The sequence below is a fragment of the Rhizobium sp. BR 314 genome (genome assembly GCF_047445805.1).
Lineage (GTDB): Bacteria > Pseudomonadota > Alphaproteobacteria > Rhizobiales > Rhizobiaceae > Rhizobium > Rhizobium lusitanum_B.
Map to the genome: position 1 here is coordinate 1 of NZ_JARWLA010000036.1, position 57,174 is coordinate 57,174.

General features: G+C 58.1%; 56 protein-coding genes and 1 pseudogene (1 of these 57 only partly in view). 21 read left to right on the forward strand and 36 right to left on the reverse strand.

Annotated features, from left to right (window positions below; all coding sequences use genetic code 11):
* Positions 1–459: 459 nt before the first annotated feature.
* The 3 genes from QD461_RS29750 to QD461_RS29760 all read left to right on the forward strand — a co-directional run bounded on the left by QD461_RS29750 (position 460) and on the right by QD461_RS29760 (position 4,106).
* On the forward strand, positions 460–1,461 hold the full coding sequence (locus QD461_RS29750; RefSeq protein ID WP_414090808.1) for an IS30 family transposase: 1,002 nt from the start codon (positions 460–462) through the stop codon (positions 1,459–1,461).
* 965 nt (positions 1,462–2,426) lie between these two features.
* Positions 2,427–3,431 (forward strand): hypothetical protein, encoded by a 1,005-nt coding sequence (locus QD461_RS29755; protein WP_414090809.1) that lies wholly within the window; start codon positions 2,427–2,429, stop codon positions 3,429–3,431.
* A gap of 30 nt (positions 3,432–3,461) precedes the next feature.
* Complete coding sequence (locus tag QD461_RS29760; RefSeq protein ID WP_414090810.1) at positions 3,462–4,106, forward strand: alpha/beta fold hydrolase; 645 nt, start codon at positions 3,462–3,464, stop codon at positions 4,104–4,106.
* Between the two features lie 31 nt (positions 4,107–4,137).
* On the opposite strand, the gene QD461_RS29765 is transcribed toward QD461_RS29760, so the two are convergent.
* From QD461_RS29765 to QD461_RS29785, 5 genes are all read right to left on the reverse strand, one after another.
* Entirely contained in the window at positions 4,138–4,650 is a 513-nt protein-coding gene (locus QD461_RS29765) for a hypothetical protein (protein ID WP_414090811.1), read from the reverse strand.
* A gap of 509 nt (positions 4,651–5,159) precedes the next feature.
* Positions 5,160–5,450 carry a hypothetical protein gene (locus QD461_RS29770; RefSeq protein WP_414090812.1) on the reverse strand — a complete coding sequence of 97 codons (291 nt, stop codon included), beginning with the start codon at positions 5,448–5,450 and terminating at the stop codon, positions 5,160–5,162.
* A gap of 485 nt (positions 5,451–5,935) precedes the next feature.
* Complete coding sequence (locus tag QD461_RS29775) at positions 5,936–6,058, reverse strand: hypothetical protein (protein WP_414090813.1); 123 nt, start codon at positions 6,056–6,058, stop codon at positions 5,936–5,938.
* A gap of 170 nt (positions 6,059–6,228) precedes the next feature.
* A complete protein-coding gene (locus tag QD461_RS29780; protein WP_414090814.1) occupies positions 6,229–6,546 on the reverse strand; it encodes a helix-turn-helix domain-containing protein in 318 nt (105 codons plus the stop codon).
* A 1-nt stretch (position 6,547) separates the two neighbouring features.
* A complete protein-coding gene (locus tag QD461_RS29785) occupies positions 6,548–7,879 on the reverse strand; it encodes a type II toxin-antitoxin system HipA family toxin (RefSeq protein ID WP_414090815.1) in 1,332 nt (443 codons plus the stop codon).
* A 649-nt stretch (positions 7,880–8,528) separates the two neighbouring features.
* Here QD461_RS29785 and QD461_RS29790 point away from each other — a divergent pair.
* From QD461_RS29790 to QD461_RS29810, 5 genes are all read left to right on the forward strand, one after another.
* The gene (locus QD461_RS29790; protein ID WP_414090816.1) at positions 8,529–9,263 is read left to right on the forward strand and encodes a phosphotransferase; all 735 of its coding nucleotides are present in this window, start codon (positions 8,529–8,531) and stop codon (positions 9,261–9,263) included.
* Between the two features lie 341 nt (positions 9,264–9,604).
* A complete protein-coding gene (locus QD461_RS29795; protein ID WP_414090872.1) occupies positions 9,605–9,751 on the forward strand; it encodes an HIT family protein in 147 nt (48 codons plus the stop codon).
* A gap of 81 nt (positions 9,752–9,832) precedes the next feature.
* Positions 9,833–10,180: a hypothetical protein gene (locus QD461_RS29800; RefSeq protein ID WP_414090817.1), complete on the forward strand. Its 348-nt coding sequence runs from the start codon at positions 9,833–9,835 to the stop codon at positions 10,178–10,180.
* A 75-nt stretch (positions 10,181–10,255) separates the two neighbouring features.
* Complete coding sequence (locus QD461_RS29805) at positions 10,256–10,882, forward strand: hypothetical protein (RefSeq protein WP_414090818.1); 627 nt, start codon at positions 10,256–10,258, stop codon at positions 10,880–10,882.
* A complete protein-coding gene (locus QD461_RS29810; RefSeq protein ID WP_414090819.1) occupies positions 10,879–11,193 on the forward strand; it encodes a hypothetical protein in 315 nt (104 codons plus the stop codon). The genes QD461_RS29805 and QD461_RS29810 overlap by 4 nt, the downstream gene beginning before the upstream one ends.
* A 260-nt stretch (positions 11,194–11,453) precedes the next feature.
* Here the strand turns inward: QD461_RS29810 and QD461_RS29815 are convergent, their stop codons facing one another.
* The 5 genes and pseudogenes from QD461_RS29815 to QD461_RS29835 form a co-directional block, all read right to left on the reverse strand.
* Complete coding sequence (locus tag QD461_RS29815) at positions 11,454–11,948, reverse strand: histidine kinase (protein WP_414090820.1); 495 nt, start codon at positions 11,946–11,948, stop codon at positions 11,454–11,456.
* A 294-nt stretch (positions 11,949–12,242) separates the two neighbouring features.
* Positions 12,243–13,054: pseudogene (locus QD461_RS29820) on the reverse strand (IS5 family transposase).
* A gap of 355 nt (positions 13,055–13,409) precedes the next feature.
* Positions 13,410–14,597 carry an IS91 family transposase gene (locus QD461_RS29825; protein WP_414090821.1) on the reverse strand — a complete coding sequence of 396 codons (1,188 nt, stop codon included), beginning with the start codon at positions 14,595–14,597 and terminating at the stop codon, positions 13,410–13,412.
* A gap of 4 nt (positions 14,598–14,601) precedes the next feature.
* Entirely contained in the window at positions 14,602–15,465 is an 864-nt protein-coding gene (locus QD461_RS29830; RefSeq protein WP_414090822.1) for a tyrosine-type recombinase/integrase, read from the reverse strand.
* A 106-nt stretch (positions 15,466–15,571) separates the two neighbouring features.
* Positions 15,572–16,207, reverse strand: a complete 636-nt coding sequence (locus QD461_RS29835) for an Imm42 family immunity protein (RefSeq protein ID WP_414090823.1) — start codon at positions 16,205–16,207, stop codon at positions 15,572–15,574.
* Positions 16,208–16,418: 211 nt separating this feature from the next.
* Between QD461_RS29835 and QD461_RS29840 the strand changes: the two genes are divergently transcribed.
* The 8 genes from QD461_RS29840 to QD461_RS29875 all read left to right on the forward strand — a co-directional run bounded on the left by QD461_RS29840 (position 16,419) and on the right by QD461_RS29875 (position 24,803).
* On the forward strand, positions 16,419–17,387 hold the full coding sequence (locus QD461_RS29840; RefSeq protein WP_414090824.1) for an AraC family transcriptional regulator: 969 nt from the start codon (positions 16,419–16,421) through the stop codon (positions 17,385–17,387).
* A 149-nt stretch (positions 17,388–17,536) separates the two neighbouring features.
* Positions 17,537–18,994, forward strand: a complete 1,458-nt coding sequence (locus QD461_RS29845; RefSeq protein ID WP_414090825.1) for a xylulokinase — start codon at positions 17,537–17,539, stop codon at positions 18,992–18,994.
* 37 nt (positions 18,995–19,031) lie between these two features.
* The gene (locus QD461_RS29850) at positions 19,032–19,946 is read left to right on the forward strand and encodes a sugar ABC transporter substrate-binding protein (RefSeq protein WP_414090826.1); all 915 of its coding nucleotides are present in this window, start codon (positions 19,032–19,034) and stop codon (positions 19,944–19,946) included.
* A gap of 24 nt (positions 19,947–19,970) precedes the next feature.
* The gene (locus QD461_RS29855; RefSeq protein WP_414090827.1) at positions 19,971–21,485 is read left to right on the forward strand and encodes a sugar ABC transporter ATP-binding protein; all 1,515 of its coding nucleotides are present in this window, start codon (positions 19,971–19,973) and stop codon (positions 21,483–21,485) included.
* Positions 21,482–22,414, forward strand: a complete 933-nt coding sequence (locus QD461_RS29860; RefSeq protein ID WP_414090828.1) for an ABC transporter permease — start codon at positions 21,482–21,484, stop codon at positions 22,412–22,414. Before QD461_RS29855 ends, QD461_RS29860 begins: the two co-directional genes overlap by 4 nt.
* A gap of 1 nt (position 22,415) precedes the next feature.
* Positions 22,416–23,606: a tryptophan synthase subunit beta gene (gene trpB / locus QD461_RS29865; protein WP_414090829.1), complete on the forward strand. Its 1,191-nt coding sequence runs from the start codon at positions 22,416–22,418 to the stop codon at positions 23,604–23,606.
* Positions 23,603–24,424, forward strand: coding sequence for a tryptophan synthase subunit alpha (gene trpA / locus QD461_RS29870; RefSeq protein ID WP_414090830.1), 822 nt, complete (start codon positions 23,603–23,605; stop codon positions 24,422–24,424). Before trpB ends, trpA begins: the two co-directional genes overlap by 4 nt.
* A gap of 139 nt (positions 24,425–24,563) precedes the next feature.
* Entirely contained in the window at positions 24,564–24,803 is a 240-nt protein-coding gene (locus tag QD461_RS29875) for a hypothetical protein (RefSeq protein WP_184711178.1), read from the forward strand.
* Between the two features lie 337 nt (positions 24,804–25,140).
* Here the strand turns inward: QD461_RS29875 and QD461_RS29880 are convergent, their stop codons facing one another.
* The 10 genes from QD461_RS29880 to QD461_RS29925 form a co-directional block, all read right to left on the reverse strand.
* Complete coding sequence (locus tag QD461_RS29880) at positions 25,141–25,695, reverse strand: hypothetical protein (protein WP_414090831.1); 555 nt, start codon at positions 25,693–25,695, stop codon at positions 25,141–25,143.
* Between the two features lie 207 nt (positions 25,696–25,902).
* A complete protein-coding gene (locus QD461_RS29885) occupies positions 25,903–26,997 on the reverse strand; it encodes a hypothetical protein (protein ID WP_414090832.1) in 1,095 nt (364 codons plus the stop codon).
* Positions 26,998–27,554: 557 nt separating this feature from the next.
* Complete coding sequence (locus QD461_RS29890) at positions 27,555–29,075, reverse strand: amidohydrolase family protein (RefSeq protein WP_414090833.1); 1,521 nt, start codon at positions 29,073–29,075, stop codon at positions 27,555–27,557.
* A gap of 15 nt (positions 29,076–29,090) precedes the next feature.
* A complete protein-coding gene (locus QD461_RS29895) occupies positions 29,091–29,981 on the reverse strand; it encodes an ABC transporter permease (RefSeq protein WP_184711181.1) in 891 nt (296 codons plus the stop codon).
* The gene (locus tag QD461_RS29900; RefSeq protein WP_414090834.1) at positions 29,978–31,015 is read right to left on the reverse strand and encodes an ABC transporter permease; all 1,038 of its coding nucleotides are present in this window, start codon (positions 31,013–31,015) and stop codon (positions 29,978–29,980) included. The genes QD461_RS29895 and QD461_RS29900 overlap by 4 nt, the downstream gene beginning before the upstream one ends.
* Positions 31,016–31,017: 2 nt before the next feature.
* Positions 31,018–32,601 (reverse strand): ABC transporter ATP-binding protein, encoded by a 1,584-nt coding sequence (locus QD461_RS29905; protein WP_414090835.1) that lies wholly within the window; start codon positions 32,599–32,601, stop codon positions 31,018–31,020.
* 95 nt (positions 32,602–32,696) lie between these two features.
* On the reverse strand, positions 32,697–33,722 hold the full coding sequence (locus QD461_RS29910; protein WP_414090873.1) for a BMP family ABC transporter substrate-binding protein: 1,026 nt from the start codon (positions 33,720–33,722) through the stop codon (positions 32,697–32,699).
* A 90-nt stretch (positions 33,723–33,812) separates the two neighbouring features.
* Positions 33,813–34,133 carry an NIPSNAP family protein gene (locus tag QD461_RS29915; protein WP_414090836.1) on the reverse strand — a complete coding sequence of 107 codons (321 nt, stop codon included), beginning with the start codon at positions 34,131–34,133 and terminating at the stop codon, positions 33,813–33,815.
* 12 nt (positions 34,134–34,145) lie between these two features.
* Positions 34,146–35,771 (reverse strand): GMC family oxidoreductase, encoded by a 1,626-nt coding sequence (locus tag QD461_RS29920; protein WP_414090837.1) that lies wholly within the window; start codon positions 35,769–35,771, stop codon positions 34,146–34,148.
* A gap of 3 nt (positions 35,772–35,774) precedes the next feature.
* Positions 35,775–36,602 (reverse strand): uracil-DNA glycosylase, encoded by an 828-nt coding sequence (locus tag QD461_RS29925; protein ID WP_414090838.1) that lies wholly within the window; start codon positions 36,600–36,602, stop codon positions 35,775–35,777.
* A 263-nt stretch (positions 36,603–36,865) separates the two neighbouring features.
* Here QD461_RS29925 and QD461_RS29930 point away from each other — a divergent pair, with 263 nt between their 5' ends.
* The gene (locus QD461_RS29930; RefSeq protein ID WP_414090839.1) at positions 36,866–37,498 is read left to right on the forward strand and encodes a TetR family transcriptional regulator C-terminal domain-containing protein; all 633 of its coding nucleotides are present in this window, start codon (positions 36,866–36,868) and stop codon (positions 37,496–37,498) included.
* A gap of 9 nt (positions 37,499–37,507) precedes the next feature.
* On the opposite strand, the gene QD461_RS29935 is transcribed toward QD461_RS29930, so the two are convergent.
* A complete protein-coding gene (locus tag QD461_RS29935) occupies positions 37,508–38,566 on the reverse strand; it encodes an acyltransferase family protein (protein ID WP_414090840.1) in 1,059 nt (352 codons plus the stop codon).
* A gap of 578 nt (positions 38,567–39,144) precedes the next feature.
* Positions 39,145–39,291 carry a DUF1127 domain-containing protein gene (locus tag QD461_RS29940; protein WP_184711199.1) on the reverse strand — a complete coding sequence of 49 codons (147 nt, stop codon included), beginning with the start codon at positions 39,289–39,291 and terminating at the stop codon, positions 39,145–39,147.
* Between the two features lie 571 nt (positions 39,292–39,862).
* On the opposite strand from QD461_RS29940, the gene QD461_RS29945 reads away from it, so the two are divergent.
* The gene (locus QD461_RS29945; protein WP_414090841.1) at positions 39,863–40,549 is read left to right on the forward strand and encodes a response regulator transcription factor; all 687 of its coding nucleotides are present in this window, start codon (positions 39,863–39,865) and stop codon (positions 40,547–40,549) included.
* 125 nt (positions 40,550–40,674) lie between these two features.
* Here QD461_RS29945 and QD461_RS29950 read toward each other — a convergent pair whose 3' ends face one another.
* The 7 genes from QD461_RS29950 to QD461_RS29980 form a co-directional block, all read right to left on the reverse strand.
* Entirely contained in the window at positions 40,675–42,081 is a 1,407-nt protein-coding gene (locus tag QD461_RS29950) for an APC family permease (RefSeq protein WP_414090842.1), read from the reverse strand.
* A 58-nt stretch (positions 42,082–42,139) separates the two neighbouring features.
* The gene (locus QD461_RS29955; RefSeq protein ID WP_414090843.1) at positions 42,140–42,628 is read right to left on the reverse strand and encodes a hypothetical protein; all 489 of its coding nucleotides are present in this window, start codon (positions 42,626–42,628) and stop codon (positions 42,140–42,142) included.
* 104 nt (positions 42,629–42,732) lie between these two features.
* Positions 42,733–43,923 (reverse strand): nitrilase-related carbon-nitrogen hydrolase, encoded by a 1,191-nt coding sequence (locus QD461_RS29960; RefSeq protein WP_414090844.1) that lies wholly within the window; start codon positions 43,921–43,923, stop codon positions 42,733–42,735.
* A gap of 208 nt (positions 43,924–44,131) precedes the next feature.
* Positions 44,132–45,721 (reverse strand): phytoene desaturase family protein, encoded by a 1,590-nt coding sequence (locus QD461_RS29965; protein ID WP_414090845.1) that lies wholly within the window; start codon positions 45,719–45,721, stop codon positions 44,132–44,134.
* 94 nt (positions 45,722–45,815) lie between these two features.
* Positions 45,816–47,054, reverse strand: a complete 1,239-nt coding sequence (locus QD461_RS29970) for a styrene monooxygenase/indole monooxygenase family protein (RefSeq protein ID WP_414090846.1) — start codon at positions 47,052–47,054, stop codon at positions 45,816–45,818.
* Positions 47,055–47,094: 40 nt separating this feature from the next.
* Entirely contained in the window at positions 47,095–47,880 is a 786-nt protein-coding gene (locus tag QD461_RS29975) for an SDR family oxidoreductase (RefSeq protein WP_414090847.1), read from the reverse strand.
* A 44-nt stretch (positions 47,881–47,924) separates the two neighbouring features.
* The gene (locus QD461_RS29980) at positions 47,925–48,419 is read right to left on the reverse strand and encodes a flavin reductase family protein (protein WP_414090848.1); all 495 of its coding nucleotides are present in this window, start codon (positions 48,417–48,419) and stop codon (positions 47,925–47,927) included.
* Positions 48,420–48,590: 171 nt separating this feature from the next.
* Between QD461_RS29980 and QD461_RS29985 the strand changes: the two genes are divergently transcribed.
* Positions 48,591–49,583, forward strand: a complete 993-nt coding sequence (locus QD461_RS29985; RefSeq protein WP_414090849.1) for an AraC family transcriptional regulator — start codon at positions 48,591–48,593, stop codon at positions 49,581–49,583.
* A 96-nt stretch (positions 49,584–49,679) separates the two neighbouring features.
* Here QD461_RS29985 and QD461_RS29990 read toward each other — a convergent pair whose 3' ends face one another.
* The gene (locus QD461_RS29990; RefSeq protein ID WP_414090850.1) at positions 49,680–50,147 is read right to left on the reverse strand and encodes a winged helix-turn-helix transcriptional regulator; all 468 of its coding nucleotides are present in this window, start codon (positions 50,145–50,147) and stop codon (positions 49,680–49,682) included.
* A 377-nt stretch (positions 50,148–50,524) separates the two neighbouring features.
* Between QD461_RS29990 and QD461_RS29995 the strand changes: the two genes are divergently transcribed.
* Both QD461_RS29995 and QD461_RS30000 read left to right on the forward strand, forming a co-directional pair.
* The gene (locus tag QD461_RS29995) at positions 50,525–50,905 is read left to right on the forward strand and encodes an alpha/beta fold hydrolase (protein ID WP_414090851.1); all 381 of its coding nucleotides are present in this window, start codon (positions 50,525–50,527) and stop codon (positions 50,903–50,905) included.
* Between the two features lie 138 nt (positions 50,906–51,043).
* Complete coding sequence (locus QD461_RS30000; RefSeq protein ID WP_414090852.1) at positions 51,044–51,445, forward strand: alpha/beta fold hydrolase; 402 nt, start codon at positions 51,044–51,046, stop codon at positions 51,443–51,445.
* A gap of 164 nt (positions 51,446–51,609) precedes the next feature.
* Here the strand turns inward: QD461_RS30000 and QD461_RS30005 are convergent, their stop codons facing one another.
* The 6 genes from QD461_RS30005 to QD461_RS30030 form a co-directional block, all read right to left on the reverse strand.
* The gene (locus QD461_RS30005) at positions 51,610–52,050 is read right to left on the reverse strand and encodes a PaaI family thioesterase (protein WP_414090853.1); all 441 of its coding nucleotides are present in this window, start codon (positions 52,048–52,050) and stop codon (positions 51,610–51,612) included.
* A 128-nt stretch (positions 52,051–52,178) separates the two neighbouring features.
* On the reverse strand, positions 52,179–53,198 hold the full coding sequence (locus QD461_RS30010) for a histone deacetylase family protein (protein WP_414090854.1): 1,020 nt from the start codon (positions 53,196–53,198) through the stop codon (positions 52,179–52,181).
* 24 nt (positions 53,199–53,222) lie between these two features.
* Entirely contained in the window at positions 53,223–54,605 is a 1,383-nt protein-coding gene (locus QD461_RS30015; RefSeq protein WP_414090855.1) for an aminotransferase, read from the reverse strand.
* A 36-nt stretch (positions 54,606–54,641) separates the two neighbouring features.
* Entirely contained in the window at positions 54,642–55,463 is an 822-nt protein-coding gene (locus QD461_RS30020; RefSeq protein ID WP_414090856.1) for an ABC transporter permease, read from the reverse strand.
* The gene (locus tag QD461_RS30025) at positions 55,463–56,359 is read right to left on the reverse strand and encodes an ABC transporter permease (RefSeq protein WP_414090874.1); all 897 of its coding nucleotides are present in this window, start codon (positions 56,357–56,359) and stop codon (positions 55,463–55,465) included. The genes QD461_RS30020 and QD461_RS30025 overlap by 1 nt, the downstream gene beginning before the upstream one ends.
* A gap of 2 nt (positions 56,360–56,361) precedes the next feature.
* Positions 56,362–57,174 carry the 3' portion of an ABC transporter ATP-binding protein gene (locus QD461_RS30030; RefSeq protein WP_414090857.1) on the reverse strand. The gene runs 252 nt beyond the window's last position, so the window shows 813 of its 1,065 coding nt (coding positions 253–1,065); its start codon lies off the right edge, out of view; the stop codon is at positions 56,362–56,364.

Here is a 57,174-nt window from a genome sequence, read left to right on the forward strand (position 1 = left end):
CCCGATGCCCCCCCTCGCCCTCCGCATAGGCAACCGAAAGAAGCATGCCGCGCATCAGCGGCGACAGAGCGGCGACATCGACGTCACCCAGCAATTTGATTTCCGGCAGCATGGCGCAGTCCTGGTTCTAACCTGGTGGCATGTCGATGCCGTCAACCATCTACCAGGAGAAGACGAATTGATAGTGAGGAAGCTAAAGCCGAAGGGGTGCGTCTCACCCGCCCCCTCCCTTCCCTTGCAACCCGGCCCAGCCGGTCCGGTCGGGGGCTTGCCACAGTGCAAGTGGACATATCGAGTGTCGCATTTCTAAATGGCTGACGATGCGCCCAAAGGGACATTTCTACTTTGCAAATCGGCGGACATTCCAACTCCTCCGCCACAACGTGTGTAGCGGGGTACATTCTATTTCCAAGTGCGACATGCCAATGATTTCAATGGCTTCACTTTGGAGATTTTGCCATGTCTCGGTGCTATAAGCAATTGACCCTCGCCGATCGGCGCCGCCTTCATCATCTTGTCGAGCGCAAGGTTTCGATCAATGAGATGGCGCGCCAGCTCGGCCGCCACCGCTCGACCGTCTATCGTGAGATCCGTCGCAATACCTTTCGGGATCACGAGCTTCCTGAATACAGCGGCTACTTCTCGACAGTTGCTGATGACATCGCCAAAGAGCGGCGTCGACGCTTGAGAAAGCTCCGTCGCCATCCGCATTTGCGTCGTATGGTGATTGAGAAACTGCAGGCCTATTGGTCACCGGAGCAGATTGCCGGCCGTCTGCTGGCCGACAGCGTCAGCCTGGTTCGCATCTGCGCCGAGACCATCTATCGCTTCATCTACAGCAAGGAAGATTACGGGCTTGGCCTCTATCGATATCTGCCCGAGGCGCGCCGCAAACGCCGCCCGCGTGGATCGAGGAAGCCGCGAAACAGCGTGTTTCCAGCCAGTCACCGAATATCGCAACGGCCTGATTTTATTGACGATCGGACGCAGTTTGGTCACTGGGAGGGCGACCTCCTGATCTTCGAACGCGAACTCGGACATGCCAACCTCACCTCATTGGTCGAGCGCAAGAGCCGCTACACCGTCATGCTCAAGAACGCCAGCCGCCACTCGCGCCCGATCATGGACAGGATCATCGAAACATTCTCTCCTTTGCCGGCCTTCGCACGTCAGAGCTTCACCTTTGATCGCGGCACGGAGTTTGCCGGCTTCAGGGCTTTGGAAGATGGCATCGGTGCGCGCAACTGGTTCTGCGATCCCAGTGCACCCTGGCAGAAAGGTGCGGTCGAAAACGCCAACAAACGCATTCGCCGCTTCATGCCAGGCGACACTGACCTGGCCGAGGTGCCGCAATCGGCCCTGGTTCAACTCGCTCACCATCTGAACGACCTACCGAGAAAATGCCTGGGCTATAAGACACCAACCGAAGTGTTCATGGCACATTTGCAAGAGGGTAGCTGATCCCCTACCCTCAAAACTGGCTATGATGCACTTGGAGGAGATTCTCCAAGGCTATTTAGTAATGCGACAGTTGGTGAAGAAATGAACCTAGAACGGGCCAAGCTGCCTAATCGCGAGCCAAATGCGATGTCAAAACGAGCCAAAGTGTTATGCGCACCTACATCTTGCCGATGCGTATCCTACTTTTCCAAAAATCCGCCGAATCTCCTCAAAATCCATTCGCGCTCCATTCATTACGCTTGCGGCCGAAGCTGTGCACCCGAACAGGCGCTCGTCTCAACAGTCACCTTTCGCACGTCTTGCACGTCAATCATGTCATCGCCGAAGTGCACGGCAAAGATTGGCTCGCGCACGTCTCGATCCGGAGCCTCAAAGATCAGGCTATCGCCCTATTTGCACATCGACCATTGAGAGCCTGGCGATCCAAGAGCTGAGTAATGCAGTCGCGCCATCAATGAATCCGGTGTCAGTTGGCCCTTGCCTACCGAGGATTCGACCTACCATACCGCCCTTGCTCGCTGACAAGATTTCGCATTCGTCGCATTAGTAATGCATTACGCTCCGGAATCGTGGCGCCTCCGCAGATTGGCTAGGTCGTCATAGATGTAGTGCCAAATTTATTCGAGATGATTTGGCGCAACCACGCCGTCGATTAGAGTACACTATGCCTGTCTGTTTGTTCGGTTGAAGACGCCCTCCTGCGGCGAAGAGCGGCCCCAAGCCCTCGGCACAGGATGTTCGACAAATCCCTACACTTTATGCGGTCTTTTAGCGCCCAACAATTTTACTTTACCGTGAATTTGCGTATCGTCGCGCGGTCTTCATTCAAGTTGCGCGGGGACGCATTGGCAAAAAATCTTCTGGAATGGTCAAGCGATCAAGATCTGTGGACACGTGATAGTTTGAGACGTGTCGACGGCTCAAAACCTCGCGCACATTCGACGGCTCGAATTAGGAAGTAACCGATGAATGGAAATCGCGAGGTTCTATCGCCCGAAACCCGTACCCTTCTCAGTTCACTGCATCACGGGGTTGAGCTGGAAACCCACATCGAGGCAATCCTTCAGCACTTCGCGAAGATTCCGCCAGCGTTGATCGCTGCCGTCTCGCTTCAAATCCGTCACGACGCTGACCTCTATGCAGCTCCTGTCGGTTCATTCTGGCTCAGCCCTCCCAAGCCACACGCGGCCTTGAAACTTCTCCAACGAACGCCTGGCCTCGAATTCATTTACATCTTCCATTCAAGCGGCTACGTGCGTGAGGCTTCGCTTAATAAGATAACGGGCGGCCTCCAATCCCCTTTTCTTGTCGCAGCGGTCATGTGGCGAATGAACGATTGGGTTGCACCGGTTCGCGCCGCGGCATTCCGCTGTGCACAGCGCGTGTCCTCACTCACTCAACCCGATACCATCGCTCGCGCTGGATTGGATCTTCTCAAGCGGCAATATGGCTGGGAGCGATGGGGTGAGCTGGAACGATCTATGGTTCATGATCTCTACGCTCGGCCAGACGTCACCGCCGAACTCGCTAGGCTACTGATCCAGCAAACTACAGGGCCGACGCCTTCGACTTTTCGCCACGCGCTGCGCACGCCTTTGTTCGACGCCCACCTGGAAGACATCTCCTCTAAATCAGTGCATCCGATGGTGCGGGCGATTGCGGTCGAGACCCTAATTGATCGGACGGCAAAATGGCGTTCCGGGTTCCGTTTGGAGTGGGTAGACAAACGCTATAATCTTAAGCGGTGGATACCAACTTACAGCCAAAGAGAACTTGTCTGCTCGGCATCACCACGGGAAATCGCCGACCGAGCGATCCTTGATCGATCTCCGTTCGTACGACGCGTCGTGCTGGATTGCATCGGCAGGAACTCGCTGCCGGCAGATGTCGGCCGACAATATGCCCGACAGGTCGAATTCGATAGATCTGGAGCCGTGCGGGAAGCGGCCGCATTTATCCTGCGCCGCTGACGGTGGCGCCACCAACCAGGAGAACCCTGAATGCCTCATGACTTCCTCGTCACCGGTCCCGAAGACGCCAAGATCATGATCGTCCTCGCGCATGGGGCTGGTGGCGCGATGGATACCAAGTGGATGGAAACCGTGTCGGCAACAATTTCTGAGAGAGGCTTGCGGGTCGTCCGGTTCGAGTTCGATTACATGGCGGCACGACGGTCTTCCGGAAAGCGGTCACCACCGCCCCGTGCAGAGGTCCTCAAGCAAGAGTTTGAAGCCGTGATCGAGGAGCTCGGCTCGATAGGGACAGTGGTCGTAGCAGGCAAATCCATGGGCGGCCGCGTGGCGAGCATGATCGCGGATGATCTTCGCGATGCGGGTAAGATTTCCGGGCTGCTATGTCTCGGATATCCATTCCATCCAATTGGAAAGCCCGACAATGTACGGACCGCTCATCTCGCAGAGATGAAGACGCCTGCCTTAATCTGTCAGGGAACTCGGGACCTCTTCGGATCGCGGGACGAAGTTTCCAGCTACGAGCTATCCAACGAGATCGAAATTCTCTGGCTGGAAGACGGAGACCACGACTTTCGGCCGCGAAAAGCCGTGTCGGGCCTCACAGCCGCCGAGCATGTCGCGACAGTTGCCAATTACGTGGCCGAATGGGCGACGAAGCTTGCGATACCCTAAACGATAGGCGGCACATGCGGCCGTACGACCATCACTCGCCTTCTTCGCCCGTCTTTGGAAAGAGATGCGTGATATTGGAACCAGGCGCCTGAACCCTCGCCGCCGTCATCCTTGTGCCCGTGCGGCGCTGTCCAGCAGCTTGTACGACCGAGGCTAGCCCTTCTCGCTGCCTATAGTAATCAGGCTTTTCCGGAAGATTGAGATCGAAATCTACGAGCAGCCGCTCAATAAGATCCATCGCCGTCGCCGCAAGCACCGCGTAGCCCTCCTGGCGCCGCTCGAAAAAGCGGTCGAAGCCTGGGCTGGAGAGATCAAGGCTATCCAGCGCATTGCCGAGGTTCGTTATGCGGTTCGATAGCCATAAAGTCTCATTGAAGAGCTCCTCGCCGAGAAGGCTCAAATCCTGCGCCTGCGGAAGGACCAGTACGGGTTCGGGTGTATGGAAGACGAACTCGCCTTCGTTGGCGGGGTTGAACTCAGGCGTGTCGTGCACGGCAGCGTAAGCGGCGCCGACAAAATCGTCCAGTGCCAGAGCTGTCAACATCGCTGCACCGCGCGCGTCCGCTTTTGGGTTCCGAGCGTGTTCAGCATTTGCCCACCGCAGCGCGCTCGGTATAATCGCGCCGCTGGCAAAACAGCCAGCTCCGATCATCGCCCCGACTAACATGATGCCCTGAGTAGTTTCGAAGAACTGCGTCAATATCTACCTCGTGGAGTTCGATAAGCGAATTGCATCGGTCGCACGCAGGACGGAATCAGTGCCGACTTTCGCAGTGTGCCTAGCATAAGCGCAATTTGGAATGCTTTCACGAAGATGAGGTCTCTGCAGAGGAGATTCAAGGTTCAATCCGTACCATCTGGTCTGGTCAGATGACGCCAAACTGCCCATAGAAAGACAAGAACAAAGCCACCCTCGCCAGCACAAACGACTTCGAGATCAAACCGCGCCTACAAATTCGCGGAATTAGGTAGCAACTGCCACCAGCTCCGAATTCCCGGCTTCGGAGCGCATGTCAGGCAATCAGCCGCTTGAACTACCGAGCATCCAATGCCTCAGCCGATCGAAGCCATTCCATCGATCCTGATTTCAACCGAGCTTCCATCTGGGATGTCGCTTTTTTCCAGACCGACCAAGAGAAAACCCTCAACCTCGTGGACTGCTGGTGTTCGACGGGGAAGCCAGTCTTTATAGGCGACTGTCTCCGTACTCGATCCATCAGGTCGGCGCAGTATCGCTGTGAGCTTTCTGCTCACAGGTAAATTTGAGGCGCCTGCCACCACAACCATCGTCCCCGAACGACTTTGAACAGAGAATACCTCTTTGATTTCCCGCAAATCGGTCATTCCTTCGCTCCGGCCCAATCCAGAAGGTAGCCTCGGCCCTCCGCCGACCACCCAGAGTCAACACCTTCACAATAGCGCAAATATGTTTCCACTTGAAAGCTGAACCGTAGAGATCTCGGCGCGCTTCGTCTTCAGTTCGTCTGCAATGCCCATGAATATCAACTCCTAACACGAGGCGAAGAAGCTACATATTCCGCCGGCAGGAGTCTGGTGGCAGTTGCTACCTAATTCCGCAAATTCGGATGAGACCGCTGGACCGCGTCATCCTGAGCTACGAGCCCGACTATCAGGGGGCGGCGCTGACGGGACTTGAACAAGGTAACTGCTCTCGAAAGGCCAAGCCGTCGTCGTCCGTAGCCCATTTCAACATCCTCAGGAGCGAGGCTTGGCGGGTGAACATACCGCCTAGTGTTCGCTGCTCGCCTTTGTGTCGGGGTGGGAGCGCGGAACGCCATGGTTTCCATCGTCCGTAGCGGTGCCTTTTTCTACGCCCGCCTCACCGCATCGAGTGCGCCGAAGACGCCACAGCGATGCTCATGGGCATATTCGATGGCGCGTTCATAATCGTCCGGGAAGTCCGTCGTGAAGCGCTCCAGCGAAGGGGCCAATTGTTGACCCAGCGTGTCGAAAACAGGCTCTCGCTCATCCCCTCCGTTTAACGGAACAAGGGAGATGTGTCTTTCTGGAACACAAGATGTGGTTAATCCCTGTTCGATCGGGATAAGCTTTTAGTCAACGCCTAACGAAGTAGTGAGCTGGAGACAAGTATCACAGCCATCTAGGGACGAGATGAGCTAGATGGCTGTTGCCTCGCCGATGCTGGTTCTTTCGGGACGAATCCAAGCGTGAAGCCAAACAGGTGTGCGATTCGCTCCAGCGTTTCCACGGTGGGGTTGGCCTTGCCCGTCTCGATTTCCAAGACCTGCCGTTTGGTGATCCCAGTGATGGTCGAGAGCTGCTCCTGCGTCAGACCCAAAGACTTCCTGATTTCAGCGACGGCAGATGGAAACCTCAGCTCCCCGGCCGCCGCCTTTTCACGAAGGCGCGCACGGCTTTCGCTGATCTCTTCCTTCGTTGGCTTCTTCCATCTGGCCATTCTAGTGCTCTCCATTCGGACGGGCAGCAATCACGCTCTCGGCGACCATCTGGCAATCCCTCATCCCGACCTCGATGACATCGCTTGGAACCCCAAACTTGGCCGCCAATGTCGGGGCTTCGAGAAGCCGCTCTGCAAAGTCGCCGATCTCCACGCCGAGTTTGCGTGCGAGATCGGGATTGTCAGGAAACACGGCAGTGCAGACCTCCGCCCAGTCAGGCGAGGTCTCGCGATGTGTATCCCGCATCGCCGCCCATCTCGTCGACTTCACGATGCCGTCGGCCCCGAGCCTCATCGGCGCGAAGTCGAACAGCGGCGACAGACTGACAGTGCCGTCAGGCATCTTCGACAGCGCGCTGTTGCGACCGTGGTTGTCCGGGTTGCCCATGGCGCGGTTGGCAATGTCACGCTTCACGTACTCGACGATGTCTGCGAACGGATTCGTCGATACGCGCTTGAGAACACCGATATAGTCCTCGTGGCTAGCGAGATGCCCGAATTCTGCGACGCCGAGCGCCGAGACCATGCTTTCCTGACCGATGCGCTGCAGCGAGCCGCTTTCGATCCTGCGGTCGAACCGGGGTATCATCAGGACACCGTTGGCGTAGCGCGACGTCTCGTGGACGTTCAAGCCGATCTGTTCGGCGATAGCCGAATAGCCCGCCTCTGCCTCCAGGATTAGCTGATCGCGGACGTCGTTGCTCCGGAGAAGCTTGACAATGTAGTGTCGAACGGCTTCGCCGTCGCTAACGAGGGCATCGGGGTAGTATAGCCCGTCAGCCGCGAGTGTCAGAGACACCTTAGGCCACTCGCCCTGAAGCCCGCTAGAACCCGAAGCGAGCATTCCAAGGCGATCGACGACTTCGGTGAAGTACTCGGTTCGGCCAAAGATGTCCTCCTCGGTGACGCCGGCGCAGCGAACTCCCGACAGGCGATCCCTTTCGGCAGCGGCCGCCTCTGCGACGCGCAGGTTCCCGATAGCATCGCCACCGGCACGAAGCAGCAGCGGGAGATCAGACGAGCGGGCGTCGACGTCCAGCTTCATGTGGTCAGCGAGCTTGCGGCGGGCGTGTCCTTGAGGCACCAGGTCGAGCAAGAACGGAGGCCAAGTCTCCCGAAATCTGTTCTCAAGGTCGACGGGATAGTTGACCGACAACGCGCGCGCGTCCCTGACATCGCTCGTCAACCTGTCGGCGGCGGCGTAGTGCATGAAAAAATCGATGTCGTACTCTACGATCGAACGCCCTTCGACGCCGCGGGCCTCGTCCATGATCGCGATGCTAGCGCTGGGATGCCACTCTCCCCGCCCAAATGTCTCGATGTTCAACTGCATCGCTAAAGCTCCTTATAGTGTATATATAACAGCGATGGTTGGCCTAATAAAACCATTAAAGGGATATTTATGGGAGAGGAACTAGCGCCGTTTACCTCAAGGTCGCGGATAGTGTCGGCAAGTCTCAAAGACCCGCATCGGGTGCTAGGAGCCATTTATGTTCTTGATGGTCAATTCAGATCAACCTCGGTACGTCCTAAAACCTTCTCGGCGTAACGTCGAACCTGCTGACAACCTCAGGCAAACAATCTGCGTTTATTGCCGCCCCATGGGCAATACGGCCTGGCAAGAGATAACGGCTGATAAGGCACAACGACGAGAATCGGCATTCAAGGCGGCCGTAGACGCGAGCAAATGAGATGCACACATATATCGCCCGAAGTCTGGTTTCCAATGGGCGTCTTGCGCCGTCTAGTGACAAACGCATACCGGTTGCGTAGCGAAGGTCGAACATTACTGAGCATTAGCAACGCGGCCCATATCCGTTGGGCGTCATTTGTGTCCGATGCCTGTAGAAAACGTGCGGCGATGTTTTTATTGATTGTCGATAAGCGCATATTCGAATTTGACGGCCATATTGCCAGCTATGTCAATCGCCAACATAGACACTGATGGTCGACGGCCGATATCGACCGTGAGGATTTTGCTAATGGGATGGGAAGCACTCGTGCATTGGGGTGGAGACGCAGTTCGGATCGAACCACTTTCTGGTGGAGTCGCCAACGACGTTTGGAGCGTTCGCGTCCACGGACAGATTGCAGTCGGTCGTCTCGGGTCACGGACCGAGGCCGATCTCGCATGGGAGGCCGGCCTGCTTCAACACCTTGACCGCTCAGGTATGGCCGTTCCGGTGCCGATCCCGACGATTGACGGTCGCCTGTTCTCGGGTGGCTTGATGGTCATGAAGTGTATCGAAGGCGGGCCGCCCGAGACGGTGTCCGACTGGCGTCGCGTCGCCGACACGCTGCGTGAGCTGCATCGTTTGACGCAGGGCTGGCCACAACGCCCAGGCTGGAAGTCGTCGACCGACCTCCTGCATGCGGACACCGGAACGAGGGTCAACCTAGCCTCGATGCCCCCCGAAGCAGTCATGCGATGTCGGGCGGCTTGGTCACGGCTAAACGGACGTCAGACTTGCGTTGTCCACGGAAACCCCAACAACCCTGGCAACGTCCGTATGACCAAGGACAGGGTCGTCTTGATCGACTGGGATGAGTCACACGTCGACGTCCCCGACCTTGACCTTGTGCTGCCCGAAAACGCTGCCGGTTGCGATGACAACGCATATGATGTCGCCGCACAAGCATCGGCCGCATGGGAAGCCGCCGTCTGTTGGCAAGACGAGTACGCGGTGAAGCGGCTTGCGGAAGTTAGAGCGATCTGAGTGGCTGCCGTTGTCGGAGCGCCTCCAAAGAACCGCACCATTTCGGGCAACGAGGTCCATGTGGACCAATTTCATCACGTTTGTTACCCCGATGATGGGATGATCATATCGGTTGCAGAAAACGACAAGAGGGACCAGCCAGCAATAGGGATAGATGAGTATCAGTAGCTTTGCGCCAATTGTGGTCAAGGCTGGGTCAGCAGTCGATGCGGCCTATCGCCAGCGTTCAAGGATACAACACTTATATACCCGCGTTGCGAAACGAAGTGATATGAACGGGACGGTCTGATGCCAACGAGCGCGAAGCGATTCATAAACTGGCGATCCTATGCCGCGAGGCAATCCTCAGGGCGAACGATTCTGACAAGGGATTTAACTTAGGCTCGAACACTGGTCAGACGGCAGGGCAAAAGATATTTCATGCCCATGTGCATCTGTCACCTCGGCGCGAAGGAGAACATGAACTCGCTGGAGCCCAGCCCGATTGACGAAGGCTAGGGCTTACGGCTTCAAGCGGCAATACAGCGTTCACCGTCTCGCGCGGAAACTGTTACAGCATGGATGATTCGATGGAACGTACCGATTGGCTAGACAAGAATGAGATCGACCCTAACTGGGACGAAGCGTTCGTTGACGAAATCCTTGGTGCCTTGGTTCTCCTTGGGGTTACCCATCGCCAGCCCGACGGCACGGTAACAAAAGAGGAGCAATTTCACGGTTACGTCAAATCCGTCGATCCGCGCTGGGGAATAACAATCAGGCTCGAAGGCGACGACGTTCGGGAGGAGATCAACCTTCCTCCCATGCTTGAAGTCTTCGGACGGGCGGAGCCAGGTATCTATACCGATCAGGCTGGCAATGCCGTACGCGAACCCGATTTCATCGCATATTGGACAGTCACCTCCGCAAAGAGTTAGCCCACGAGCCCTCGATCACTTTTGGTCAACGGCGACAATACACCATTAACCGGTGCTCAATTGATATGAGGTTAGATGTTCAAACTTTCTGATGAAATTTTACAGGCTCTGCAGGATGCCACACCAACCGGGTTCGACCAGGTTTCCGAACGACGTTGGGTAAGCGAACCCCGTAACGCGATCCGTCGAATCATCGAGTTCCAGGCCCTCAAAGGAGCTTACTATTCAGCGCGATGGGGTTTCTCGGTAGACTTTGTTCCTCGCCTTCGCAGCGGTCGCCTGTCATGGAAACGCTCTCTAAAATCAGCTGACTTTGATCTCACTATCGATCCTATCGATATCGAAGGCGCTGCCACCGACTGGTGCTCATTTCCCTTCGACGTGAAAATCCGGGATGCTCGAAAGACCGTCGATGACGTAAAACGCGTGGCGTCTTTAGACCTGGCATCCATCGATACAATCAACGACTTGCTCGATCTTTTCAAACGCCGATCCGAAATGAAATTTCGTCGCTTTGGGCTCGCCAATTACATTCAAACTGATATCGCATGGGGGCTATCGCAATTGGCCGCAGGAGAAGTGGTAGAGGGGTCCGATAGAATAGCCCGGTTTTGCGAACAGTTCGAAATCGATCCGAATAGCGCCATTCTTACCAAGGCTCGGGCGGAGGCTCTCCAAGCGATGGGTAACGGCAACGCATGATGACCGCCCAAAACCGAAACACCCCCAATGAAAACCTCACCTCCCAGACCTTTCATGGTTTGCCCTCGTTAAGGAAACAATTGATTGGTTTCTTTCGGAAGCAGACGACAACTCGGAAAGGCGACATGAAAGGCGGGTTGATCAAATTTCCGATTGGCATCCTCTATCACGAACCGGAATCAATGGCGCTTTGGCAAAAGGGAATCATCGAGGATTGCGTGTCTTCGACAGGTCTCTTCATTAAGGCTGAAACAAGCGACGTCGCCCTCGCTTGGGCGAGAAAGTGGGGCAAGAACTTCTACGAAGGGTAAATGCAGACCCAACTCTGGATTTCAAAGAGTTGGGCTACTATTGTTGGCTCGGCACAAATGCAATGCGCTGCTACTGAACAATGACCCTATCCCAGACCGCCGTTTTGCTATGGCATTTAGTTGGTTCAAAATAGCGAAGCACTTCATAGGTCTGTCTCCGCCAAGCCGGGTCACTGCCAGGCGGAAAAAGGTGCAAGTGGGGACGGAATCCAACCATCCCGGTGGCAACGGTAACAGGCCGACCGCGGCCTCAGCCGACGTTACTGAACCGGCTTGATCGAGGCGACGATTGCCTTGACCTCGGCATCGTGCTTGTCCTCTGCCCCCTTGTCTCCCCAGTAGGTCACAACGAGAGCGTTGTCAGCGCTTACCTGTACGACGAGCAAGCCTACGCTAATGGGACCGTTCTCGTCCTTTCCATCCCATTCCAAAGTACCCATCTGCAAACCGTTGACCTCGGTAGTGGGCGTCTCCTTTTTAGTGGAAGGGTCTATCGTTACTTTGTTCTTTGCGAGAAAATCGATCGCATCGGTAACAACTTTATCGATGGATTTGTTGTTGGCAACGTCGGCTGAAAGATAGACCGCGGAATCGTCCGACGTTCCCTCGACACCGCTGTCAGTTTCCTCCGGCTTCCAGCTGTCTGGAATGGTAATACTTGCGACGGGCTTTTCGCCTGGAAATTTGAATGTCGCAGCGTGCGCCGCGAGAGGAGACGTGAATGCAAGCAAGGCCAATACGATAATCTTCTTCATGACGGAATCCTTAGAGGTTAACGCCGATATGTAGGGCGACCTTCAGACGTCTAAACACAACACGTTAAGATCGTAACCACTCGGAGAATAAGAAAGAAGATTAATGGGAACAATTTCTGCCGAGATATACTATTATTGCTAGCTCGCTCAGCCGGCGCTGATCATTGGTTGCAGTCTGCAAGTATTAAGTAGCGCCATAAATTCCGGCGGATAACCAAGGACAGTGCAGATGGCAAAAATCTGCACTGCTTTGTATTGATGTGCTTGAGAAGCACTGCTGGGCCTATCTCCGACCTAGGCTCTGTTGACAAAGTCAGGTAGCCATATCTTGGCTGCTGCCAAGGCGAGGAATGCCCCAAAGGATTTCCGTGTTTTATCGTATCTGGTTGCGATCCGTCGAAACTGCTTGAGGCGATTGAACATTCGCTCGATACGGTTGCGGTCCCTGTAAGCTCTGTAATCACAAAAAGGCGGGGCCTTGCGGTTCGCTTTCGGCGGGATAACAGGCCGAATGCCGTGGATCAACAATTCTTCCCTGATGGAATCCCCATCGTATCCTTTATCGGCGAGGAACAATCTTGGCTTGGTGACCGGCATCGCCAATAGGTCCGGAACGGCATTGTAGTCTGACATTTCGCCACCCGTCAGGACAAAGCCGAGAGGACGTCCTTGACCGTCTGCGCGGGCGTGGATTTTCGTCGTAAAGCCACCGCGTGATCGACCAAAAGCCTCCTTATGAGTCCCCCTTTTGCGCCCGCCGCCTGCGAATGGCCGCGAACCGTTGTGCTGTCGATCATGTGCTGCCAATCATCGGTCAGGCCCAGTTCGACAAGCGTTTCAAGGAGAGCATCCCACACACCTTGTTCAGCCCAACGGCGGAAGCGCACATAAACAGAATTCCATTTACCGTAACGCTCATGCATGTCGCGCCAAGGGCAGCCGACCCGCAGGACGTGAAGCATTCCATCGAGAAATCGCCGATTGTCATGAGATGGACGAGACTTGCGCCCATGCTCTGCTGGCAGAAAGGGCTCTACGATCCGCCATTCCGCATCACTCAAATCGCCACGTGCCAACGCCACCTCCAAAAAGCAGCGTTGAATCATTATTCCGTCGATTTGTGAATCTGGAGGGTTATTTGAGGTCGCATGGGCGGTGCTGCGACTTCGGGCGACCTCATGTAAGCCGGATTGAACTAAGACGCGGGTTGTTTGACGCTGTTATGGGGAATTGAGAGCCAACCCGCCGGAGATGAAGGACGCCGTATCTCGTTCCGACTGCTTGCTGGCGGCACTGAGCGGGGAATGATGCTTTCCGGTGCAGTTTTGCCGGGGACTTTGCGGACTACGCCGCGATATTGGAGGGGATCGGCAGCCTTTTGAGCTTGCTGCGGTCGAGCGATATTGCTCGCCGAGGACGCGCTGAACGACTGGGATATTCTGAGAATCTGATTGTCGGGCATCATGATGTATCGCACCGGAAGGATGATGGTCGTGGTGGTGCAACAGGCGCTATGGTGACGTCAGTTCGACGCATGGGCCGCCGGCAGTCGGGGCATTCGTGGGAATTTGCCTGCCGCGATTTGGTCGAATGAGATTGCCAGCTTGTGGGTGCTGGTTCGCCGAGGAGGCTTCTGCAGACACCGATACGATCGCGCCGATGACAATTGGCGAGAAAGCCGAAGTGGCGCATGCGGTGGAAGCCGTCTGGAAGGAGATGAAGGAGAAATCGTCGGATAAACTCGTGGGGATGAAGACGCATGATCTTCTCACGGTCGCGACCGTGGATCCGATAATCCCTCCATCGAAAGGCAACATGGCTGTCATCGGCATGAACGATGCGGCTGTTTGCGATAGCAACGCGATGGGTATAGCGGCCAAGATAGGCTAGCACCTGATCCGGACCACCGAATGGCGGCTTTGAATAGACAACCCACTCGATGCTACGAGCGCGGGCAAGATGGCGAGCGAATGTCTTGTCATCGTTGAGATGAGCGAGGTCTTTGAAGAATTGCAGCTCGCTTTTGGCAAAGGCTTCGGCCAGAGCTGTCAGGAAAAGCCGCCGGAACAGACGTGACAGCACGCGGACGGGTAGAAAAAAGCCAGATCGGCAATTGATCCACCTTGTTCGATCAGGTGAGAGCCCTCCGCCCGGTACGACACAATGAACATGCGGATGGTGGGTCATGGCCTGGCCCCAGGTGTGGAGTACGGCGGTGATGCCGATCTCTGCGCCAAGCCATTTGGGGTTAGCCGCGATGGTCTGCAGCGCCTCGGCTGAGATCCGCATCAACAATCCATAGACCACCGACTTGTTCTGGAAGGCGATCTCAGCAACGTCGCGTGGTAGCGTGAAGACCACATGGAAATAGGGAACCGGCAAGAGATCGGCGATGCGTGCGTCGACCCACTCCTTGCGAGCAGCCCCCTGACACTTCGGGCAGTGGCGATTACGGCAAGAGTTATAGGAGATGCGCGTCTTGCCGCAGTCATCGCAGGCATCGACGTGACCACCGAGCCGTGGCGTCCGGCAAGCTTCTATCGCTCCCATGACGCGTCGTTCACCGCGGCCAAGACGACCGGCGTTCTCTTGCCTGTAAGGGCCACCATGCCACCGAAAGATGTCGGCGACTTCGAAGGCAGGACGCACCCGTTTATGGTTCCGGTGGTGTCACCTCAAGTTGCAAGCGATCAAGTGGGCTGGCTGTCGATCGGATCGTGTCGGTGGAAACCTGCGTATAGTGTGCCGTGCTTGACAGATGGGCATGACCGAGCAGGACCTGGATGATCCGGATATCGGTGCCGTTCTCTAACAGATGCGTGGCAAAGGAATGCCGCAACGTATGAACGGTGACGCGCTTTGAAAGGCCGGCTGCCGCGACCGCCGACCGACAGGCAGCATTCAAAACGGTCGGCTCGATCGGCTTGCCAGCATCACGTCCCGGAAACAGGAACATGGTGGGACGTGAGATGCGCCAATAGCGGCGCAAGATGCCTAAGAGTTCGTTTGATAGCATGACGTAACGGGCTTTGGCGCCTTTGCCATGCCGGACATGGATCACCATCCGCGAGCTGTCGATATCCTCGACTTCCAGTCCACAAACCTCACCGATTCTGAGACCGGCGGCATAAGCCGTGGTCAACGCAACACGCGCCTTCAGACTGGAGACCGCTTCAAGAAATTGAGCCACCTCTTCCGCCGACAGAACAATAGGGAGCTTGCGTGGTTCGCGCGCATAGGGGATCCGATCCGGGATRTCRTCCTGGCCAAGCGTGATCCCATAGAAAAATCGAAGAGCACAYACGATCTGGTTTAACGAAGCCCACGATATCCCGGTTGAAACAAGGTGGACCTGAAAGGYGTGRATATCCGCRGGACCRAGCCGATCGGGYGATCGGCCGAAATAGCGGCTGAACTTCTGGACTGCGTTGATATAGGATCGCTGGGTTGCCGGGGACAAATTGCGGACCGTCATGTCCTCAATCATCCGGCGGCGAAGAGGGCTTATCTCAGCCATCGGGGCCTCCTGTCTGAAGGGTGGGTTGCAACACCACCATCCTCTCAGTCAGGGCGCTCTCCTCAAAGGCCGCCACAAATCGCCGCGATTAGCGGCTTAGTTCAATCTAGCCTTCAACAGCAGCCGGGCGAGCGGCAGTTTTGGCCTTCAGTCGACCCGTTCGCTCCACAGCGAACAATGTCTTCCAACTAGAAACAATGGCGTAGAAGAGATCGGCGCTCATCCATTCTTCGCGTATGCCTTGAGCAAAATCGTCAGGCTCTTCCGTATTCAAAAACGCGATAATGCGCACTCGGCCGTCCACATCGAACTGCAGAATGTGGCTTCCATCATCAAAGGCCTCGTCCCCATCCGGAGCCCATATCGCTCCACTCGATTGTAGGGCATCGATGAACTGGTGCTGCGAAAGTCCGAGGTAATCCGTTCGTGCATTATCACGATAAAAAGCATCGAGGTAGGCTGTAGCAATCTCAAAAGCTGGAGTGCCGACTGGGATAGGAGGCGCATGCGCTCCCCGCCGCAGCAACCTATGTTCGACTTCGTGGAAAGAGCATCCAAGCATGGATGCATCGGGCTCCCTCACTCCAAACACTCGCCCACCGACGTAGACTGCGAAATAGCCTAACGCTAATTGGGAGAGATTTTCCACCGCCTCGGTAATCCCGCTTTCGATTGCGAAAATGCGGCAGTCGCCCACTATCATCTGTTTCCCTTGTGCCTCAATTCCGAACAGGCCGATCAAGACTGTCCAGTCGAGACTTTGTCAACAGGGCCTAACATACGTTAATCGCGCGACATCTGGACTGTCGGATGCGTTAGAGAATACTCAAAGCCAAATCAGCCACAACTGAACAAGCGGAGCGCCCCTACCCTAAACGCTGTTACACGCATCTTGCGCATCCTTGCGATCAACGGGAGCCGCTGCAATACTGTCGGGCGCGTGAGGAGCATTGATGGCGGACGTTTCGGCATTAAAGGTCAAGGAAACAAGGGCGACGGTACTCGGAGAGGCAGAGGCCCATCTGGTTTCGTCCTATTGCGATCATCGCCTGGCGCCTGCCTGCAAGACCGAAACTGTCGACTTCCGCCATAGGCATCTGCAGTTCGAGGATTCGGGATTCAATTTCTTGCAGTACGGCCAGGAAGTCTCGGTGAGTTCTCGTGGCTTCGAGGAATTCTATATGCTTGAAATGCCGCTGGCCGGCGGCGTCGACATTACGTTCGGCACAGAGCGCCTCCGTTCCCAACCCGGCAAGGCTCTCATCCTTTCGCCAGGTCCCAAATTCCATTCGCGCTGGCGCGAGGGAACGCGCCAGTGGATGTTGCAGATCGACCGCAAGTTGGTGGAGGAGCGTCTCGCGCAAATCGCGCGCCGGCGCCGCAGCGGAAATCCCATCTTTAATCCGGTCATCGACCTTGCGACACCGCACGGGCGCCATTTCACCTTTTTGGTGCAGATTTTTTCCGACATGCTAGCGGAAACTGCCGACCCTGTCGAACATGAGGCCATCAGCCCCTTGCTCACGTCGGTGGTCGACGAACTCCTGCGCAACATTGCCTTTACCAGCGGCGCGTCCGTGGTCCCTGAACGGCTGCAAGCTTCCCCGCGCCATATGAAGCAGGCAATGGATATACTGAAATCGCGCTATGCGGAGCGACTGGTGATGTCGGCTATAGCGAACGAAATCGGCATATCCGAACGTGCGCTCTACGACGGCTTTCATACCTACTATCAGCGTACACCACACGAAATCCTCACGCGAATCCGCATGGAAGAAGCACGACGTTTGATCCGCAACGATGGTCTTCCGGCCGCGCAGGCGGCAAGAAGCGTAGGGATTCATCATCTCGGCCGGTTTTCGGCGACATACAAGGATACCTTTGGCGTGCTTCCCTCGGCTGATATCCACCGGGATCGCTAGACCGGCAGGCAGGCGGTCTGGACTATCCACATCCTGCAGAATTCGCATCGACCGGTGGCTTGCCGGCGTCAAACTCCCATGACAGTTCCATGACGTGAGCTTAAGGTCCGCCAAATCGCTGTAAATGGTTTGGCGGTCTGGAGAAATGAATGCTCATCGGCTTGGATATCGGTTCGACCTCCGTCAAGGCGGCGCTGTTTGCGATGGACGGCAGCGTGATCGACCATCGTAGCCACAGCTATCCCACATCGCGGCCTGGCCCCGGCATGGTTGAGCAGGACCCGCAGCATTGGCTGGATGGCATCCACGATGCGATTGCCAATCTGCTTTCTGGACGCGATCCGGCCGATATCCGTGCAGTCGGCATCTGCAGTCAGGTGAACACGGACGTCTTTGTCGACAACAGTGGCAAACCGCTGATGCCCGCAATCACCTGGCAGGACATTCGCGCAGGAACGGAAGCTGCAAAGCTCGACGCGACGATCACGCCCGCCGAGAAACGGGAATGGTGGGGTGCGGAACTACCGATCGGGGCGAGCCATGTGCTTGCCAAAATGATGTGGCTCGCCAAACACCGTCCGGATCTCTGGGCGCGAACGCGCCAGGTTTTGTCGGCCCGCGATTTCTGTCTTTTGCAGTTTACCGGGCAAGCCGCGTCCGATCCAATATCCGCCTTTGGTCAGGTTGGTTTGGACCATCAATATATCGACGCGCTGGTCGATCGGGTGCCGGGCGCCAAGGCCAAGCTGCCACCGCTCAAGCATTTCACCGACATCGCTGGCGATATGACATTGGGTTCCTCTGGACGCCGGGTCCCCGTCATCACTGGCACCATGGACGCTTGGGGCAACCTCTTTGGCTGCGGTGTCTTCCGGCCGGGACAAGGGATGTATGTCAGTGGGACGTCCGAAATCCTTGCCCTCGCCGGCTCGGAGCGCATCGGCGCGCCCGGGATCGTTACCTTCGCGACGATCGAGGGGCTTGTGGTCAATGCTGGCCCCACACAGAGCGGCGCGGATTCCTTGCGCTGGTGGGCCGCGACAGCCGGTGTCGAGCCGGGCGATATCCCTGCCCTCGCAGAAAAGGCGAGCCGTGCCGACCGGCCGATCCTGTTCTTGCCGCATCTCGAAGGAGAACGTGCGCCGCTTTGGGATTCCGAAATTCGCGGTGCCTTCATCGGCCTCGACAGTCGTACGAGTGCACCACAATTCGCTCTCGCGGTGTTGGAAGGTGTCGCGCTTGCCGCGCGCCACTCCATGGGCTCTCTGGTCGAGGCCGCCGGATTTCGCCCCGACTATATGCTCTACGGCGGCGGCGGCGCCCGTTCTGATCTCTGGAGCCAGATCCGCGCAGACTGCCTGGGCATACCGCTACACCGCTTCAGCTTCACCGATGTCGGTTGCCTTGGCGCGGCCATTCTCGCAGCCGTCGGCATCGGCGCATTCCAGTCGATCGCCGAAGCCGTGCCGGCCATGACCCGTGTGGAAAGGGTGTTTGAACCCGATCCGCGCCAAAAGGCGCGCTACGAAGCAATGTTTCAAGCCTATCTGCGAGCGATCGATGCGCTCCGCCCCATCGGTATCATACATACCGATGTGCAATCGTAACCAGCACTATCGTCACTTTGGGAAGAGGAGCATGAAATTGAAAAGATTAGCAATCTGGGGAAGCGTTGCCGCTCTGTTGTCATCCGCCTCCATGGCGTTTGCCACGAACGTCACCATCCTGACGCCCTACATCAGCTCAGTGCCGACCAATGAAATGGCACAGAGCTTCAAGGCACAGGGCGAAAAGCGCGGCTGGACCGTCAGCATCATCGATACACGCAACGATTTTGGCCAATTGGCATCGCGCATGGAGGATACGATCAACGCCAAGGCCTCCGCGATCGTATTGATTTCGGCAGATCCGGCGCAGATCGGTGATCAAGTCGAACTGGCGGCGAAATCAGGCATTCCAGTGATCTCGCTCGACGGGTCGAAGAACGCGAATGTCGCAGTCAACGTCACGTCCAACAATTTCGATCTCGGCACGCAGCTTTCGGACGCGCTGTTCAAGGCACTCGGCGGCAAGGGAAATATCGTCAAGTTCTTCCATTCGGCGCATCCGGGTGTGCATCAGCGCGAATTGGCGCTTGAAGAGGCGCTCAAGAAGAATTCGGATATCAAGGTCATCGCAGACCATTTCGTCAAGGTTCCGGGCCCCGTCGATGACGGCCGCGTCGCCATGGAAAACATCCTTCGCCAGCACGGCGACGACATCAACGGTGTCTGGGCGGCTTGGGACGATCCCGGCGTCGGCGCCGAACTTGCGGCTGAATCGGAAAAGCCGGATGCAAAGTTCATCATCATGGGGATAGACGGCAGCCAGCAGGCAATCGACATGATCAAGTCTTGCACCCGCTACAAGGCAACCTTCCGCCAGGACTTTCCCAAAATAGCCGAGATCGGCGCCGAACAGCTCGAAAAGATCCTCGGCGGCGGAAAGGCCGATAAGGATGAGATTTCCGTCCCAGCCGTGATGGTCACGCCCGAGACGCTCGGCGTGAAGTGCCCTTGACCTGAGCACTGGAGAGTTCTGGCCATGTTGCTTCAGATAAGCGGTCTCGAAAAGCGCTTCGGCGGCGTTCGGGCGCTGGCGGGCGCAGACCTCTCTGTGACCGCCGGCTCGGTTCATGGCCTGCTCGGAGAAAACGGTGCTGGCAAGTCCACACTCATCAAGACGTTGTCCGGCCTCGCCAGGCCGGATGACGGTAAAATCCTGGTCGACGGCAAGCACACGGCGATCGAAAGCGTACGCCAGGCCGAAGCTTTGGGTTTTCGCTTTATCCATCAGGAACTCAGCCTCGTCCCGCAATTTACCGCGGTTGAGAATGCCTTCGTCGGGCGACCCTACCCCCGCAAAGGCCCGTTCATAGACCGTCAAGCCATGCGCCGGGTGGTGGCGGAGGCGGCCGCCAGCATCGCTCCCGATCTGCCGCTCGATGTTCCCGCCGCGCGTTTGACGACGGGACAGAAGCAGCTCGTCGAGATCATCCGCGCCTTGATGAATGATCCGGCACGGTTGATTGTCATGGACGAGCCGACGGCTTCGCTCTCCGAAGGAGAAGCACAACGTTTGCATAAAGCGGTCAGGACACTTGCCGCACGCGGTGTCGCTATCATCTTCATCTCTCACCGGCTCGGCGAGGTGGCTGAGATCTGTGACCGCTTCACCGTGCTTCGCAGTGGAAAAACGGTCGGCACGGGCACCATGCAGGGCACGACGCGGGCGGACCTTGTGCGCTTGATGTCGGGTCACGACGAAATCAGAAACGGCAGATCATTGCCGCCGCCCATCGGCAAACCGGTACTCGAAGTCGAGAAGCTGCCATTCGGAATGCGTGGCAACACGGTGTCGCTCTCCGTTTGCGAAGGCGAGATCCTCGGCCTTTACGGCTTGGTTGGTGCCGGCCGCTCCTCTTTCATGAAGATGATCTGGGGCTCGCGGCCGACCGAGGGCGGAGCAATCCGCATCGGCGGCCACTCCTTGAGGTCAGGCGACATCCGCGCCCGTATTCGATTGGGGGGCGCCTACGTGCCTGAAGATCGTCGCAACGAGGGGCTGGTGTCGGTGCGCTCGATTGCCGAGAATCTTGCGATCGGCGATCTCAAACGCGTTCGTGCGAACCCTGTCCTCCCGATCACCAGCCGCGCCATGCTGGCCTCCCGCGCCGACGAGATCCGCGAGCGGCTCACCGTGAAAATGAGTTCGCCCTGGGCGATGCCTCTGACACTTTCGGGCGGCAATCAGCAGAAACTCCTGTTCGGCCGCTGGTTCGGCGGGCAGATCCGGCTACTGATCCTTGATGAGCCGACACGCGGCGTCGATGTCGGCGCCAAGGCGGAAATCCATGCGATCGTGCGGCAAATTGCGGCCGATGGCGCAGCCGTACTCATGACCACCAGCGACATGGACGAGCTATTCGCGCTTTCGCACCGCGTCGCGGTCTTTGCAAACGGTGACATCACGGCGCGGCTGGAAGGTGAGGAACTCACTCCATCCCGGATTATCGACGCCGCATTTCATCAAGACAGCAGGAAAGATCCATCCGCATGACCGGCTTTGCCAGACAATACGGAACCCTGTTCGCGCTTGTCGCGATCATAGCCGCCTTCTCCATCGTCTCCCCGGGCGCGTTCGGCTCGATGTCGAACCTGATCAACATCACGCAGCAAATGACCTTGTTAGCGATCGTCGCCATTGGGGCAACTGTCGTAATGGCGGTCGGCGAGTTCGATCTTTCGACGGCCTCGATCGTCTCTTTCGGCGGGATTTTCGCGGTCTATCTCTTCAAGCTTGGCGTGCCAGCTCCCCTCGCCTGCCTGCTCGTCTTGACGATCGCAGCACTTTTCGGCGCAATTTCCGGCTATGTCGTCTCGCGCTTCCAGGTACTCTCGTTCATCGCTACGCTCGCGGTTGGCACGATCATCGGCGGCATCACCTTCTGGATCTGTGATGGCGCAACCTTGCTCGGAGACATTCCAAGCGGGTTCCGCGATATCGGACGAGGTCATACGCTGGGTCTGCCGACAATGACATGGTGGCTGATCGTAATCGCCTTGGTTGCCTGGATCCTGCTCGATAAGCTGGAAATTGGCCGCAAGCTCTACGCCATCGGCGGAAACCGCGAGGCGGCGCGACTGGCCGGCGTCAGGATCGTCTCCAATACCGTTGCGGCTTTCATCGTCTCGGCCGTACTGGCGGCTCTGGTTGGCATCCTTTTGACCGCACGCATCGGCAGTGCCAACCCCACGGGTGGAGGCGGTTATCTCCTAAGCGCCTATGCTGCCGTATTTCTCGGGATGACCGCATTCCGCGAGGGGGAAGCGAACCTGCCGGGGACCGTGGTTGGAGCCGCCATCATCGCAGTTGTCGGCAATGGCCTCACCATTCTTGGCGTATCGACATTCCTTCAGGACATCATCACCGGCACCATTATCCTCGCCGCAGTGCTCGTGCGCCGCATCGGCCAAGGGATAGCCTGACATGGCGACCGCTTCATTGAAAGAACGACCCGGCCGCTATGGTCGGTTTGGCGGGCAATTTGTTGCGCCCGTGCTACTGCCCGTGTTGGATCGCCTCGAAGCTTCGTTCAACGCGGCTTGGGAGGATCCCGCTTTTCGCCGGACGTTCGAAGATCTTTTGGGACGGTTCGTCGGCCGGCCAACGCCAATCTTCGAAACCCTTAGGCTGGCTTCCGTCAATGGCGGCGCCCGCATCATCCTGAAACGCGACGACCTGACCTTCAATGGCGGCAATTACGCCAATTCAGCCCTCGGGCAATGCCTGCTTGCCGTGCGGATGGGGCTCGGCTCCGTCGTCACCGATACAGGATCTGGCCAAAACGGAGTGGCAGCTGCCGCCGTCGCTGCGCGGCTCGGGCTTGCCTGCACGATCTACATAGGAAGCAGCGACGCGCAACGGCACCCCTCGACAATCAAGAAAATGCGCGCCTTTGGCGCCGATCTTCAGATCGTGGAGGATGCTGACCGGACATTGAGCGCAGCAACCTCCGCTGCAATCCGCCACTGGATGGGCAACAGCGCTACGACAGCCTACCTCGCCGGTGCACCGATCGGCGCTCATCCCTTTCCAGCCATGGTCGGGGCATTTCAGTCGATAATCGGCCGTGAAACCCGCCTCCAACTATTGGAAGCGGGTGTATTGCCAAAGGCAATTGTTTCAGCGGTTGGCGGGGGCTCCTCAACCCTCGGCATTTTTTCCGCGTTCGTCGACGACCGTCAGATCCGGCTGATAGCCGTTGAGGCAGGTGGTGAAGGCGGCGCAGGCAAGCCGCATTCAGCCCGCCTTGCGAAAGGGCAGCCGGGCATTTTCCACGGTGCCGAAACACTGGTGCTTGCGGACGAACACGGCCAGATCCAGCCAACCGCATCCATCGCACCCGGACTTGCCTACCCCGGATCCGCACCAGAGCTTGCAGATCTCGTCGAGCGCGGCCGCGTCGAGACGCTTACTTTTACCGACGAAGACGCACGTCAAGCGGTCCTGCGTCTTGCGATCCGCGAAGGCGTCCTCGTCTCGCTCGAAGCGGGCCACGCATTGGCCGCCGCGGAGCGCATAGCGTGTCACTATGATCGAAATGACGCCGTGGTCGTCATGGTCCCCTCCGCGGGCGACAAGGATCTCGACATCATCTGGGCGGAAAATTGCGAATGACGCGAAATCGTATCGACCTCATGTTCGCACGCCTGAAGGCGGAGCGTCGCAGCGCGTTTGTTACCTTTACCGTTGCCTGCGATCCTTCCTTTGACGAAAGCCTGGAGCGAATGCAGCTCTTGGCCGAGAATGGCATCGATCTGCTGGAGATCGGCCATCCCTTCTCCGATCCAATCCTGGATGGAGCGACGATCCAGAGGGCAAATAGACGTGCGCTTGCGGCTGGAGGCAGCTTGCTGCGTACCCTTGATTTATGCGCTGCCTTCCGCCTGGATAACGACGAGACACCGATCATCCTGATGGGGTACGCCAATCCCATCAGGACCATGGGTTATGACGTCTTTGCCGCGCGCGCGGCCGCCGCAGGCGTGGATGGTCTGATCGTCGCCGACCTGCCGTTGCGGGAGGCCGGCACGCTTCTCAAGCACCTCAGCAAATATGGGCTCGTCATGATCCCGCTCGCAGCACCGTCACTACCAACGGAAGATTTCGTTTCGGATCAGAGGGGCGTAGGCGGCTTCCTCTATTGCATCCCGGTGGTCGGGCCAACCGGCGGTCCGTCCGCATCGATCGACGTCATCACGGATGCGGTTGAACGTTGCCGCAGCGTTAGCGCCATGCCCATCATGGTCGGCTTCGGCATCAAGACACCCGATATGGCAGCGGCTGTCGCCAAGGTGGCGGACGGCGTAATCGTTGCGACCGCCCTGATCGAGCGGTTCGAGACGATGCTTCAAGATTGCGCGCACGAGACGTTCAAGTCGACGGCCGCACAAGTAGTCGCCGACTATCGGCACGCCATTGATAGCCGAGCCTGAGCGCTCCGCTTCGGGTCGTGTGTCCCGTCAGCGGGTGCTTTAAAGCACCTGCAAACATGCCCCGTGATCGGTCAATACTTCTCACGCTTGACTCTTCCCAAAAATGAGAACATTTTGAGAACAAATCAGGAAAGATGCCATGAGCAATGCCGAGAAGTTCATTATCCTGCCGTATCGAAAGAACCGCGGTAACCTCGTGCCGGGCGAGATGCGTCAAGCATCGAACGCCGTCAGCGCCGAGAAGATCGCTTCGGCCATGTCTGCTCGCTTCGTCGGCGTTGCCGCCTATGCCGTCATGGTGGATGAGGAAACCGGTGACATGACATCGCCTCGCCTGCTGGTGAAGCATGGCGAGATATCGGATCTGAACGCGGCTTAACCGTACCTGACAACGGAAGTAAGGAGCCCCGCCGGCAGCCGGCGGGAACTGAGACGTGTGCCATGCCAACGACAGGCTATCTGATTACGCCTCAAGATGCGGAGGTCTTTCGAGAACTCGTCGCCTTTCTGGGTGAAGACGTTTTCGACCAGCGGCAGAGAGATGGCGGCATCGCCAAATCCGATGTATTTCAGCGACACATTACCCAAGCCCGAAGCGTGCTTAAGCTGCTCGACGCTTGCGATCAAAGAACCTTGCCGCCAGATTCCATCGCCCGTACAGACCGGCCTTCGTCCTCGTCGTATTCTTCTATGCCGGGCTCTATAGGAATTGCGATCTAGGTCGAAGTTTTATCGGACGGCCAGGTTACATAGTAGTATTTTCCGGCGACCCGCCCGAAATAGGCTTTTTCGTCGGGGTGTTTGTCTACATAGGAGCCGTCAGCCGTCTTTTGGAAGGCTCCGTGATTATCGCGTTTCAGATGGTCATTCAAGAAAGTGGTCCAGTCGCTCTTGCTGATATTGTCCGCCTTGGTCGGCTTGGCTTTTGAGTCCTTGTCCCAGGCCATGATTTCCTTGCCCTGCGTGGCGTCGGTCACAGTCAACTTTCCTGCCTTGAGGGCGCTGAGCATGGATTGAGAACGCAGATAGCTTTCAGGATCGTCCGTCGTCTCCGACAGCTTGGCCTTCAATGATGCCATGAAACCATTCGTTGCGATTTCAGGCTGAGGCTGGTTGGTGCTAGGTGGGTTTGAGGCTTTCGGTGCCCCGCCCTGACCAGGAGAGCGCGGAAAAACATCATAGATGCTAGGCTGTTTACTCGCCTTCGAGTTACTGCCGTTATTGCTCAAGAGAGCGCTGTATTTCCTGTCTGCACTGATGGAAATAGCCATTTTCAATCCGCCAAACGTTGAAATCTCAAGACGTAGCGATGGTATCAGCACAACCTTGCGTGAAGCGGAACATAGGTTGAGCATGCGGCCACTCTACCACTAATGCTAGCGAAATCCGCAAGTCGGCCAGCGCTCAGGTGGCATCGGCAAACAGACGCGAGCCGAGGTGAGCCCGCGTCAGACGGAATGAGAGCCGTGAGATTCGGTTCACCGCCAGCTGGTAAAGTCCGAAGCGACACATCCGAACGGCGCCCGCTGATCGCCAAAACGCTTCTTCAACTGCGCGCAACCCCAGTTGTTGAGGGGAGCTGGCATCATGTTGTTGATGTCCATCCCGGGGGAGTTGAACTGCGAGTCCGCACTGGTCACATACCAGACCCAGTAGCCGAAAACGGCACCGATGATCAGCAGTATCACAAGCAACACTCTGACAAGGCGCGCCGTGATCGACGGACCCTTCTTTCGCTGCGTGACAAGCTCCAGCTGTTGCCCAGCCAATTCCGCGGTAAGCGGCGCGAGAGCCCTTGAGCGCTCTTCAGCCGTCATGTCGATTCGTTCCAGCTGCTTATCCAGAAGGATGGGGAGCGCAGACTTTCCATGCCAAACGGCAAGCGCCACGGCGTGATCGCCCTTCGTGCCGACCAGCAGAGGCTCCTGCCCCGGCTCGAAACGCGTGTGGGCGGCCCGACCCGTCTTCCTGCCGGAAATCTTGTCGGCATAGGTCACATTCAACCGCTTGCCCGCCCGGTCGACACCTGTAATCTCCACCGGGACAGGGACAAGGTCAGCCGGTCGGCTCAACCCGCCGCGGACGCGCCAGACACGCAAGATCTGGTAGATCAGGCCGAGGGAGACACCTCCCAACAGGACAGCGAACACCGCAAGCGTGATGATCCGGTTCCAGAGCTTGTCGATGCCGAGGCTAAGCGTCGCGAGTTCCGGATGCTCGCCAGATATAACGAGACTGGTTTCGTAGTCACCGGTATGGGCGTCGACGAACATGATCTCGACGTCCTTGTCATACTTCTGCCCGTTATACGCATAGTTGAGATGCGCCGAGCATGTCGTGAAGAAGCCTTTTCTAGTCTCGCATTTGCCGTTACGAATATCGCCGCTGTCGAGCATCACGGGGTTCTGGTTGATCGTCCAATCCCTCAATATGCCGGGGGCTTCCCACACCACCATGAACACGGTGAGTGCTAGCACTATCGGTAGTGAAAAATAGCTGCCTCGCGCCGTGGTAATCGCGCCCTGAGCAAGCTTGAGAGCTCTCTGGGGAAACTGGATAGTCGGAAATGTCATTGTGCGTCTGAAGCTCCGAATGATGACATGGGCATCTGAAAAAACCGGTCGAAGCCTGAGCCTCGCTTGATCCTGGGGGGTGACTTCCTGCCCGCATCTGCTGCGCGGTAAATAGACGGCTCACTGCGAAATTCAATAGCAGGTTGTAAAAGATCCACCGACTTTGTAGGCGTTCCGACCGCCGGTACAGCCAGAAGCTGTGCACGCCTGTTGGCAGGCTCTGCTCGTCAAAATCAGACAGCAACCACCTACTGAGAGCGAGGTGCGAGCACGAGGCGGATGAATGTTCGACGAGAGGAAAGTCGCCCTTTCATGCCAATTGAGATCAATCTCCTAGGCCAGACTTCGGCAGAGCGAGGCCCTCTGCCGAAGTCTTGGTCAGCTGCACAGGCTCCGTGACATCCGCGAGGAAGTCGCCAAACAGCCGCTCGTGACAGTCCGGAAACGGTCATGCCCATTGGAGGCGCGGGCCCCCCACCAAGGCGCATAGCGCCCAGGAAGACTGCCAGTCCTGCCCCATTTGGGAGAGTTGCGATGACGGAGACAGCGCTCTGGCATCACACAGATTTCGATGGAAGATCTCCTTGATAGCGGTAAAGCGGCAACTCGGCCAAGGACGCGCGGCGATGGATTTCGGCCATGACCGGGACGAACACACTGTTGCGGCGCTCAAGCTCGGCATGTTCTTGCAGCCACGCCGGTACGAGTTCGGCCAGTTCGGCAAAGACGGCAGCCTCGTCCACGGTGGTCAGCCGGCCCTCCTCCATGACGATGCGACCGGCGACCATGACTTTTTCGATGGACGAGCCGTTTTCAGAATAGACGAGATGCTTGGCGGCATCGTTGAACGGCATGAACGGATAGGACCGCAAGTTCAGGATCACCAGATCGGCGGATTTTCCCACCTCCAGTGAACCGGTGACGTGCTCGAGCATCGCCGTCTTCGCTCCGTCGATCGTTGCCATGCGCAAGACCTCATCGGCTGTGACCCACTTCTCGTAATCCGGACCGGAAACGGAGTGGATGAGACCAGCTACACGCATGACGTCGAAGATGCGCGCTGTATCGTTGGATGAGACGCCATCCGTGCCAAGGCCAAGCGTGACGCCCAGATCCAGCAGGCGCCTCACCGGCGCGATGCCGGCACCGAGCTTCTGGTTGGAAATGGCGTTATGGGCGACCGAGACGCCGGCGTCTCCCATCAGTGACATGTCGTCATCGCTGACCCAGACCGAATGCGCGATCGTCGTGTTGCGCCGAAGAAGCCCCAGATCCTTCATATATGCAATAAGGCTCTTGCCGTGCAGTTCGTGCCCGGTAATCGCCTGTGTCCGCGTTTCCAGCACATGGGTATGGAATGGGACACGTTTTGCCACGGCCAGCTCCATACAGGCCATCATGAGGTCCGGCGTGCAACGCTGTGGCGCCGACGGTGCGATCATGAAGTTCACGCGCCCGGCGCGGCCATGCAAGCTGTCAAATGCGGATTTGCAGAAATCGACATAGGCGTCAGCCGTCATCGGCGGCCCGAAGTCGAGCAGATTCTGTAGTTCCGCCGGCATCACCTCGCGCGCAAACGGCAGCGCATCGAGCGTGTGGATGTTCATGGCGGCGCTTGAGACATTCGCGCGAATACCCGCATCTTCATAAGCGCGGAACACCGTGCCGAGCCGATCGAGATCGTGGGCCGGCGGATCGAAGAAGTCGTCACAGAGTGTCGTAACGCCGTTGCGTAGCGACTCCATCGCCAGCAGCAGGCTTCGTAAATAGAGGAGCCGCTTGCCGATCGGATCGTTCATCAGTAGCGGATAGGCATAAAGCAACCAGATCTCGAGCGGCATGCCTTCATAGCGGCCGCGAAAGAAGGTTTCGCTGGAATGGGTATGAGCGTTGATCAGGCCCGGCATCACCAATCGGTCGCGACCGTCGATGATGCGGGCGCCATCCGGCGGGATCAGATTGGGGCCGATTGCGGCGATCAAGCCGTCGCCCACCAGAATGTCTCCGGCGAAAGGCTGCGTACCATGCGCTGCATCGACAGCAAGGATCATGGCATTGCGGATCAGGATCTTGTTCATGGCGGTTTCCCTCTCCTATTGGTCCTTCAGTTCGCCGAAACTTCCCGCCGTCTTGGAGCCGCTCAACCGGCCGGAAAGCCAGACGCCGAATACGGTGGCGAGATAGGGCAGCGCTTGCAGCAGGTCGTGCGGAACTTTATCCCCGAACATCAACTGGGCGCGGATTCCGAGCGCGCCGGCAATGGCAAAGAAGAGTGCAGCCAGCGTCGCGCCGACCGGATGGGCCGCTCCGAAGATGACGGCGGCAAACGCCATGAAGCCGCGTCCCGCCGTCATTCCCTGTGCGAAGAACTGCAGGCTTCCAGCTGCAAGTTCCGCTCCGCCGATGGCGCACAGCGCCCCGCCGATCGACAAGGCCAGAAGACGCATTCGCTGCGGTTGGATGCCGACACTTCGCGCTGCAAAGGGATGCTCGCCGCTGGCGGTCAGTTGCAGGCCGAAACGGCTGCGCCGCAGCAGAAGCCACATGGCGGAAACGACGAACGGCATGGCGGCAACGAAAATCGACAGCACGCCGTAGGGGCCGAACGCCGGTCCGAGCTTCGGTACGCCAAAGGGCGCCGTCACCATTCCCTGACTGCCGAAGATCGATTCCACCGCCAGCGCCGTGCCTCCGACGCCGAGGCCCGTCAGACCAAGCCCGGCAATGATCGGATTGGCCTTCAGCTTCTCGATGACGAACCACAGAAGTATCGAGGCGGCGACGCAGAGTAGAATGGCGATGAGGATAGCCAGGATGAAGGAGTGCGTCAGCATGATGCCGAGAATGGTGGCGCAGGCGCCGATGATCATCAGGCCCTCAAGACCGAGATTCCAGACACCGGCGCGTTGCGCGATGACGCCGGCAAGGGTCACGTAGATCAATGGCGTGCCGGAGCGCAGGATAGCGATGATGATGTCGTTCATTGCGGACGTCCTCCCAGACGCAGAAGCTTCTCGACGACGTTGGATCTGGCCGTGATGAAGAGCGCGATGGCGGCGTTGATGATGTCGATCGCCGCAGCCGGCAGACCCGCCATGATCGGCAGGTATAGCGCGGCCGATGCCAAGCCTCCGAAGAAGATCGAAACGACAGCCGTGCCGACCACGGAGAGATTAGCGACAAGCGCTATCAGGATCGCGGTGAAGCCATGCGTCGGCAGAAAACCAGACGCGATGCGGCCGTTAGGACCCATCAACTCGATCGTTCCCGCAAGGCCCGCCAGTGCGCCGGAAATGATGAAACTCGTCAAGCCAAGTTGCCAGAGCTTCGCACCCTGCCAGCGCACCATCGTGCCGTTTCGACCGGCAAGGCTTGCCAGCACGCCGAAGCTGGTGCGGTTGACGAGAAGCCACATCGCTATCCCGACGACCAGCGCGATGCCGATGATCGTTGGTGACAGACCGAGCGAATTGGAAATGCGATAGGCGGCGTCGATCGGACGGCTGGATGCCTGCTGACCGGTGCCCGATGGGTCCTTGAGCGGGCCCGACGTCACGTAGACCAGGAGCAGGCCAGCCATGAAATTGCCCATCAGCGTGGTGATCACCTCGTCAGTGCCGGAACGCAGCTTCAGGAGACCCGGCCAGAGTGCCCAAAGCGCCCCACCCGCCATGCCGGCCAGAAAGATCAGCGGCACGACAATGATGGCAGGGCCGCCACGCAAAGCCTCCGCCGCGAAGGCCGCGGAGATCGCCCCGACATAGAACTGCCCCTGTGCACCGATATTGAAGAAGCCAGCGCGGAAGGAGATACTGACGCCCACTGCCGTGATGAACAGTGGCAATGCCCATCTCAGGCTTTGCTCGACAGCGCCGGGCCGCAAAAATGCGCCATCGGCAACCGCGACCAGCATTTGCGGCGCGTTGTAGCCGGCAAACTGGAAGAGCACGGCGCAAAGGATCAGCGAGAGGGCTACGAAGACCAGGCTGCGGAGAATAACGACTATCTTGTTCTTCATCGTCATGCTCCCGCAGCAACGGACGTTGCGCCGACCATGGCCGCGCCGACAGACTGTATATCGTATGGTCCGACGAACTCACCAGCAACGCGGCCGGACAGCATGACCACCACACGGTCGGAAATATCGAACAACTCGTCCAGATCCGAAGAGATCAACAGGATCGCCACTCCCTTGTCGCGCGCTTCGCGCAAGGCTTTCCAGACGAAAGCGGTGGCGCCAATATCGAGCCCGCGTGTCGGCTGCGCCGCGATGATGAGCTTGGCGTCGGCGTCGATTTCACGCGCTAGAATGACTTTCTGGGCGTTACCTCCCGATAGCGAACCGGCCTGCTGCGTGGAAGCGTGATAGTGAACACCCCAGTTCTTCAGCGACTGGTCACAGAGCGCGCGGATTCCTGCCGGTTTGACAAGCTTCAGGAGAGAGCCCTGCAGCAACTCGCGTGCGCTCCAGTTCTCCCAGAGAGAGCTGGTCAGGCTGAGGCCTTCGACATTGCGTTCGAACGGAATGATGCGCAGCCCAGCGCCGCGGCGGGCCGCCAGCGTCCTTTCCGTAACATTCTGTCCGGCAAGCATAATCGCACCGCCCGAGAGGGTCGCAAGGTTGGCAATGGCACGTACGAGCGTTTTCTGTCCGTTGCCCTCGACACCGGCGATGCCGACGATCTCGCCCGGTTGGATGGACAGGCTGACATTATCGAGTGCCGCCCCCTCGTCATCAGGCAAAGTAGAGACGGATGTCATCGTCAATACCGGCTGTCGCGCGGCGCGGCCAGAATTTCCGTGGAGCGGGATGTCTCCCGGTTCGCCGACACCAAGCAACGCGTCCCTGTCCTTCGCGCTTTGCGGACGCGCCGCATCGCCAACGATCAATGCCGTCAGCTGTTCAGCCGTGAGACCGGCCTTCGGCAGCGGCCCTTCGACGCGCCGACCGCCTCGCAATACGCTGATCGTGTCTGCGATGGCGAGAACCTCCCGGATCTTGTGAAGAATGAGAATGACGGTAACACCGCGCTCCTTCAGCCGCCGCACGCGGGCGAAGAGCGTCTCGATCCCGGCGGGAGAGAGAACGGCCGTCGGTTCGTCGAGGATCAATACTTTCGCGTCGGTGACAAGAGCGCGGGCGATCTCGATGCTCTGTTGGGTTTCGACCGGCAGATCGCGAATGCGCCGCGAAAGGTCGACCTGGATATCGAGGCTCTGCAAATGCGCGCGCCATTTTTGCGCCAGCGCCTTGCGCGAATAAAAGCCTCCATGGCCCGGCGCACCGAACTCCATCACTTCCGCAACCGTAAAGGATGGCGGCAGAGCAAAGCTCTGATGGACAAGTTCGACGCCCGCTTCGCGGCTATCGCGCACATGGCCTGTACGGATGGCCCTTCCGGAGATTTCGACCTGGCCGGCAGTCGGCTGCACGAGGCCGGACGCGACGCGGGCGAATGTGGTTTTGCCAGCGCCGTTCTGGCCGAGAACGGCATGAATGAGGCCGGCCTCGAATTCGATCGAAACGTCCGAAAGCGCCGTCACATCGCCATAGCGGACGGTTACGTCGCGGCATGCGAGCGCAGGCGGTGAGTGATTGGACATGAGAAGCTTCCCGACATGATTCTGCAGGCCCGTCGCTATCGCCGGAGCCCAAGATGCTCTGGCCGGCTGCCGTTAAGCAACCGGCCGAACTGGCATTAAAGAGTGGTCTTGAACTCGACCTTGACGGAGCCGTCAAGAATGCCGGCGCGCACCTTGTCGACGTCCTTCAAGGCCTCCTTTGCCCTTGCCGTCAGCTCTGCCGGACCCTGCTCTGCAAATAGCGGTGAAGGGATGAAGTTGATGACACCTGTCCCGAGACCGGTATGCTCGTGGGCGCCGCCCTTCCATGCTGCTCCGAGAGCCTTGCTCACTTCGTTGTAGAGTGACACGCCAAAGTCCAATCCGACGATCGAGATCACCGACTTAGGCCCGAGTGCGAACTGCGCCGGCGAAAGGCAGCTGACCATCCGGCCCTCCTTCTCGTTGGCCGCAGCGATGATGCCGCCATCGGTGGCTGCCGCATCTGTCTGGATGTAGTCGATGCCATCATTGAACATCTGCGTCGCTATTTCCTGACCCTTGGCCGGATCCTGGAACGAGCCGGCGAAGGCGGCCGTCACCGTGGCATTGGGGTTGATCGAATGGACGCCGGCCTTCAGCGCGTTGAAATCGGCGTTGAGCGGCGGGATGGAAACACCGCCAATGAAGCCGATCTTGCCGGTCTTCGACATCTTGGCGGCAAAGACGCCGGAGAGAAAGCAGCCGAGATAATAGTCATAAGAGACCGTAACGACGTTCGGGATCGCAGGTTCGAAGGGATCGGCAAACAGCTGGATCCATTTGGTATTGGGGTAGGATGGGGCAAGCGCCTTGAACGGCTCTGCGACTTCATTGAAGGTCGAGACGATGATGGAGGCGCCGGCATCGCCGAGCGTACGGAACACCGTCTCGTAAGTCGCGGGATCCTGCGCATAGACGGCTCGATAGGTGAACCCCTGCTCCGTCGACAGCTGTTTCAGCTTGGCGATCATGGCGTCGACCGGGCCGTTGTCACCGGCCGCCTGCGTGTGAACAAGCGCGACCAGCCCGCCTGCGGCACGCGCCGCTTGCTGCATCACCCCGGCAGCAAGACCAAACGCTGCGGCGCCGGCACCAAGCTGGAGGAAGGTGCGGCGATCGATGCCGCGAGAAAGATCGTTGTCACTTCTTGAGTTTTTCATGTCTTCAGTTCCCTCTTTTGTATTTATGTGAAGTCTATCCGTTGAACACGCTTAGATGGCCGGCGAGTAGGATGCCGGGTTCATGATCATGACCTCCTGCTTCTGGATGGCATCAAGTGCCCAGACACCGGCGATGAAGGATTGCCACTCCGGATCTGCATACATGGCCTGGCGACGCGCTTCGCGGTCCGCCAGGCTGTCATAGGCCCACATCAGAACGGTGGTGTGCAGAGTGCCGATCTCGGAGACGTAAAGCCCGACGAAACGGTTGAGATGGCGCTTCTGGATCGGCAGACCCTCGGCCTCATACTTCTTCATCCATTTGTCGACCGTGCCCGGTTTGAACGTATAGGTGCGGTGTTCGAGGATCATTGTTTATTCCCTTCAGGCGTTCAGGATGAATTCGGCACACTTCTCGCCGATCATGATGGCGGGCGCATTGGTGTTGCCGCTCGAAATGACCGGCATGATCGAAGCGTCGGCGACGCGCAAACCATCGATGCCGTGCACCTTGAGCTTGGCATTGACGACCGCCATCGGATCATTGCCCATTTTGGCGGTGCCGACCGGATGGAAGGTGGTCATGGCGGTGGCGCGGAGCCATGCGGTAAGCTCGGCCTCGTCCTTTGCCGTCGGGCCAGGAGCCAGTTCGAGGCCGCGATAGCCGTCGAATGCTTTCTGATTGACGACATCGCGCGTCAGCCTGATGGCGTCGATCATGGTACGGATATCGAACTCGTCGCGCAGATAGTTGGCGAGAATCTTCGGCTTGTCGGTCGGGTTGGTCGACCGCAAGGTAATCTCGCCGCGGCTGACCGGATTGACCGGCCCGACGCGAATGGTGAAGCCGTGATTGGCTTCGACGCGCTGCTTCTTGCGAAACGGATTAGGGAAATGCAGATTGGCCGTCTTTTCCAACGCCGGCATGAAATGCAGCTGGATATCTGGCGCCACCAACCCATCGTTGGAACGGATGAATGCGCCTGCCTCATACGGAAAGGTCGTGGTGATACCCTCTCCGAACAGCATGCCCTGCGCAACTGCGGGGATCAGCTTGTCGGCACGGAGGTCGCCGAAGAGCGTTATGGGCTTGCGGCACTCCCAGCTCATCACGCAGTCGACATGGTCCTGTAGGTTCTTGCCGACTCCTGGAAGATCAAGAATCGGTTTGATTCCGATCGCCTTCAATTCGTCCGCCGGACCGATCCCCGACAGGAGCAGAGCCTTGGGCGTATTGACGACCCCTGCCGACAATACGATCTCGCCGGCGGAGCGCGCCATCGATATGGTTCCGGCTTTTAGATATTCGACACCAGTTGCGCGGCCGTTCTCTATCAACAGCCGCGTGGTTTCAGCCCCGGTGATAACCGTAAGATTGGAGCGATGCATGGCCGGGCGCAGGAAGGCCCACGAGGTGGACCAGCGCTTGCCCTTTCGAATGGTGAAATCGTAACGGCCGAAACCTTCCTGAGTTTCACCGTTGAAGTCGTCATTCAAAGGGTAGCCTGCCTGCTGACCGGCTTCGCAAAACACATCCATCAGCGGATTGTGCCCGCGCGCGCGGCAGACCGTAAGTTCTCCATCGTCGCCGTGAAACGCCCCATTGCGTTGCACATGGGATTCCGAGCGGCGAAATGCCGGTAGAACTTCCTCATAAGACCAACCAGGCAAGCCGAACTGCGACCAGCGATCATAATCGTGGCGATTGCCGCGGACATAGATCATGCCGTTGATCGTCGACGTGCCACCGAGAACCTTGCCGCGCGGCCAGTAGAGCGAACGGCCATTGAGGAAGGGCTCCGGCTCGGTGTGATAATGCCAGTTGTAGATACCGGAGTGAAACAGCTTGCCCATCAACATCGGCAGGCGAAACAGCGGATTCCGATCCTTGCCGCCGGCTTCCAGCAGAAGGACGCGATTCTGGGGATTTTTCGACAGGCGATTGGCGAGTACGCAGCCTGCGGAGCCGGCGCCTACAATGATGTAATCATATTCGGGTGAAATGCTCATAATTTACCATGCGACGGGGCTCGCGCCCCTCGCCTCAAGATAGGAATTGCAAAGAAGAAATGGATTTTCGCGGCCAAGCACGCGCTCTGCGAAGGCCGGATGATCACGCAGAACCAAAGCATAGCTACCGTGCTCGCCTTCGCTGAGGCCGGCTGCCGCAAAGATGTCGGCTGCCGCATCGCCAAATCCGATAAAGACCATCGACTGATCGCGCTCTCGCAAGGCGGCAATCACCTTGAGCATCAGCTGCCGCCAGAAAGGCAGATGTCCCCTCGCCTGATGCGGATCTATGTCGACCTTGAAACGCGATAGCGTCAGCGATGCATTGAGCAGGAGCACGCCATTGCGAACCCAACGGTCGCCGATCGCGCTTGGCTCCTCAAAACCGTGATCTGGATCGCAAAGCATCCGCCGCACGTCCGGCCAACGCGCGAAGCTTTCTGAAAGGCTTTGATCGCCAGTCCGTGCCGCGGCGATGAGCTGCATGTAGGCCCGAATGCTCTTCGAGAACATCTTGTCGAGCTCGTTCCATGAAGCGAGATTGCCGGCCTCGAATGCGCGGCCGGTTGCAAAGCCCGGCTCGGGATAAGGATCCTGCCCTAGGATCATGCACCGCACGTTCTGCGGCGCGAGGCCATCGAAGGCTGCGAGCGCGTGTGCGCCTTTCGGTTGTCCAGGAAAATGACGTCCGCGGCGCGCCGGGAAGATCGGCTCCCAGGCCTCGAATTCCAAATCTCCGTCGACGCGATCAAAGTCGCCGCCGATATCGCCGAGGGCTACACGCCAATCGGACGGCAGATCCGCCTCCCAACCGGCAAGTGTTTCCGCCATCGCATCTCTTAACCTCATTGGCACGAAATCGTCTCCCCGCGTTTTCGCCTATTGAGCGGAGACTAGACAAAACCTGACCAAAGTGTCAACTTACTATACATAGAAAAATGACGACTTGGTCAGCTTTTCCTGATCATATCGTCAACTTTTTGGACGAACACCAAAGCCCGCTTTTCAGTGGAAAAGCGGGCTTTGGCGACCGAGCGCTGTTGCCATTTTCAAGCGTCGGTTCAAAGCATAGGACATGAGAGGACGGAGTGGGCATGCCACGGGAACATAAGGATCCGGACGAAAAAATCCGCGAACGCAACATTCGGCTGATCATCAAGGCCGGGATCGAGATCTTTTCGCGAAAGGGCTATGACGGTACGCGCATCGCCGAGATCGCAGAGGCGTCCGGTCTACCGAAGGCGAATGTCTATTATTACTTTTCGTCGAAAGAACAAATTTACACAGCCATTATCGAGCACTTGCTCGAAGGATGGGACAATGCACTGAAATATATAACAGCAGACCGGGAGCCGGCGGAGGCTTTCCGCCTCTATATCCGTGCCAAGCTCGACTATACCCGAAAGAACGTCGCAGAGAGCCGCTTGTTCGCAAGCGAAATCATTCAGGGCGCCCGCTTCCTGAAAAAGAAGGATCGCCAGCACATCCGCGATGTCACCGACAGGCATGTCGCAGTGGTGGAGGCTTGGATCGCCGAAGGGAAGATCCTGCCGGTCGATCCCCGGCATCTGTTCATCATGCTCTGGGCCTCTACGCAATTCTATGCCGACTTCGAACCGATCGCTGCCGACGGACTGAAAAAATCCCGACTGAAGGTTGAGGATTACGAGATGGCTGCAAAAACGATCGCTGAAACAGTGTTGCGAGGCGTCCTTCCGCAAGGCTGAACGGCCATTCTATATAAATCGCGTCAAGACAGACTTGGTCAGGCGCCGCGACGGCTCATCGGCGAAGCGCCATAGCAGATAGGAAGTGCAGATCAGGAGCATCACAGTTGCGGTGACAACGGCTTCCGGCGAAGCTGCCGATCCAACCCTATTGAAGATCACATAGCCGATATGCTGATGCAGCAGATAGAGGGGGTAGCTAATGCCTCCGAACGCAAGCATCACCCCCGCGGGCAGAAGCGATCGCTGTCGCCTTATCGCTAAAGCAATGGCCGCGACGATGACCAAGCATGAAATACTCACCACCAGATCACTATAGCTGGTTCCATAGTTGACGCGGTTCCATTGCGTTAACTCCATCGATTGATAGATCGCCGCAACGACGGAAAGAGCAAGCAAGGCGACATTCCGGCCGCTATAGCCCTCTCGGAATATCGCATAAAGAACCAAGCCGGCGCAAAAGAAGCCACTCTCGTCCGTCAAAAAAAGATGTCGCATCAAGACGTTGCCGAAAAACATCCGATCTATGACCGAGACGAGAAGCCAGCCAGGAATAATGATCGGGTACGTCTCGCGTTTGAACCGGCCCAACATCATCAGCACAAACACCCAACCGTAGAAGACGATCTCATAAGAGATTGACCAGTACGAGCCATCCATAAGCTGCTGCCCCAGCAATTCCGGCTTAATGATGAGATTGGCTGCCCATTGAAAAATGGTCGCGTTGAGATGCGGCGCGCCACAACCGATGACGATCAGGAACGTCAGCGTCATGCAAAGTACGAACATCGGATAGATGCGTGCGAAGCGGGCGATGCCGAATTGCAAGGGCGTTCGTCCCTCTGCTGAATAAGCGATGACAAAGCCGCTTATCACGAAGAACATCTGCACACCCAGATATCCATATTTCAGAAGCCATTCCCAGGCCGTAAGCGACATGTCCGTCACCCCGAGCGTGCGCCCTCGAAATCCGAAGTGAAAGAGCACGACAGCAAGTGCCGCCAGCAACCTCAGTTCATCAAGAACCCCGACGCGAGCACCGTGAGCGACATGTTGCTGCTGCGACATAGCGATGTCCAAATCATTGTAAGCGCATGGAGGCCAAACCAATCCCGAGCTCCAGCAGCCATACACTCAGCCGAGATTCGGAACAAGAACGGGGGCCTTGCCCGCAGACGCCATTGGCACAGAAGCCAATGAGAGAAGCCCCCTCCCTCTCAAGCTCGGAAAGCCCTTTCGACCTCGCCCTAAAGCGAAAGGACGCAGATCTTCGATCAGTAGCTGATCGACTGGAAATCCAGCTCACCGGAAGCCGCGCGCGCGGACGAATCGTCCGCCCAACTCAGGGCGGACCATCAAACAATCTCTGGCGGTAACATGTCTCGGAGGATAGAAGTTCGTTGTGCTGGCGGCAAAAGTAAAGCGTGTCGTCCGGCTGCGGGCTAACACTTCTTCTCGCCTTGTCCTGAACAACCTGAAGGCAAGGTCGAATGCGGCGTGAAAGCCGCATGACCGCTCCAGAGATTCTCATGAAGTCTCTGGATAATGCTGTTGGGCGGGCAGAGGGCAATAAGGGATGTCGCCATCCCCGTCCCGTCATAGTCCGCGCAATCCGATCGTCTGACTGGAAAGCGTCTTGATGAGACTTAGTTGCCGCGGCTGCCGTTGACAGCAAAAGCGATGTGCGAACGCGAAATACCAAGGTCGGCAAGCGCGTGATCGTCCAATGCGGAAAGTTCGCGGATTGCTCTACGAGCCTCGGTAAAACGTTTAATCTTCTCTATAACTCTCATTTCTGTCTCCTTTGTTTCTGAGCGCTAAATAAGCATTTACCCGCCTAAATAAAATGCACATGCCTGCAGGATAGGCATGCCGCTTTTGCAAGGCTCGCTAAACGCTTTGGCAACCAAGCAGGCAAAACAAAGGCAGGGCAAAGTTCCTATTTGGCTGAACGCGCCACTGGCCGTACCTCATCGGGTCAAGGACTTCATCCGCGCTAATGGTGATAGACCCCATCGTCATTGTGATCGACAGCGACGAAGACGTGCACTAGTCAGCGGCAAAGCCGACTGCAACGCCGCCACAGATGGGCGCGTGTCCGACGACAATGGTTTTGGGGCATGGTATCGTCGCCGGACGCTGCACTGTCCGGCTCGCGGGTGGTGTCCGAGCCGGTATTTAGAATATTAGCATCTACCACAGGTTTAGCGAAGCTGCCCGGATGGGCAGGATCGCCCCACCATCCGGCCTACCTCGAAAGTTCATCGGGCGGAGGTCTGTCTATTGCCTGCCCTATCGTTGACAAGCACTGTCGGCTACTGTTTCAATGACGTCTTGTGATCTCCATGCCGCATTCGTGAATCTATGATCCGGGCAGATAGCGCTTTCCCATCAAAAGGTTTCGCAGAGCAGTTCCTGGCCGTCGTGACATCGGCCATACCGCTGAGCGGCTGCTGTTTTTATAGGGTCGACGAAGGACGCCACGTCCTCGATCATCAGTTGCTTAACCTGTCGTCTTACTGGAAGCAGCGCTACTATCATCACTTCTGGCGCGTCGATCCGCTTCATCCAAAACGGGTCTCGGATGCTTCGTGTCGGCTGCAAGTGTTCAGTCGGGAGACGGCCGAAGAGGATTTGGGCACGCTTGAATATTTCGAGCAGTTTCTGAAACCGCAGAACACCGCCTATCAGACTGAACTATATTTCTGGCTGGGGACCCGAATGGTGGCCGGCGCGTCCTTGCTGCGCAGCGCCTCCGAAGGCGCCTTTACCACGCAGAATATCGACTTTCTCGACAAGTTCGTCGTGTTCACGGAACGCAACCTGCTCTTTCTCAATGAAGAAGAGGACTGGACGTGCGATGGCTTTGCCGAAATGACCCCACGCGAGCGCGAAATCGCATCGTTCATCGGCGAGGCCATGTGCAACAAGGAGATCGGCCGGCGCCTCAACATTGAGCTGCCGACCGTCAAGACGCATGTGAGCAGGGTTCTCGCCAAAGCGGGTGCGCGCAGCCGGGCGGAATTCATCAAGAAGCTGAGATCGCGCTGAGGGATATCTTTAGGAGGCGCGGCGGCGATTAAAAGATCGGCTTGGCTCGTTCGATCGGGAACGATTAAGGGCTATGGCGATGGCAAGCGGTCAAACATGGCTCGACCGCCTGTCCGCCGCGACCGCTACGCTGCCCTTTTGCCGGCAACGCCCGACTGTGGCCCGGAAATGGATGCGGCGCCGATACCGATCGCTGCGGAAAGCGGTATGAGCCAGGGCGCGTAGTCCAACAGACCGAGGTTGCCGGTCAGCGTCGCATAGTTCATCACCACCAGAACTGCCACGATGGCCAGCCCCGCCGTTGCCAGCAACCCGATCGTCAGATCGAACAGGAAGCCCGCCTCCCGTCGCGAGCTTAATGTGAAGACCACGACCGAGAGTGATGTCGCCGCCTGCAACAGAATGATCCCAAGCGCCGCAAGACCAAAGGTGCTGGAAAGAACGGTCATCAACGGATCCGCGTCGCCAAACGCAAACGCCGCCACCAGAACGGAGGTAATGGCAGAGACAACCAGGCTGGCTATATGAGGCGATTGCAGCCTTGCGTGCAGACGTCCCAGTGCCTGCGGTAGCATGGCCTCGCGCCCCAGGGCGAACAGATAGCGAGACGCGGCGTTGTGCAGGGCGATCGTCGCCGCAAGCGCACTGGTCATCATCAGGAATTCGACAGCAACGATGAAGGCCGGATGCAGATAGAGGCCGAACGCGCGGAAGATCAGCGTTCCGGGGTTCTCTCCAGCCGCTGCGACAACCTTGTCCTCACCGAAGCCAATGATGACAGCCCACATGGCGATCGCATAGAAGACCGCGATGAAAAGGACCGCGGCGATCAATGCTCGGCTGACCGTCCGATGTCCTTCCTGTGCCTCGTCGGTGTAGATGGCTGCGGATTCGAAGCCCAGAAACGAGCAGAAGGCGAACATTAGACCGAGACCGAAGGAGCCGCTGAAGACGCCCGACAGCTTGAAGGAGCCGAAGGTTACAACGGCGGGACTGGATGGCCAAAACACAGACACCACCAGAGCCACCAGGATTAGGATCTCGAGCGTCAGCAACACCGACAATAGACGCGCGCCGAGGGTAATTTCGCGATACCCCACCAATCCGACGGCAAGCAGCGACAGAGCCGCCCAAACCTTCCAGGAGAGATCGAAACCGAGATTTTCCGCGAAGAACACATTGGCGAAGAAGCCGAAACCGGCCGTGCTGCCCACAACCATCATGAGATAGACGACGATCGCCACGAATGCCGCAGCGCCGCCCGCGCGAGCGCCCAGCCCATGCCGGACATAGGCATAGAAGGCGCCGGAGTGAGTGACATGCGGGCTCATCCGTACGAAGCCCACCGCAAAGAGGATGAGCACGACGCCGGAAATCAGGTAGGAGGCCGGCATGCCCACGCCATTGCCGAGCAGCACCCCAAGCGCGCCATTACCGGCAATCGCCGCAAGCGGCGCTGCGGCAGCAACCACAAGAAAGAAGATATCGATAGCCCTAAGCGCCCGCCGGGGCGCGGAATTGGAAGTGGTCATCACCAGGGATCCTAAAAGGCGAGAGACGAGATGGAACCAGACGGACGTTCAGCGCTGCTCATGGCAGGGTGACACGCTTGCCTTCCAGCGGCGTCGACAAAGGCCCACGCAATAGCTGCTCATCAGGACCAAAGAATTTTGCCGAGGCGGTGCCCTTCAACGTGTTGCCGGAGACTTCGACTTCATAGGAAACCTCACCGCGACTGACGAACTTCGCCGTCTTCCGATCCGCGGTGACTTCCACGAATTTGCCGAGAATCTTGTCATGCTTGCGGATCCAGATGCCCTTCCCATCGCTATCGCTATTGTCCGGATTGCCCGCATCGGGATTGGCCTGCTGCATGGTGCCATCCGCGTTGAAGACGAACATGTGATGGGTAAACGGCGCATCGGGCGCGACAACGACCCAGGTTCCGACGATGTCATCCCGCTTTGGCTCTGCAGCTGAGGCAAGCGCGATCGGCACGGCAGCCAAAACAAGTGTCGCGATCGCCGGAATAGCTAGCGCCCGCCGGGCCAGCGGCGGCAAAAAACGTTGCAAATTCATCGATAATCTCCCAGTTGGTTTGATTGTTCGACATCTCGCCCAGCCGTTCCGCGACCCTTATTTTTATCTGCGGAAGCGGCTATCGGGCGGACCGTCAATTGTGGTTATCCGTTGTGCCAGGGCCGCCACAGCGCCTTGGCTTCGTTCCAATCGTCTTCGCCTTCCGGCGAAGATGGCGTGTAGCGCGCGCCGGGGACCGCGTGGTGCGGCAAGGTCCAGGTGCCGCGTTCTACCAGACGAGCAATGTTTGCCCGGTAGATCTCGTCGACGGCGGCATGGCGCTCGGGATCCACTTCCATCCACAGATTGCTGGGATGGATGGGCCTGTCGTACATGCGGGCGAAAAGCTCGGTGCGGAGGTCTTTCAGCCAATTCGAATTGAGATTCATGACACGAAACTGGCGAAGCGCCTCGATATCGATGACGGCTGCGACCATCGTGTTGGCGCCGCTTGCGGAATGGGACATGATGTTGCCGCGATAATCGACGATGTGCCCGTTTCCGCCGGCGATATCGATCGGGTGCCGCGAACTCGGCGAGAGATAGACCGGACCAATGTTCGGGCAGAGCATGTAGACGCTGTTGAAATCGGCATGGGCGCGATTCTGGATCATCCAGCTCCCTCCGCCCGGATAGCCTGAACCGGTCATCGGCATCGCCTCGGACGGCCGATAGATCACTTCGGCGCCTCCAAACGCCAAAGCGCGCACAGCTTCCGGATATTCGCCGTCAGAGCAGCATATTGTACCGATATTGCCGATATCGTTGGTTCGCAGCACGGGGTAGAAGGCCTCTATCCCGTCTCCAAAGCGCTCGACCCAGCGGTCATAAATATCGTGCGGCGTGCAGCTGCGCTCGCGGCACCAGATATGGTTCTTCGCGGCTCGATGGACGACGTCGCCCTTGCGATCGATCACAAAGAGCGTGTTGAAGAAACGATCCTCCATGACGTCCGGCCAGCGCGCTTTGCACTGTCCGATAATGTAGGTGTCGTAGTGACGTGCGAGCTTGCCGAGCGCTTCCGTTTCCTCGCCGGGAAGATCGATGAACATTTCCCTTGCGGCCGTGACATGCGGCATGTCGAAAATCTCGTCGGTGAAACCGGTCAACGCGCCCTCGGCCAGCGCGACGACCCGCACCGGCGCGTTGATCGAGCAGATGGAAATCGACGCGTGGATCGCCTCCTCGATGGTTTCGAGGTTATGGCGGATATGCCGCCTTTCGGCTGTTCCCGTGACGATCGTCGAAAGTCCGATCGCCATATAGGGCGCGACGTATTCGGGCCGCTTGTCCATGCATTGCTCCTCCTGCAATTGGGAAATTCGCGGATATGGAGTGCCGTAGCTTGTCGCGTGACGATGCTATCGGACGGCTAAATAACCGAGATCCCAGTCCCTGTTCGGGCACAGACCAAGGCTAGGAGACTTGCAGGGGCATGACTATGATACTGAGGTATTACATGGCTGGCCGTCGGCAGGAGTTTTAGCCATTACCGGCCCTCACCTACTTCAGCGTGGAAGCCAGCAAGAAGCCGGATCCTCCCGCCAGGCCAGGCCCTGGATGGGTCGACGCCCCGATGTGATAGAGACCGGGCACATGGGTCTTGTGATTGACGGATGTCTTGAACGGACGCCAGAGAAAGAATTGGTCGAGCCCGCAGAAGCCGCCATAGGGATCGCCGCCCACAAGATTGATATTCATGGCCTCCAGATCGGTGGGGGAGTAGCATCGCCTTGCTAGCACGGCCTCGTGGAAGTTTTCGATGTGGAGGCGCAGCATGGCTTCGACCCGGTCGGCAAAGGCTTCTCGCAGGGGTTCCGTCCAGCGGCCATCGGCGGGGCATTCGATTTCGCCCGCAGCGTCGCCCTTGATGAAGCGCGGCGTATCGGGCAACTGCAGCCACAGGATCGCACCGCCTTCCGGCGCGCGGCTCGGATCAAGCGCCGTCGGCTGCCCCACGCAAACGGTCGGCTCCGCCGGTAGAAGTCCGCGTTCCGCCTCATTGGCGGAGCGCGAGACGCCATCTAGGCCTGATGTCAGGTGCAATAGAGCGACCTTGCCCAATTCATCACCCTGTCGCCAGCGTGGCGGCGTCTTCAGCGCATAGTGCATTTGCATGTTGCCCTTGCCGTAGCGATAGGCCGACAACCCCTTGCTGACTTCCTGCGGCAGTGGCGCGGACAGGCCCTTCAAGAGGCTGTCGTAGAGCTGATTGGGCGTCACCGAGGCGATGACGCCGTGGCGCGCCTTCAGGCGCCGCCCGTCCGCGAGAACGACACCCCCTGCCCGGCCCGAGCCGTCCGTCTCGATGCCGGAGACATCGGCGCCCGTCATGATCTCGCCGCCGTGGTCACGGATCAGCCGCTCAAAGGCGCGCAGCAGGTTTTCCGCACCGCCCTTGACGATCGGGCATCCGGCCGCCTCGATGGCAAAGCCGATGACCCGCGCCATTTCCGCCGAGTAGTTGCTTTCCGGGCCGAGACCGCAATGCAGCACCCATGGCGCCCAGAGCGCGCGAATCTCCTCGGAATTATAGGTCGTTTCAAGATAGCCACGTGCCGGAGCAAGCGCTTCTCCGAACCAGGCCGCCAAGCCACGCAGGCCCCGCTTCCATGCCTCCCTTGCCACTAGCTTGGCCGTTTTGCTGGACCAGAGATTGCCGCCGAGAAGCCCAAAGACGAAGCCGGCATTGCCCGCAAACCGGCTCATGTCCGCGTCGAACGCCTTTCCATCTCCCGGACAAATCGTCTCAAAACGATCGATGTTGCTTTTGCGATCCATCGCGAGAATTGCATGACTGCCATCGGGTCGCAGCACTCCGGTCGGCAAAGGCGAATGGCAGAATTCCAGTCCGCGCGCTTCAAGATCCTTGCCGACGGCGCCGTAGGCCGGAGACGTCAGGAAAAGCACCATCGTCGTTGCCATGACATCGTGCCTGTAGCCGGAGGCCGTGATTTCCTCCGTGCGCAGGCAACCGCCAATGCGGTCATTGCGCTCCACAAGCAGGACCTTTTTGCCCTTCTTTCCGAGCATGGCGGCCGCGACGAGCGCATTGATGCCACTTCCGATGATGATGTAATCCGGTTCAGCCATAATCTACCTCAAGCGGGAAAGACCCCGCCTGATATGGCGGGGCATGTTTTCTCTTTACGATGTCGCCAAGGTGCAGCGCGTCCTTTTTCGCCGCTCAGGCGGCGAGCCGCTGCAGATAGGCGTCCGCTTCCTCCGGTATGGCGAACCATGGGAAGAAATCCCTCGGATCGTTGAAGCCGTTGGCAATGCGATGGGCAAGCGCCGGATAGGCTTGAGCCGACCCCATGATGTTGAGGACATGCGGCGGTGGCGGTGAAAGCAGCGCATTCGTCCAACCGACGACATATTGTGCATAGCTCCAATAGGCCTCGAAGGTCGCGTGCATGAAAGCCGCATCGAATGCCCTTTCTCCATGCGCCAGGATGGCGTCGAGATAGCATTTCGCCGCCTTCGAGGCGTTGTTGGAACCCTGACCGGTGATCGGATCGTTGAGGCAGACCGCGTCTGCAAGACCGAGCACCAGCGCGCCGGACGGCAGATGGCCGATCGGTTTGCGGACCGTCGGCGCGAAGGCGCCCGCCAGACGGCCGTTGTCGTCGGTCAGCGCGACATGCCGGCTGCGCTCGCCTTCCCACGGCAGAAAGGTATCGAGAATCCATTTCGACTTTTCAAGGTGCTGTTCAGGAGATGCAACTTCTTTCCAACAGTCCATCGGGCCGCCCGGAATACCCTCGAACACCATGATGTCGCAGGGGCCGGTGGTCGTGATTGCCGGGAAATTGAAGTATTCGCCGACGCCGGGGATCAGATTGAAGTTCACGGCGGAATACTCAGGGCGAGGCGTCATGCCGGTGACATAGGTCAGCGCCAGCGCCCGCTGCGGTTTGTCGAAGGGCGAACGCTCCGCATCGCGCTCGAACATCTTGGCGATATCCCCCTTCCCGGCCGCGACGATCACGAGATCGCTTTGCCGGGCATAGGTTTCGAGGTCTTCGATACCGGCATCATGGATGGTCAATTGACCGCCGCGACGCTCGAACTCCGCCATCCAGCGCGGTACCTTTACGCGCTGATCGACGCTTTGCGCCGGACCATCCAGCTTACCGTTCCATTCGATCGCCTTGCTGCCGGAACCGTCCGGGGCCGGCACGACGAAATTGATGGAATCCACCGTCGGACAAGTCTCGTCCCAGAAGTTGAGCCCGAGATCACGCTCGTTCTGCAGGGCGGCATCGAACATGCATTGGCTCGAAAGCACTCGTCCAACGGCGATTTCCTCCGCCGTCCTATTTTGCACGACATGAACCGCATGGCCTGCATCCAGAAGACCACAGGCAAGCTGCAGTCCCGATTGGCCGCCACCGACGATGGTGAAATTCCGCTTTTTTGTCATCTCGCTCCCCTTATCTCTTTGAAATCGTGACACTCGGCACTCAGTCCATTAGTCGCGGAATCGCCGGTTCGTTCCGCTCTGGTCCCATTGCCGTGTAACCGCCGTCGACGCGGATATCCGTGCCGGTGATGAAGCTCGCATTGTCCGAAAGCAGGAAGGCGACGGTCTCCGCCACCTCCTCCGGTCCGCCCGTACGGCCCAGAAGATGAAAATCCTTGGCGACGCTGTCTGCCTTCTCGCGGGTGTTTTTCGTCAGTTCCACCATGACGTTGCTCCAGGTCCAGCCCGGCGACACGGCGTTGACGCGAATGCCTTCCGGTGCAAGATCCATGGCCTGATTGCGAGTGAGCTGCAGGATCGCCGCCTTGGAAACGGGATAGACCCAACGCCCGGTCTGGGCGACGCGCGACGAAATGGAGCCGAAATTGACGATGGCGCCTTTGTTTTTCGCGAGATGCGGACGAGCGGCCTGCATCAGTGCAATCGATCCCAGAATGTTGACATCGAAGGCCTTGAGCCAGTCGGCGCGGGTGGTGTCGGCGCCATTGTCGAGATAGGTGCAGGCGACGTTGACAAGAAAGTCCAATCGTCCGGTTGCCTTTACTGTCTCGTCGATCAGAGATTTGATGTCATCGTCGCTGGTGATGTCGGCTTTGATGAAACGGACATTCTTGCCGCAGCGCTCTGCTGCCGCCTTGCCGGCTTCGCTATTGATATCGGCAATGACCACCGACACCCCGTAATCAGCCAGCACCTTGGCAACGCCTTCACCGATCAGCGTGGCCCCGCCGGAGACAATCGCAGTTTTACCTTCCAGTCCACGCATGGACATTCCCCTTTTTTGCTTTGGATTTTCAAAAAAAGATGCGCTCAGGCGACGGCTGCCGCCGTCAAAAATGCGCCGTTGCCGTAGAGCAGCGGATCATCTCGCCCTTCGGACAGGTGCGTGGCTGCGACCTGACCGATCAGGATGAGATGCGTGCCGAACTCCTTGACCTCGGCGAGTTCGCATTCGAACGTTACCGCCGTATCATGCAGCACCGGTGCCCCTGTCTCGATCGCTCTCCATTTGCCAGAGGCAAAACGTTCTTCGCGCACGAGGCCGGCACGACCGGCAAAGACCTCGGCGACATCAAGCTGATCGGACGACAGCACGTTGACGGCGAAAACGCGCGTACTTTCCACCACCGCTGCCACCGAGCTGTTGCGGTTGACGCAGGCGACCAGAGATGGCGGCTCGGTCGAGAGCGAACAGACGGCCGTCGCAGTCAGCCCACAGCGCTGCCCCGTGCCATCGATGGAGGTAATAATCGTGACGCCGCCAGCCAGCTTGCGCATGCCGGCGCGGAATTCCTCGCTACCCATCTTTTTCGTTCCCTTGGCGAATGGATTTTAGATCCATTTCATGCTTAAAATTTCCCCGATGTTCCGGCGAAGTGGAGCGCGCGGCAATCCAGATTGCGCGAGGTGATATCCAGAATCGGCAACAGGCGGCCTGAAACCTCACTTTCGAAAGCAATCGCGGCGAAGGCAGTCATGGGCGGAATGATCGGAATAGAGGCACTACGATCGAGCGGCGACCAGCGGGTGGACACCTGCGATGTCGACGACGCGCGCACGGCGATCGGACAGATCTTCTGCCCGCACTTCCTCATGGTAACAGGCAAAGCGGAACAAGGTTTTCATGCGCGCCATCGCTTGGTGAAAGAGACCGGCTACTCCATCAATCTCGTCTCCTACGGTGCCGAAGTGGAGATCGATCCGGGAGAGCTTTCCCGCTTCTTTCTGCTGCAGATCCCGATCAAGGGTGAATCCCTGGTGAAGTGCGGCACGAGCCAGACGCTGACCGTTGCGGGCAAAAACGCCACGCTTCTGTCTCCGACACTCTCGACTCGGATGCTTTGGAAGGAAGGCTGCGAAAAGCTGATCGTCCTGATGGAGCGCGGCCCTGTTGAAGATTATTTGAGGAAACTCATCGATAGTGAACCCGGCAGGATTGAGTTCGATGCCGCTGTCGATCTTACTTCGCCCATCGGGCAAGGCATTTTGCGCCATGCGGATCTCATGCTGTGTTCCTCGCTCGAGGCCAATATGCCGCTCGCATACAAAACCATGCTCCGCGACGGATTGACGAGCCTGCTTCTATCTGGATTGCGGCACAACCATCAGCCGGCCCTCGCAAGACCCGCACCGGACGGTGGGCCTATAGCCGTTCGTAGAGCAGACGAATACATCCGCTCAAATGCGACGCATGCAATCACGACCGGCGATATTGCCCAGGCTGCCGGCATTCCCCTGCGCACATTGCAAGACAGCTATCGCCGAGCTCGCGGACACACATTGCTCGAGGCTGTACAGAGTGCTCGCCTCGAAACACTGCGCCGGACGCTGCTTGCGGGCGAGACCGACCTTACCGTCGCGGATGCGGTCTTTGCTTGCGGTCTTGGCCATCTGGGCCGTGCGGCATTCGCCTATCGCGAGCGCTTCGGCGAAAGCCCTTCCGAAACCTTACGCCGGACGAAAAACTGACCAAGTTTGATAACGGGCTGTTTCCGGCCCGAAGAACAGACTTGGGTACGACCATCGGCCGCAGTCAACCCTATCCTCATAACCACGTTTAGACATTCAGGTGTCGAGGTCGCCGGTCACCGACGGCCACTTTATCACGGTATCTTCCGGTCCAAGCACACGGCCATCCTGCGAGCGCAGCTCGAGCTTTCGCACAGGCATCCCGACCTTGCGATCGACGAGAAGCACATGCTTCTCGTTGGGCTCGAAGAAGAAGTCCTCTCCCCATTGCCGCAAAGCGACCAGAAGCGGGAAAAGGCCCCGGCCCTTCTCCGTGAGTACATATCCCTGATAGGGGCTTCCATCCGATGCCGGCACCAAATCCATGATACCGTGGGCCACCAGATTGCGCAGCCGAGCCGAAAGAATGTTCTTCGCAAGCCCCAGGCTCTTCTGAAACTCACCGAAACGCCGCAGACCGCTGAAGGCGTCGCGAATGATCAGCAACGACCACCAGTCGCCGATCGCGTCCAAAGGTCGGGCAACGCCGCACATTGAATCCTTGTGACTAATTCTCTTTGCCATTTCGTTCAGCCCGTGCTCCATGCTGGCTCAGACATAATGGTTGCAAACTAAAACCGCAAGTGATAGCCGGTTCGTAGTTTTAATATGCAACCACGGAGGCCGCACAATGAAGCAACCGCGGAACGGGAGTTCACATGACGCAGTATCGTCGAGTTGATGTTGACCGGGTTGAAGTCTTCTGTCGGGAAGCAGGCCACCCCGATCGCCCGACATCGGTCATTGCACGCTTGAGGAACAATCCGAGGTGATCGCCACTCATGTCAAACATTTCGCGACAACGCTTCGAGGCGGTTCTGAAAATCCACCCCATTTCCCAGTCCCAACGCATGCTTCATCACGATCCCAACACGTAACCGCATCAAAGAAAGAACCAAGTCATGAACATATCGGACGCCACATTCGGCGGCACCTTTCCATTTGCGCCGCATTTTAGCCGAGCACCTGGCTTTCAAATGCACTATGTCGACGAAGGGCCGCGGGATGGCGGAGTGGTGCTGTGCCTGCACGGCGAGCCCACCTGGGGCTATCTATTCCGCCACCTGATCCCGATTGCGAGCCAAACACTCCGGGTGATTGTTCCTGATCATATGGGCTTCGGCAAGAGCGAGACGCCGCGTGACCGCACCTACTGGCTGCAGGATCACGTCGACAATCTCGAGAAATTCGTGCTTGCGCTCGACCTGCGCGACATTACCCTCGTCATGCATGATTTCGGTGGCCCTGTCGGCATGGGGCTGGCCTGCCGCCATCCGCTCTGAATTCGACGCGTAATTTCGGCCAACGCCCCGACGCCATTCGGCCAACACGATCTATTTGAGCGGATCGCCGCCAATGCTCGCACCGCGCCCTGGTTCCAATGGATAGCGAAGGCCAACAAAGACGGCGGCCTTGATTCGGTGCTCGAGCAGCTTTCTTTCAGCATCCTCAGCACATTGAAGCTCAACGGCTTCGAGAACAACGCAATCATTACAGACAAATGGCTCTCCGCCTATGCAGCCCCCTTCGCTACGCCGGCCGACTGTCTCGGTGCAATCGGCTGGGCGAAAGGGTTCGCGACAGGCGCTCACACGTTCGAGACGCCCGATGCATCCGCTGATCGTGTGATCCGTGCCAAGCCCGCATTGGCAATATGGGGCGAAGTCGACCGCACGCTTGCGGCAGAACACTTCCTGCCGCTATTTGCGTCGGTGTTCCCGACAGCCCCGGTCAAACATCTTGGCGGCGTCGGACACTATTGCTTCGAAGATGCACCGGAAACCATCGCAATGCTGATCATGGACTTCCTCCGTCAATCCTGACGGCATTCTCTGAGATTGGCGTCCAATACTAAGCGGTGTCACCGCCAATTTGGTTTTAATTTAAAACCTCTTGGCAGTGAGCTACAACAAATTGTGGCTGCCTGCGCTCGTGCGTTTGCTGAAATTCCTCCGCGAATGCAACGTTCCCTATCGCCAGCCGAGGTTCAGAAAACTCCCGTCACAGTGCGCCCGTCCTTCTTTTCGATAATCCGCCAAATGCTGCGAACCTTCGCAATGCAGTGCCCAGCCGACGTTATCCTGGTATCCACGAACGCCAAGGAACTCCCTCGCTTGTCGATGACGCACTCGCAGATCACCGGCTGATCGATGGGGGCCGCGCGCAGGAAATGGACATCTGTCTGCACCGTCGTGTAGCCGAAACCTGGGGCTGCACTTCTTAAGGTGTTGGCGGCGGCGATATCGGCCAGCGTCATGATCATGCCGCCGTGAAGGACGCCACTTCTGTTTCGGTGATGGTCTTGAGGATCCAGGCGGTACTGGCTGCGCCCATCGCTTTCGGCGGCAATGAATATCGGGCCGACCAGCGCGGAGAATCCTTGGCTGTCGAGTTGTGTCCACTGGTCGGCAAAGGAGGGAAATTCCATCGAGCCCTCAAGCGGTTGAAGATTGGTGGATATAGACCGGGGAACATCGTTGCGGCTTGCGCTGACCCGGAATTTGCCGCAAGCAAGGCTAAACCTGCGAATACGCCATGGGTACCCGATGGGTAGTATCAAGCCGCAAAGCCGCTGAGAAAGCTTTGCAGCAGGTACGGTAACCTGGGCGACGGATAGCCCCCTTCCTGGACGACTAGCGTCTTTCGACATAGTTTGCCAAGACGTTCCCCCATGCGCCGGAAGCCATCCTCATCAACGCGCATGCAGGCGAAAGGATCGTCGGAGGAAGCGTCAAGCCCGAGGGCAACGATCATAACATCCGGCATAAACGCACTCGACGTTTTGCAAGCCAAATCCACGGCCTCAAGATAGACGTCGCTGCCGCTCATGAGGGGGATCGGGATATTGCGATTGAAACCATGACCGGGACCCGCGCCCAGTTCGTCCGCATAGCCCGAATAATAGGGGTAAAGATAGGCCGGATCGCCATGCACCGAAACCGTGAGCACATCGGAACGATCATAGAAGATGGTCTGCGTTCCGTTGCCGTGATGCACGTCGACGTCGACGATCGCAACACGAAACCCCTTCCGCGCTGCGAGCTGGGCTGCAATCGCGGTATTGTTGAGGTAGCAGAAGCCGCCCGCCGTGTCGGCATAGGCATGATGGCCCGGCGGCCGGCAGAGGGCATAGACACGCTCCTCACCTTCCAAGACCCGCATCATTGCGTCCGTTGCCGTGTTGGCACTTGCCTTAACCGCCTCCCAGGTTCCATCGAGGAGAACGCAGCTGGCGTCCGCCTGGAAGTATCCGGCACGCCCCAATATGTCCACCGGCTTGCGGTTCATATGAACCGTCGGATGCACGCTGGCGCGCATCTCCGGGCCGTTAGCCGGAGATTTCTGCCATTCGGCAAACCCGTTTTGCAGGAAGTCGAGATAATCAGCATCATGGACAGCGGCAATGACGTCGGCTCCATGTTCAGCCGGCGCAACGAGTTTGGCGCCGAACATCTCAAGACCCTGCCTGAGCATGATGATGCGATCCGGCTGTTCGGGGTTCGGCGCGAGCCTACCCCCCGCCAGCCGGGTCAACGGCCGGTGCAAAGACTGACGATCATCGAATACGGCCAGCATCTGGCTTCCCTCCTTGATCGGCTCTCAGTCGAGCTTGCCGCCGGTGCGGGTATAATCGTCGAGCGCCGTGTCGAGCGCACGCTTGAAGCGGTCGGCGATTTGCTCGATCTGCGCTATCGTCGAGATCAGCGGTGGCGCGAAGGCGATGGCCGAGCCGAGCGAACGGCAAACGAGACCATTCTGGAAGGCATGGTTTTGCACTCCGAGACCGAACTGGAGCTCCGGAGCAAAGGCTTCGCGGGTTTTCTTGCTGCGTACGAGTTCCACACCCCACATCAGGCCGACGCCGCGAACTTCACCAACGAGAGGGTGATCAATCAGCGGGCTGAAGAGCTTGCCCAAATGGTCGCCGAGCGCCTTGACGCCGTCTATGACACCATCTTCCTCATAGATGCGCAGCGTTTCTACACCCACCGCGCAGGCGACCGGATGTGCACCATAGGTATAACCATGGCCGAACACGCCGATCTTCTCGCTTTGCGCGCGCATCCCCTCATAGATCCGCTCCGAAAGCAGAACGGCTGACAGAGGCATATAGGCCGAGGTCAGCGCCTTTGCGCAGGTGATGATGTCCGGGTGCATCTCATAGGTTTGGGTTCCCCACCAATTGCCCGTGCGACCGAAACCGGTAATGACTTCATCCGCGACAAGAAGCACATCATGCTTCTTCAAGACCGTCTCGATCTTCTCGAAATAGGTCTTCGGAGGCAACACAACCCCACCAGTCCCCATAGCGGGCTCAGCAAAGAAGGCAGCGACCGTTTCCGGCCCTTCCGCAACGATCAGTGCATCGAGCTCTTCCGCAAGGCGCGTCGCAAAATCCTCTTCGGTTTCGCCCGGCAGTCCCTCGCGGTAAAAATGCGGGCAAGTCACGTGCAGGAAGCCGTCGAGCGGCAGGTTCCAGTCGCGATGAAGATGCGGCAGGCCGGTGATGCTGGCCGACGCGATCGACGTGCCGTGATAGCCACGCTTGCGGGCGATGATCTTCTTCTTTTCCGAGCGGCCCTGCGAATGGAAATAATACCAGATGAGCTTGACGGCCGTATCGTTCGCTTCCGATCCGGAGCTCTGAAACAGAACCTTCGACATCGGCACAGGGGCATGGCGCAGCAGCCGATCCGAAAGCTCGATGCCCGGCTCAGTCGACCTGTGTGCAAAATTCTGGTAGTAGGGCAAGGTGTTGAGCTGGCGTGTGGCGGCATCGACAAGACGCTTCTCGCTCATCCCGAGCGCAGCACACCACAGGCCCGACATGCCTTCGATATATTGCTTGCCTTCATCGTCGTAGACATAGGCGCCCTCGCCGCGGGCCATGATCGTCGGTCCGATCTTTTCGTGAAGAGCCAGATTGGTCTGCGGATGGATCTGCACGGCAATGTCGCGCATGCGAAGTGAATTATGAAGCATGATTTCCTCCTGAACACGGCCGAGCAGGCCGTCAAATTAAAGAGCTGCCGCCTTGGTTTTACGTCGGATGAATTGGGCACCGATCAGAATGATGATCGATGCCACCACCAGCATCGACGAGATGGCAGCGACCGTGGGGTCGACCTGATCACGGATGTTGGCGAACATGCGTTTTGTCAGGGTCGAATTCGCACCGCTCGACACGAACATCGAGACGATCACCTCATCGAACGAGGTGATGAAGGCGAAAAGCATGCCCGACAGAATGGAGATCTTGATCTGTGGAAGCGTGACAGTGAAGAAAGCATATGCGGGCGACGCTCCGAGGCTGCGGGCCGCGCGCTCCTGGTTCAGGTCGAACCCTGAAAGACCGTTGGAAACCGCGATCATGACGAAAGGGATGGCAAGCGTCGTATGCGCGAGGATCAGCCCCGTCAGTGTGTTGTTCATTCCAATTCTTGCGAAGACGAAGAACACGCCGATCGCAACGAAGATCAGCGGCACCATCATCGGTAAGAGAAGAACGCCTCTGATCACGGTCTTGAAAATGCTGGTCGATTTGAAGAGCCCATAGGCGGCAAGCGTTCCGAGCAAGGTTGCAAGCACTGTCGTGGCGCCGGCGACCTTGAAGGAGACGATCGCCGACTGCCGCCATTCCGGCGACGAAAAGAAGGCGTCGTACCAGCGCAGGCTCCAGGCTCGCGGCGGAAATTCAAGATACTGCGATTCCGAGAAGGACATGGGTATGACGATCAGGCAAGGTATGATCAGAAACGCCAGGATCAGGCCGACGATGGCATAGAGCCAGAGCCGGTCCGCATGGGTAATCTGGGTCGATGTAACTGGAGCTCTCAACATCACACGCCCCCCTTTGTGACGCTTGCGGCCCTGAACAGCGCATTGACGATCCAGAGGATTGCGCCCGTGACCACGAGGAGCACGACGCTGAGTGCGCTGGCGGCACCCCAATTGGCAAATTTGGCAATCATATCAGCGATCTGGGTCGACCACATCGCGACGCGGCCGCCACCCAGCAACGCAGGCGTAAGGTAGTAGCCAAGGCACAGCACGAAGATCAGTGCGACGCCGGTGGCAACACCCGGCAGCGACAGCGGCAGGAAAACCTGACGAAAGGCCTGTGCCGGAGATGCCCCGCAATTGGCGGCCGCACGCATCAGAACGGGATCGATGGTTTTCATCGACGCATACAGCGGCAGGATCAGAAACGGCAGCATGATATGGACCATGCCGACGATCGTGCCCGTCATATTATTGACCAGTGGTAGCGGCTCGGAGATAAGGCCGAGATTGACGAGCCAAGTGTTGATCAACCCCTGGCGCTGAAGCAGCACGAGCCAGGCATAGGTGCGCACCAGAACCGACGTCCAGAATGGCAGAATGATGAAGATCATCAGTATCTGCGCCGCTCGGTCGGAAAGCTGCGACAGAAGATAGGCAACCGGATAGCCGAGCACGACACAGATGACGGTGACGATCGCCGCGACCTTAAAGGTCGTCAGGAAACTATCCACATAGGCCGGCCGCAACAGGCGCGCATAGTTTTCCGCCGAAAGCGCACCCGAGGCATCGTACAGCGACATCCAGGCCAGCCAGGCAAAAGGGATGATCAGAATGACCGTCACGAGGCAGAAGGCCGGCAGCGACAACCCGACAAACGCCAACCCGGTCTTGCGCCTTGAGCTTTGCAGCACACCGATATTAAGCCGTGATGTCATGACATTCGCATCGGCCATCGTCACAGGCGGGCTCCTTCGACGACGACACTTGCCTCGGGCGACATCCATAGTGCCAGCTGGTCACCGGGAGCCGGCAAGGCAACCGTCTCGCTGCCGGTGTGCCGGATCGAAATTTCAGTATCCTCGCGCAGCTCCAGCGACACCATGTAACTGTCACCAAGATAGGTCACGTCGGTCACCGTCCCTTCTATGCGGTTGTCCTGCTCGGCATTACCCTGCCAGCGCAGCCGCTCGGGACGAACCATGAGCCAGGCGTCATTGCCTGCAATCTGAGGCTCTCTTGCAAGCCTCAACACCCGCCCATCGAGCAGGAAGGTCGAACCATTGCCCCTCACCGCAACGAAGCGGGTATCGCCCATGAAGCCGGCGACAAACTTGCTGTTCGGCGCATCATAGATGTTCTTCGGCGAGTCCAGCTGCATGATGCGGCCGCCGTCTAGGACAGCGATGCGATCGGACATCGTCAATGCCTCCTGCTGGTCGTGGGTGACATAAATCGTCGTCATGCCGAGCCTGCGATGCAGACGCTTAAGCTCGATCTGCATGTGTTCGCGAAGATTCTTGTCGAGTGCCGAGAGCGGCTCGTCCATCAGCAACAGCTTCGGTTCGAAGACGATGGCGCGCGCCAGAGCCACGCGCTGCCTCTGCCCGCCCGACAGCTCGTTGATGCGTCGGCCGGACAGATGCGCCATATGGACGGTCTCCAGCGCTTTCAACACCTTCGACTTGAGTGCCCCGGCCTCGACCTTCCGTAACTTCAGCGGATAGGCCACGTTCGCAAAGACATCCATATGCGGAAAGAGTGCATAATT

Bases quoted from the DNA above. Each gene is read 5' to 3' on its own strand.
- QD461_RS29750 (WP_414090808.1), top strand. From the start codon at position 460: ATGTCTCGGTGCTATAAGCAATTGACCCTCGCCGATCGGCGCCGCCTT.
- QD461_RS29755 (WP_414090809.1), top strand. From the start codon at position 2,427: ATGAATGGAAATCGCGAGGTTCTATCGCCCGAAACCCGTACCCTTCTC.
- QD461_RS29760 (WP_414090810.1), top strand. From the start codon at position 3,462: ATGCCTCATGACTTCCTCGTCACCGGTCCCGAAGACGCCAAGATCATG.
- QD461_RS29765 (WP_414090811.1), bottom strand. From the start codon at position 4,650: ATGTTGACAGCTCTGGCACTGGACGATTTTGTCGGCGCCGCTTACGCT.
- QD461_RS29770 (WP_414090812.1), bottom strand. From the start codon at position 5,450: ATGACCGATTTGCGGGAAATCAAAGAGGTATTCTCTGTTCAAAGTCGT.
- QD461_RS29780 (WP_414090814.1), bottom strand. From the start codon at position 6,546: ATGGCCAGATGGAAGAAGCCAACGAAGGAAGAGATCAGCGAAAGCCGT.
- QD461_RS29785 (WP_414090815.1), bottom strand. From the start codon at position 7,879: ATGCAGTTGAACATCGAGACATTTGGGCGGGGAGAGTGGCATCCCAGC.
- QD461_RS29790 (WP_414090816.1), top strand. From the start codon at position 8,529: ATGGGATGGGAAGCACTCGTGCATTGGGGTGGAGACGCAGTTCGGATC.
- QD461_RS29800 (WP_414090817.1), top strand. From the start codon at position 9,833: ATGGAACGTACCGATTGGCTAGACAAGAATGAGATCGACCCTAACTGG.
- QD461_RS29805 (WP_414090818.1), top strand. From the start codon at position 10,256: ATGTTCAAACTTTCTGATGAAATTTTACAGGCTCTGCAGGATGCCACA.
- QD461_RS29810 (WP_414090819.1), top strand. From the start codon at position 10,879: ATGATGACCGCCCAAAACCGAAACACCCCCAATGAAAACCTCACCTCC.
- QD461_RS29815 (WP_414090820.1), bottom strand. From the start codon at position 11,948: ATGAAGAAGATTATCGTATTGGCCTTGCTTGCATTCACGTCTCCTCTC.
- QD461_RS29840 (WP_414090824.1), top strand. From the start codon at position 16,419: ATGGCGGACGTTTCGGCATTAAAGGTCAAGGAAACAAGGGCGACGGTA.
- QD461_RS29845 (WP_414090825.1), top strand. From the start codon at position 17,537: ATGCTCATCGGCTTGGATATCGGTTCGACCTCCGTCAAGGCGGCGCTG.
- QD461_RS29855 (WP_414090827.1), top strand. From the start codon at position 19,971: ATGTTGCTTCAGATAAGCGGTCTCGAAAAGCGCTTCGGCGGCGTTCGG.
- QD461_RS29860 (WP_414090828.1), top strand. From the start codon at position 21,482: ATGACCGGCTTTGCCAGACAATACGGAACCCTGTTCGCGCTTGTCGCG.
- trpB (WP_414090829.1), top strand. From the start codon at position 22,416: ATGGCGACCGCTTCATTGAAAGAACGACCCGGCCGCTATGGTCGGTTT.
- trpA (WP_414090830.1), top strand. From the start codon at position 23,603: ATGACGCGAAATCGTATCGACCTCATGTTCGCACGCCTGAAGGCGGAG.
- QD461_RS29875 (WP_184711178.1), top strand. From the start codon at position 24,564: ATGAGCAATGCCGAGAAGTTCATTATCCTGCCGTATCGAAAGAACCGC.
- QD461_RS29880 (WP_414090831.1), bottom strand. From the start codon at position 25,695: ATGGCTATTTCCATCAGTGCAGACAGGAAATACAGCGCTCTCTTGAGC.
- QD461_RS29885 (WP_414090832.1), bottom strand. From the start codon at position 26,997: ATGACATTTCCGACTATCCAGTTTCCCCAGAGAGCTCTCAAGCTTGCT.
- QD461_RS29890 (WP_414090833.1), bottom strand. From the start codon at position 29,075: ATGAACAAGATCCTGATCCGCAATGCCATGATCCTTGCTGTCGATGCA.
- QD461_RS29895 (WP_184711181.1), bottom strand. From the start codon at position 29,981: ATGAACGACATCATCATCGCTATCCTGCGCTCCGGCACGCCATTGATC.
- QD461_RS29900 (WP_414090834.1), bottom strand. From the start codon at position 31,015: ATGAAGAACAAGATAGTCGTTATTCTCCGCAGCCTGGTCTTCGTAGCC.
- QD461_RS29905 (WP_414090835.1), bottom strand. From the start codon at position 32,601: ATGTCCAATCACTCACCGCCTGCGCTCGCATGCCGCGACGTAACCGTC.
- QD461_RS29915 (WP_414090836.1), bottom strand. From the start codon at position 34,133: ATGATCCTCGAACACCGCACCTATACGTTCAAACCGGGCACGGTCGAC.
- QD461_RS29920 (WP_414090837.1), bottom strand. From the start codon at position 35,771: ATGAGCATTTCACCCGAATATGATTACATCATTGTAGGCGCCGGCTCC.
- QD461_RS29925 (WP_414090838.1), bottom strand. From the start codon at position 36,602: ATGGCGGAAACACTTGCCGGTTGGGAGGCGGATCTGCCGTCCGATTGG.
- QD461_RS29930 (WP_414090839.1), top strand. From the start codon at position 36,866: ATGCCACGGGAACATAAGGATCCGGACGAAAAAATCCGCGAACGCAAC.
- QD461_RS29935 (WP_414090840.1), bottom strand. From the start codon at position 38,566: ATGTCGCAGCAGCAACATGTCGCTCACGGTGCTCGCGTCGGGGTTCTT.
- QD461_RS29940 (WP_184711199.1), bottom strand. From the start codon at position 39,291: ATGAGAGTTATAGAGAAGATTAAACGTTTTACCGAGGCTCGTAGAGCA.
- QD461_RS29945 (WP_414090841.1), top strand. From the start codon at position 39,863: ATGATCCGGGCAGATAGCGCTTTCCCATCAAAAGGTTTCGCAGAGCAG.
- QD461_RS29950 (WP_414090842.1), bottom strand. From the start codon at position 42,081: ATGACCACTTCCAATTCCGCGCCCCGGCGGGCGCTTAGGGCTATCGAT.
- QD461_RS29955 (WP_414090843.1), bottom strand. From the start codon at position 42,628: ATGAATTTGCAACGTTTTTTGCCGCCGCTGGCCCGGCGGGCGCTAGCT.
- QD461_RS29960 (WP_414090844.1), bottom strand. From the start codon at position 43,923: ATGGACAAGCGGCCCGAATACGTCGCGCCCTATATGGCGATCGGACTT.
- QD461_RS29965 (WP_414090845.1), bottom strand. From the start codon at position 45,721: ATGGCTGAACCGGATTACATCATCATCGGAAGTGGCATCAATGCGCTC.
- QD461_RS29970 (WP_414090846.1), bottom strand. From the start codon at position 47,054: ATGACAAAAAAGCGGAATTTCACCATCGTCGGTGGCGGCCAATCGGGA.
- QD461_RS29975 (WP_414090847.1), bottom strand. From the start codon at position 47,880: ATGCGTGGACTGGAAGGTAAAACTGCGATTGTCTCCGGCGGGGCCACG.
- QD461_RS29980 (WP_414090848.1), bottom strand. From the start codon at position 48,419: ATGGGTAGCGAGGAATTCCGCGCCGGCATGCGCAAGCTGGCTGGCGGC.
- QD461_RS29985 (WP_414090849.1), top strand. From the start codon at position 48,591: ATGGGCGGAATGATCGGAATAGAGGCACTACGATCGAGCGGCGACCAG.
- QD461_RS29990 (WP_414090850.1), bottom strand. From the start codon at position 50,147: ATGGCAAAGAGAATTAGTCACAAGGATTCAATGTGCGGCGTTGCCCGA.
- QD461_RS29995 (WP_414090851.1), top strand. From the start codon at position 50,525: ATGAACATATCGGACGCCACATTCGGCGGCACCTTTCCATTTGCGCCG.
- QD461_RS30005 (WP_414090853.1), bottom strand. From the start codon at position 52,050: ATGGAATTTCCCTCCTTTGCCGACCAGTGGACACAACTCGACAGCCAA.
- QD461_RS30010 (WP_414090854.1), bottom strand. From the start codon at position 53,198: ATGCTGGCCGTATTCGATGATCGTCAGTCTTTGCACCGGCCGTTGACC.
- QD461_RS30015 (WP_414090855.1), bottom strand. From the start codon at position 54,605: ATGCTTCATAATTCACTTCGCATGCGCGACATTGCCGTGCAGATCCAT.
- QD461_RS30020 (WP_414090856.1), bottom strand. From the start codon at position 55,463: ATGTTGAGAGCTCCAGTTACATCGACCCAGATTACCCATGCGGACCGG.
- QD461_RS30025 (WP_414090874.1), bottom strand. From the start codon at position 56,359: ATGGCCGATGCGAATGTCATGACATCACGGCTTAATATCGGTGTGCTG.